The sequence below is a fragment of the Ruegeria sp. CDSB086 genome (assembly GCF_059611065.1).
The window spans coordinates 167178-224848 of the sequence record NZ_JBXWOV010000008.1 but is presented as its reverse complement, the minus strand read 5'-3'; the positions used below and the strand labels follow the sequence as shown (position 1 = coordinate 224848).

The 57671-nt window shown below is 54.1% G+C and carries 44 protein-coding genes and 3 pseudogenes (1 of these 47 only partly in view); 25 read left to right on the top strand and 22 right to left on the bottom strand.

Translation table 11 applies throughout. The features are described 5' to 3' along the window. Nucleotides 1-234: 234 nt before the first annotated feature. A complete protein-coding gene (locus tag AC2FIO_RS17605) occupies nucleotides 235-1215 on the bottom strand; it encodes a LysR substrate-binding domain-containing protein (RefSeq protein WP_496699274.1) in 981 nt (326 codons plus the stop codon). Between the two features lie 192 nt (nucleotides 1216-1407). Between AC2FIO_RS17605 and AC2FIO_RS17600 the strand changes: the two genes are divergently transcribed. The 7 genes and pseudogenes from AC2FIO_RS17600 to AC2FIO_RS17570 form a co-directional block, all read left to right on the top strand. Further along, the gene (locus AC2FIO_RS17600; RefSeq protein WP_058277107.1) at nucleotides 1408-2361 is read left to right on the top strand and encodes an ABC transporter substrate-binding protein; all 954 of its coding nucleotides are present in this window, start codon (nucleotides 1408-1410) and stop codon (nucleotides 2359-2361) included. An 82-nt stretch (nucleotides 2362-2443) separates the two neighbouring features. Then, nucleotides 2444-3472: a quaternary amine ABC transporter ATP-binding protein gene (locus AC2FIO_RS17595; RefSeq protein WP_058277106.1), complete on the top strand. Its 1029-nt coding sequence runs from the start codon at nucleotides 2444-2446 to the stop codon at nucleotides 3470-3472. Next, nucleotides 3472-5454: an ABC transporter permease gene (locus tag AC2FIO_RS17590; protein ID WP_496699272.1), complete on the top strand. Its 1983-nt coding sequence runs from the start codon at nucleotides 3472-3474 to the stop codon at nucleotides 5452-5454. Before AC2FIO_RS17595 ends, AC2FIO_RS17590 begins: the two co-directional genes overlap by 1 nt. A 1-nt stretch (nucleotide 5455) precedes the next feature. Beyond that, nucleotides 5456-5827, top strand: a complete 372-nt coding sequence (locus AC2FIO_RS17585) for a cupin domain-containing protein (protein ID WP_282121446.1) — start codon at nucleotides 5456-5458, stop codon at nucleotides 5825-5827. Beyond that, nucleotides 5824-8223 carry a trimethylamine N-oxide demethylase gene (locus AC2FIO_RS17580; RefSeq protein WP_496699270.1) on the top strand — a complete coding sequence of 800 codons (2400 nt, stop codon included), beginning with the start codon at nucleotides 5824-5826 and terminating at the stop codon, nucleotides 8221-8223. The genes AC2FIO_RS17585 and AC2FIO_RS17580 overlap by 4 nt, the downstream gene beginning before the upstream one ends. A gap of 63 nt (nucleotides 8224-8286) precedes the next feature. Then, entirely contained in the window at nucleotides 8287-8781 is a 495-nt protein-coding gene (locus AC2FIO_RS17575; protein WP_496699268.1) for a hypothetical protein, read from the top strand. Between the two features lie 268 nt (nucleotides 8782-9049). Then, a pseudogene (locus AC2FIO_RS17570) lies at nucleotides 9050-9136 on the top strand (IS6 family transposase); the annotation flags it as partial. Here the strand turns inward: AC2FIO_RS17570 and AC2FIO_RS17565 are convergent. Continuing rightward, nucleotides 9133-9266: pseudogene (locus AC2FIO_RS17565) on the bottom strand (IS6 family transposase); the annotation flags it as partial. The pseudogenes AC2FIO_RS17570 and AC2FIO_RS17565 sit on opposite strands and share 4 nt — an antisense overlap. Nucleotides 9267-9280: 14 nt before the next feature. Between AC2FIO_RS17565 and AC2FIO_RS17560 the strand changes: the two are divergent. From AC2FIO_RS17560 to AC2FIO_RS17550, 3 genes are all read left to right on the top strand, one after another. After that, nucleotides 9281-9487, top strand: coding sequence for a hypothetical protein (locus tag AC2FIO_RS17560; protein ID WP_496699266.1), 207 nt, complete (start codon nucleotides 9281-9283; stop codon nucleotides 9485-9487). Next, nucleotides 9484-9663, top strand: coding sequence for a hypothetical protein (locus AC2FIO_RS17555; RefSeq protein WP_496699264.1), 180 nt, complete (start codon nucleotides 9484-9486; stop codon nucleotides 9661-9663). Before AC2FIO_RS17560 ends, AC2FIO_RS17555 begins: the two co-directional genes overlap by 4 nt. Before the next feature lie 346 nt (nucleotides 9664-10009). Beyond that, nucleotides 10010-11722, top strand: a complete 1713-nt coding sequence (locus AC2FIO_RS17550; RefSeq protein WP_496699262.1) for an NAD-dependent malic enzyme — start codon at nucleotides 10010-10012, stop codon at nucleotides 11720-11722. Nucleotides 11723-11821: 99 nt separating this feature from the next. Here the strand turns inward: AC2FIO_RS17550 and AC2FIO_RS17545 are convergent, their stop codons facing one another. Together AC2FIO_RS17545 and AC2FIO_RS17540 are read right to left on the bottom strand one after the other, a co-directional pair. Further along, entirely contained in the window at nucleotides 11822-13009 is a 1188-nt protein-coding gene (locus AC2FIO_RS17545; protein ID WP_496699260.1) for a YbfB/YjiJ family MFS transporter, read from the bottom strand. Nucleotides 13010-13256: 247 nt separating this feature from the next. Continuing rightward, nucleotides 13257-14810, bottom strand: a complete 1554-nt coding sequence (locus tag AC2FIO_RS17540; RefSeq protein WP_496699258.1) for a class I adenylate-forming enzyme family protein — start codon at nucleotides 14808-14810, stop codon at nucleotides 13257-13259. A gap of 434 nt (nucleotides 14811-15244) precedes the next feature. Between AC2FIO_RS17540 and AC2FIO_RS17535 the strand changes: the two genes are divergently transcribed. From AC2FIO_RS17535 to AC2FIO_RS17525, 3 genes are all read left to right on the top strand, one after another. Beyond that, nucleotides 15245-16936, top strand: coding sequence for a thiamine pyrophosphate-binding protein (locus AC2FIO_RS17535; protein WP_496699256.1), 1692 nt, complete (start codon nucleotides 15245-15247; stop codon nucleotides 16934-16936). A 99-nt stretch (nucleotides 16937-17035) separates the two neighbouring features. Further along, nucleotides 17036-17890, top strand: a complete 855-nt coding sequence (locus AC2FIO_RS17530; RefSeq protein WP_496699254.1) for a DUF4396 domain-containing protein — start codon at nucleotides 17036-17038, stop codon at nucleotides 17888-17890. A 275-nt stretch (nucleotides 17891-18165) separates the two neighbouring features. Beyond that, nucleotides 18166-18813, top strand: a complete 648-nt coding sequence (locus AC2FIO_RS17525; RefSeq protein ID WP_496699252.1) for a glycine-rich domain-containing protein — start codon at nucleotides 18166-18168, stop codon at nucleotides 18811-18813. Between the two features lie 235 nt (nucleotides 18814-19048). Here the strand turns inward: AC2FIO_RS17525 and AC2FIO_RS17520 are convergent, their stop codons facing one another. The 6 genes from AC2FIO_RS17520 to AC2FIO_RS17495 all read right to left on the bottom strand — a co-directional run bounded on the left by AC2FIO_RS17520 (nucleotide 19049) and on the right by AC2FIO_RS17495 (nucleotide 26217). Further along, nucleotides 19049-20065, bottom strand: coding sequence for a D-cysteine desulfhydrase family protein (locus tag AC2FIO_RS17520; protein ID WP_496699250.1), 1017 nt, complete (start codon nucleotides 20063-20065; stop codon nucleotides 19049-19051). A 16-nt stretch (nucleotides 20066-20081) separates the two neighbouring features. After that, nucleotides 20082-20810 carry a TSUP family transporter gene (locus AC2FIO_RS17515; RefSeq protein WP_496699249.1) on the bottom strand — a complete coding sequence of 243 codons (729 nt, stop codon included), beginning with the start codon at nucleotides 20808-20810 and terminating at the stop codon, nucleotides 20082-20084. An 89-nt stretch (nucleotides 20811-20899) separates the two neighbouring features. Then, complete coding sequence (locus tag AC2FIO_RS17510) at nucleotides 20900-21649, bottom strand: aspartate/glutamate racemase family protein (RefSeq protein WP_496699248.1); 750 nt, start codon at nucleotides 21647-21649, stop codon at nucleotides 20900-20902. Between the two features lie 22 nt (nucleotides 21650-21671). Beyond that, on the bottom strand, nucleotides 21672-22910 hold the full coding sequence (locus tag AC2FIO_RS17505) for an NAD(P)/FAD-dependent oxidoreductase (RefSeq protein WP_496699246.1): 1239 nt from the start codon (nucleotides 22908-22910) through the stop codon (nucleotides 21672-21674). 4 nt (nucleotides 22911-22914) lie between these two features. After that, nucleotides 22915-25128, bottom strand: coding sequence for a TRAP transporter permease (locus AC2FIO_RS17500; RefSeq protein WP_496699244.1), 2214 nt, complete (start codon nucleotides 25126-25128; stop codon nucleotides 22915-22917). 81 nt (nucleotides 25129-25209) lie between these two features. Beyond that, a complete protein-coding gene (locus AC2FIO_RS17495; protein WP_496699242.1) occupies nucleotides 25210-26217 on the bottom strand; it encodes a TAXI family TRAP transporter solute-binding subunit in 1008 nt (335 codons plus the stop codon). A gap of 129 nt (nucleotides 26218-26346) precedes the next feature. Between AC2FIO_RS17495 and AC2FIO_RS17490 the strand changes: the two genes are divergently transcribed. Beyond that, on the top strand, nucleotides 26347-27315 hold the full coding sequence (locus AC2FIO_RS17490; RefSeq protein ID WP_496699240.1) for a LysR family transcriptional regulator: 969 nt from the start codon (nucleotides 26347-26349) through the stop codon (nucleotides 27313-27315). Between the two features lie 88 nt (nucleotides 27316-27403). Here AC2FIO_RS17490 and AC2FIO_RS17485 read toward each other — a convergent pair. The 5 genes and pseudogenes from AC2FIO_RS17485 to AC2FIO_RS17465 form a co-directional block, all read right to left on the bottom strand. Further along, nucleotides 27404-27499, bottom strand: a pseudogene (locus AC2FIO_RS17485) (IS5/IS1182 family transposase); the annotation flags it as partial. Nucleotides 27500-27530: 31 nt separating this feature from the next. Further along, nucleotides 27531-30731: an ATP-binding protein gene (locus AC2FIO_RS17480; RefSeq protein WP_496699238.1), complete on the bottom strand. Its 3201-nt coding sequence runs from the start codon at nucleotides 30729-30731 to the stop codon at nucleotides 27531-27533. 570 nt (nucleotides 30732-31301) lie between these two features. Next, nucleotides 31302-31874, bottom strand: coding sequence for a TetR/AcrR family transcriptional regulator (locus AC2FIO_RS17475; RefSeq protein WP_496699236.1), 573 nt, complete (start codon nucleotides 31872-31874; stop codon nucleotides 31302-31304). Further along, on the bottom strand, nucleotides 31871-32389 hold the full coding sequence (locus tag AC2FIO_RS17470; protein ID WP_496699234.1) for a dihydrofolate reductase family protein: 519 nt from the start codon (nucleotides 32387-32389) through the stop codon (nucleotides 31871-31873). The genes AC2FIO_RS17475 and AC2FIO_RS17470 overlap by 4 nt, the downstream gene beginning before the upstream one ends. A gap of 93 nt (nucleotides 32390-32482) precedes the next feature. Beyond that, complete coding sequence (locus AC2FIO_RS17465; RefSeq protein WP_496699232.1) at nucleotides 32483-33355, bottom strand: LysR substrate-binding domain-containing protein; 873 nt, start codon at nucleotides 33353-33355, stop codon at nucleotides 32483-32485. A 103-nt stretch (nucleotides 33356-33458) separates the two neighbouring features. Between AC2FIO_RS17465 and AC2FIO_RS17460 the strand changes: the two genes are divergently transcribed. The 6 genes from AC2FIO_RS17460 (at nucleotide 33459) to AC2FIO_RS17435 (ending at nucleotide 41841) form a co-directional block, all read left to right on the top strand. Then, complete coding sequence (locus AC2FIO_RS17460; protein ID WP_496699230.1) at nucleotides 33459-35027, top strand: trimethylamine methyltransferase family protein; 1569 nt, start codon at nucleotides 33459-33461, stop codon at nucleotides 35025-35027. A gap of 11 nt (nucleotides 35028-35038) precedes the next feature. After that, nucleotides 35039-36130: an aminomethyl transferase family protein gene (locus AC2FIO_RS17455; protein WP_496699228.1), complete on the top strand. Its 1092-nt coding sequence runs from the start codon at nucleotides 35039-35041 to the stop codon at nucleotides 36128-36130. A 321-nt stretch (nucleotides 36131-36451) separates the two neighbouring features. After that, on the top strand, nucleotides 36452-37201 hold the full coding sequence (locus AC2FIO_RS17450; protein WP_496699226.1) for a Tll0287-like domain-containing protein: 750 nt from the start codon (nucleotides 36452-36454) through the stop codon (nucleotides 37199-37201). Next, entirely contained in the window at nucleotides 37198-39903 is a 2706-nt protein-coding gene (locus tag AC2FIO_RS17445) for a response regulator (protein ID WP_496699224.1), read from the top strand. Before AC2FIO_RS17450 ends, AC2FIO_RS17445 begins: the two co-directional genes overlap by 4 nt. Nucleotides 39904-39921: 18 nt before the next feature. Continuing rightward, complete coding sequence (locus AC2FIO_RS17440; RefSeq protein WP_058273434.1) at nucleotides 39922-40287, top strand: response regulator; 366 nt, start codon at nucleotides 39922-39924, stop codon at nucleotides 40285-40287. Between the two features lie 6 nt (nucleotides 40288-40293). Further along, nucleotides 40294-41841, top strand: a complete 1548-nt coding sequence (locus AC2FIO_RS17435; RefSeq protein ID WP_496699222.1) for an adenylate/guanylate cyclase domain-containing protein — start codon at nucleotides 40294-40296, stop codon at nucleotides 41839-41841. A 646-nt stretch (nucleotides 41842-42487) separates the two neighbouring features. Here AC2FIO_RS17435 and AC2FIO_RS17430 read toward each other — a convergent pair. Both AC2FIO_RS17430 and AC2FIO_RS17425 read right to left on the bottom strand, forming a co-directional pair. Next, the gene (locus tag AC2FIO_RS17430) at nucleotides 42488-43555 is read right to left on the bottom strand and encodes a ParB/RepB/Spo0J family partition protein (RefSeq protein ID WP_496699221.1); all 1068 of its coding nucleotides are present in this window, start codon (nucleotides 43553-43555) and stop codon (nucleotides 42488-42490) included. Continuing rightward, the gene (locus AC2FIO_RS17425) at nucleotides 43548-44933 is read right to left on the bottom strand and encodes an AAA family ATPase (RefSeq protein WP_496699219.1); all 1386 of its coding nucleotides are present in this window, start codon (nucleotides 44931-44933) and stop codon (nucleotides 43548-43550) included. The genes AC2FIO_RS17430 and AC2FIO_RS17425 overlap by 8 nt, the downstream gene beginning before the upstream one ends. A 578-nt stretch (nucleotides 44934-45511) precedes the next feature. Here AC2FIO_RS17425 and AC2FIO_RS17420 point away from each other — a divergent pair. Beyond that, nucleotides 45512-46771 carry a replication initiation protein gene (locus AC2FIO_RS17420; RefSeq protein WP_282121591.1) on the top strand — a complete coding sequence of 420 codons (1260 nt, stop codon included), beginning with the start codon at nucleotides 45512-45514 and terminating at the stop codon, nucleotides 46769-46771. A 27-nt stretch (nucleotides 46772-46798) separates the two neighbouring features. Here the strand turns inward: AC2FIO_RS17420 and AC2FIO_RS17415 are convergent, their stop codons facing one another. The 3 genes from AC2FIO_RS17415 to AC2FIO_RS17405 form a co-directional block, all read right to left on the bottom strand. Beyond that, complete coding sequence (locus AC2FIO_RS17415; protein ID WP_496699217.1) at nucleotides 46799-49105, bottom strand: Tex family protein; 2307 nt, start codon at nucleotides 49103-49105, stop codon at nucleotides 46799-46801. Nucleotides 49106-49186: 81 nt separating this feature from the next. Next, on the bottom strand, nucleotides 49187-50203 hold the full coding sequence (locus AC2FIO_RS17410) for an Ldh family oxidoreductase (protein ID WP_496699215.1): 1017 nt from the start codon (nucleotides 50201-50203) through the stop codon (nucleotides 49187-49189). 87 nt (nucleotides 50204-50290) lie between these two features. Continuing rightward, entirely contained in the window at nucleotides 50291-51235 is a 945-nt protein-coding gene (locus tag AC2FIO_RS17405) for a c-type cytochrome (RefSeq protein ID WP_496699213.1), read from the bottom strand. A gap of 18 nt (nucleotides 51236-51253) precedes the next feature. On the opposite strand from AC2FIO_RS17405, the gene AC2FIO_RS17400 reads away from it, so the two are divergent. From AC2FIO_RS17400 to AC2FIO_RS17385, 4 genes are all read left to right on the top strand, one after another. After that, nucleotides 51254-51856, top strand: coding sequence for an RNA polymerase sigma factor (locus AC2FIO_RS17400; RefSeq protein ID WP_496699211.1), 603 nt, complete (start codon nucleotides 51254-51256; stop codon nucleotides 51854-51856). Next, complete coding sequence (locus tag AC2FIO_RS17395; protein ID WP_496699209.1) at nucleotides 51853-52599, top strand: anti-sigma factor; 747 nt, start codon at nucleotides 51853-51855, stop codon at nucleotides 52597-52599. The genes AC2FIO_RS17400 and AC2FIO_RS17395 overlap by 4 nt, the downstream gene beginning before the upstream one ends. A gap of 60 nt (nucleotides 52600-52659) precedes the next feature. After that, the gene (locus tag AC2FIO_RS17390) at nucleotides 52660-53739 is read left to right on the top strand and encodes a helix-turn-helix domain-containing protein (RefSeq protein WP_496699207.1); all 1080 of its coding nucleotides are present in this window, start codon (nucleotides 52660-52662) and stop codon (nucleotides 53737-53739) included. 364 nt (nucleotides 53740-54103) lie between these two features. After that, complete coding sequence (locus tag AC2FIO_RS17385; protein ID WP_496699205.1) at nucleotides 54104-56239, top strand: GumC family protein; 2136 nt, start codon at nucleotides 54104-54106, stop codon at nucleotides 56237-56239. A 324-nt stretch (nucleotides 56240-56563) separates the two neighbouring features. Here AC2FIO_RS17385 and AC2FIO_RS17380 read toward each other — a convergent pair whose 3' ends face one another. Beyond that, a complete protein-coding gene (locus tag AC2FIO_RS17380; protein WP_496699203.1) occupies nucleotides 56564-57397 on the bottom strand; it encodes a sulfotransferase domain-containing protein in 834 nt (277 codons plus the stop codon). Then, nucleotides 57384-57671, bottom strand: partial view of an oligosaccharide flippase family protein gene (locus tag AC2FIO_RS17375; protein WP_496699202.1) — the end only. Its footprint extends 1026 nt past the window's final position; 288 of the gene's 1314 nt are visible here — the last part of the coding sequence; its start codon lies beyond the right edge, outside the window — the gene reads right to left on this strand; the stop codon is at nucleotides 57384-57386. The genes AC2FIO_RS17380 and AC2FIO_RS17375 overlap by 14 nt, the downstream gene beginning before the upstream one ends.

Sequence of the window (57671 nt, the reverse complement as noted above, 5' to 3'; positions counted from 1 at the left end):
AGGCTTCTTCTGCGCCTCGCGCGCAATTTCAATGTCCGATTTATAGCTCATTGGGCAAAACCCCCGGTTGGAAAAGTCTGACAACGTCTTGGCCGGATCGGCAGCGCACCAACCCAGATTCGTTTATTTTTCTTTAAAGTAAATAATTATTCCCCTGGGTCAATACGCGAGTTGTAGTTGCCAAACAGCCCACAGCCAAACTCACCATCAATGCCCAGCCACCAACAACCCAATTCAGGCGTATCTTTTCCGACCTTCACTAAGACCCAGCAGCCAATCTTCGACTATCAACTGCTCTGGAAAAGCACTGTTGAAAGGCCTTTTCAGCAGGTAATATCCCGACTCAGTTCGCACCGATGCGCCCTGGACTGGCCTGACCAAAGCGCCGCTTTCAAGCAATGGGTCAACAAGATGGGCCCAGCCCAACGCAATGCCCAATCCATCAACCGCTGCCTGTACTGACAATGGGTAAGTGTTGAACGCGACTGCCTGTTCCATTGATGATGTTGATACACCATTGCCGCTGAACCACGCTCGCCACGTCATCCATTCTGCATGCGCGCTGGTGACCTCAATAAGGTCAAGTTCCGGTAACGCAGAAATATCCGCGGCATTGGGATTACTTTTGAGGTACTCGGGGCTGCAAACCGGAAAAACGGTTTCTCCGAACAGAAGCTTTGCCTCGTACCCCGGCCAGTCGCCATCCCCCCGCAGAATTGTCAGGTCCATAGAATCTGACAGGCATTCTGCGTCACTGTCAGAAGACACTAAAGAGATACGTATTCGGCCATTGGATTTGTTGAACTTGCGAAGTTGCGGCATCAGCCAAAGAGACGCAACAGAATTGGTCGCCGAGATCGAAACCGTATTTGCCTGATGCTTGGCCAGCATGTCTCGGCTAACATCCCGCATCAGGTCCAGTGATTTTTCCACGGTCGCCAACAGGATGGCACCCTGTTGAGTAAGGGAAACAGAACGATGACCCCTTACGAATAAGGGCACGTCATAGTGCTGTTCCAGCAAGCGTACTTTGCGGCTGATTGCGGTCTCTGAGATGTTCAGCACCTTGCTGGCTTGCGCAAAACTCTGTGCCTTGGCAGCGGCTTCAAATGCCAACAAATAGTCTAGCGGCGGCAAGACTTTCCCGGTGACTGGCGCTTTTTTTGGCATTTGGGGGCCTTTTCCCGAGCTGGACGACGGCGCGATCAAAAACATTTGCCCGCATCTGGCAACATTCGATCAGGCAACTGTCTGTTAAGATAGCAAAAAGTCGGATTAGCCTCAAGAAATTATGGTCAAAGCCCCTCAAATTTCTGTTCTGCACATTAGACGATCTTGGGCAGAATGCATGAATTCGGGGCCGGAAGAGTCCTCAACTCAAAAATGAATGTCACTCAGGGAGCAAACATGAAACTTACAAACCTACTTTCTGCTGCAACCTTGGCAGCAGTAGCGGGAACTGGCGCGGCTGCCGAAGACAGCAGCGACCCGATCGTAATCCCCATTCACAACTGGTCCAGCCAGATCGTGATGTCGAACGTTGTAGGCCTGATCTTCGAAGAGATGGGCAACAACGTAGAATATGTCACCACCGACAGTCAGGCCGTCTATGAATCGGTACGTTTGGGCGATGTCGCGCTGGAGATGGAAGTCTGGGAAGGTGCCTTTGGTGCATCCTACCGCGCGGCACTGGAAAAAGGTGGTCTGCATGATGCGGGCGATCATGATGCGGTCACGCGCGAGGATTGGTGGTATCCGATGTGGACCAAGGAATCCTGCCCGGGCCTGCCTGACTGGCAGGCACTGAACGACTGTGCGCACCTGTTCGCCACAGCCGAAACCGGTGACAAGGGCCGTTATCTGGATGGGCCGGTCGACTGGTTGAAGCATGGTAAAGAACGCGCCGAAGCACTGGATCTGAACTTTACGGTGATCAATGCGGGTTCAGCCGCAGCCCTTTGGGCTGAGATTGGCGCGGCAGAGGCCGACAAAACGCCGGTTTTGGTCTTTAACTGGACGCCAAACTTCGCCGAAGCTGTTTGGCCAGGTGAGTTCGTTGAATTCCCGGCATGGGAAGATGGGTGCGACAAGGATCCAGCCAAGGGTCCCAACCCGGAAGCGCTGTATGATTGTGGCAACCCTGCCGAGGGTTACCTGAAAAAGGCGGCTTGGGATGGCATGAAAGACAAGTGGCCGGCCGCGTATTGCGCCCTGACCGAGATTTCTTTCACCAACCCGCAGATTGCTGAGATGGCGAAGCTGGTCGACACTGATGAGCTTGAGCCGGAAGAGGCAGCCGAAGAATGGCTGGACGCCAACCGCGCCGTCATTGATCCTTGGATCAGTGCCTGCAGTACATAATCCGGTTGCATCCACCGAAACTGGCGCGGCCTTGAACATCTCAGCGATGCAAGGCCGCGCTCAACACGAAAGAAAGGCAGCCATGTCCGCCTCAGCGCCTGTCATCTCAGCCAAAAACGTCTGGAAACTGTTTGGGCCCTCGCCAGAGAGCTATCTGAAATCTCTGGCCGCTGGCCGCAGTTTCGATGAGATCCGCGCGGATGGGTACATCGCCGGTGTCAAGGACGTCTCGATTGAGGTCGCTCGTGGCGAGATGCTGGTCATTATGGGCCTGTCAGGATCAGGCAAGTCCACGCTAGTGCGGTGTTTTTCACGCCTACACGATATTACAGGCGGAACGATTGAAGTTGACGGTCAGGACATCATGAGCCTGACTGAACGCGAGCTGATTGAGCTGCGCCGCAACAAGATGGGGATGGTGTTCCAATCCTTCGGTCTGTTGCCACATCGCACGGTATTGGACAACGTCGCCTTCCCGTTGGAAATGCGCGGGCAAGATCGCTACGACCGGCGCGAACGCGCACTGGAGGTCATCAAATTGGTGGGCCTTGAAGGTCGGGAAGAATATTTCCCGCGTGAACTCAGCGGCGGTCAACAGCAAAGGGTCGGTATCGCCCGATCACTGGCGATTGAGCCGGATATCTGGTTTCTGGATGAGCCCTTCTCGGCGCTGGATCCGTTGATCCGCCGTGAAATGCAGGATGAATTCCTCCGTCTGCAAGAAATGCTGGGCAAAACCATCGTCTTCATCACGCATGACTTCGATGAGGCGCTGCGTCTGGCCGATCGGATTGCCATCATGCGCAACGGCGCGGTCGAACAGTGTGACACCCCCGATCAGATCGTGATGAACCCTGCCACCGAGTATGTGGCCAAATTTACCGAAGATGTCGACAAGGCCCGGGTCGTACATGCGAAGGGGCTTGCAAAGCCTGTGAATGGTCATGCTTTGGAGGGCGCGCCGATCAATGGCGGCTCGACTATTCACGAATTGGCGCGGGTACTGGTAAATGACAAGCGCATCCTATTGCCGGTCGCGAATGACAAAGGCGTTGTCACCGGGGTTCTGGAACGTGACACCGCGTTGAATGTTCTGCTTGGGGCGGAATGATGGCGACGCTGTCCACCGACATATCGGACACAAGGGACGGCCCGTGGGGGCAAACCAAAGTCCTAACCGCGCTGCTGGTCACCGCTATTGCACTGATCCTGGCTAAGGCAATTGGCATTCTGCCCGAGTGGCTGAATCGCATTCCTGAGGCTGCAATCCCGCCAACGGCACAGGTTTTGGACGCGATATTCAACTTCATTCAAAACGATCTCGGTCTGATCTATGTCACCCGCTTTATTGCAGAAGGCCCGCTTGAGTTTCTGCTGGATACCTCGGCGAACCTATTGGAGGGCAAGCGTCGCTGGCCCTATCTGGGCCCGATCCCATGGTCCGCGATTGCCGCAGTGGCAGCCGTCGTCGGCTATGCCGTTGGTGGATGGCGTTTGGCTGCCTTGGGCGCGGGCACCTTCATCTGGACCGCGGCAATCGGACAGTGGAAAATCGCCATGCAGACGATGTCCGTCATCGTGGTTGCGGCACCATTGGCTTTCTTGCTGGGTCTGGTACTAGGCATCGCGGCCTGGAAATACGGCTGGTTCGAGCGGTTGCTGAAACCCATCCTGTCCGTACTGCAAACCCTGCCCTTCTTTACGTATCTCTTGCCAGCAGTGATCTTCTTTAAGGTCGGACCGACAGCTGGGGCCGTCGCAACAATTACCTTTGCCATCCCACCGATGATCCTGATGACCACTCTGGGCCTGAAAAAGGTCAGCCCGGAAGTGATCGAAGCAGGCCAGATGTCTGGCTGCACACGCTGGCAGATGTTGCGCCACGTCTACGTTCCAGCCGCGCGGACCGAGGTTCTGGTCGGCGTCAATCAGGTGATCATGCTGTGTCTTGCGATGGTTGTTCTGACCGCTTTTATCGGAATGCCCGGTCTTGGCGCGAAACTGCTGGCGATGATGGGTAGTTTCAAACTGGGCCGTTCTTTCGAGATTGGCGTAACCATCGTCCTTCTGGCTGTCACGTTGGATCGGATGTCAAAGGCCTGGGTCGTCAAGCAGCCGGTGCACTTCGAACGCGGGACACCATGGTGGAAACGGCACCAGATTTCGCTGGTCGCGCTGGGTCTGTTTGTTGGATTTACTCTGCTGGCCCAGGTGTTTCCGATCCTGGCTGAAGTTGGTCGCAAGCAGCATCTCAGCCAGGGCAAAGAAATCGACGTGGTGATCAAGTCGTTCCTGGCCATAGACGCGATCAAGGGCACAACCGAATGGCTGCGCTGGTTCCTTAACGTCAAGGTTTTGATCCCGTTCCGGAATACGCTACTCGCCATTCCGACTCCCGCTTTCATCCTGCTGGTTGTATCCTTTGCCTATTGTGTCGGTGGCCGAAAGCCCGGCATCTACGCCGCAATCTTCTTTACGATTGTCGCCTTCTCGGGCTGGTGGGATCGGTCGGTCATCACGCTTTATACTGTGATTTCAGCAGTCGCGCTGGCGACTATGATCGGTATCCCCTTGGGCGTTGTTGCAGCGCGGTCCAACCGCTGGTCCAAAAGCATCCTGCTGGCCTGCGACACCGCGCAAACCTTCCCAAGCTTCATTTACCTGATCCCCGCGATCATGCTGTTTGGGGTCAATGATGTGGCAGTTGTGTTCTCAATCCTGATCTTCGCCGCCGTGCCGCTGATCCGGTACACGATTATTGGCCTCAGTAATGTACCGCCGGAAATGACCGAGGCGGCAGACATGTCCGGCTCGACCCGGCGGCAAAAGCTGATGTCGGTCCAATTCCCGCTGGCCCTGCCGACAATGGCGGTCGGGTTTAATCAGGCAATCATGTTCGCCTTTTTCATGGTTATCATTGCCGCCTTCATCGGTACGCAAGATCTGGGACAAGAACTGCAGCGAACACTGGCGGGCACCGAACTGGGTAAGAATTTTGTGCTGGGTCTGAACGTGTCCCTGATGGCGCTGACCTTTGACATGGCGATCAGCAGTTGGGCTGAAAAACGAAAAAAACGGTTGGGGCTTGATTGAGATGGCACAGCATCAAATCCCACGCACCGTTACCCGTTTCGACGATCCCGGGTTTGTCCGGATGCGTATGGAAGGCCGACCCGACGAACAAGTTTGGTGGAAGAATGTCAGCTTTGATGAGGGAACCGGGCAAGGCAGCTATCTGATGAAGATGGCAGCGGGCACACGTTCAAGCCCGCATATCCACCATGGACCAGAAGAGTTCTTCATCCTCGAAGGCGATCTGACAGATCACGATGGATTTTGCTATCGCAGCGGCGACTTTGTCAGCCTCGCTGCTGGGTCCAGCCACTATTCGCAAACCGAGGCGGGATGCCTATTGGTTGTCACCCACCGCGGTGCAACCGAGATCATTCAGGAAGATGCACTATGAATGTGAAGCCGGTATTCGAAGTTCCGTTCGAACGCAGCGGAGTTCTGGCCCCCGGCCTTCCGATCCTGCCGCATGGAACGGAACGCCACCCGGTCCCAGGAATGGGGTCGCGCGCTGTTCCGATTTCCAAAGGTGATACGATAACCTTGTTGGACCGCGACGGGATGCAACAGGCCGAGATGGTCTTCTTTGCCCCTGACCGGAGTTCTGATGCGGCCATGCTGGGTGCTTTGGGACATGGACGTCCGGATGGTTTGATTGCGACGCTGGCAAATGGATCGCCGTCTGGCAAGAAAGTGCTGCGCGCTCTGGAAGTTGCCGGATTTGACATCGGAGTAGGTGACGCGGTTCGGGCGTTTACCGACGGGTCGCGCCCCGGTGACATGGTGCATTTCGTCGCCGAATGTGATGGCCTTCTGATCGTGGCTGCACCCGGCAAGGCGATGCGCCCCGAAGATAACAACCCTCCCACGGATATCATCCTGTACATTCAGCGCTCTGCACCCGGTTTGGAAAAACCCGATGTGGGACCACCCGAACCGCTGGCCAATCCGCTCAGGGACTTCAATATTCAGCCGGGCAATGCCCACTCGTACGAGGTCAGGGCCGGTGAGTTCATTCAGATTGTCGATGTTCGCGGGCGTGAGTGCTCGGATTTTCAGGCCTTCAGCCAACGGGCACTGGATCAGGGGATCGAACGCGAGATTGATCCCACAACAACGCGTAGCCTGATGGGCAGCTTGTATCCGAAACCGGGGATTTTTTCGAAGTATTGGTCAGTTGATCAGGAACCGCTGATAGAGATCGTTCAGGATACGTGCGGACGCCATGACACGTTTGGCCTTGCCTGTACGGCGCGGTATTATGAAGATCTCGGTTACCCCGGCCACGTGAATTGCTCGGACAATATCAATAAAGACTTGGATCAGTATGGCATCAAATCACGTGGTGGTTGGCCTGCAATCAACTTCTTTTTCAACACGATGCTGGACGACACCAACGCCATTGGCATGGACGACCCCTGGTCGCGCCCCGGTGACTTCGTCTTGTTGCGCGCGCTGACCGATCTGGTCTGCGTCAGCACCGGCTGTCCCTGCGACATTGATCCAGCAAATGGCTGGAATCCAACCGATATTCAGGTGCGAACCTACAAGGCGACCGAGGATTTCAAAAGATCCTACGGCTATAGAAAATCTGCGGAGGCGGATGTGGAAGAAACCAAGAAAACTGCATTTCACGACTGCTTTGCACGGCACACCCGTGATTTCGTCGAATATAACGGCTATTGGCTGCCCAACACGATGACCAATCACGGCGCGATTGCCGAATACTGGGCCTGCCGCGACAAGGTTGCGGTTATGGACCTCAGCCCTTTGCGGAAATACGAAGTTGTCGGACCCGATGCAGAAGAGCTGTTGCAGCTTTGCGTAACCCGCAACATGAAAAAGCTAAGCGTTGGTCAGGTCGTGTATACCGCGATGTGCTATGAACACGGCGGTATGATCGACGATGGTACGGTTTATCGATTGGGTGAAACAAACTTTCGCTGGATTGGCGGGAATGACACGAGCGGATTGTGGCTGCAGGAACAGGCCCTCAAACGCAATATGAATGTCTGGGTGCGCAATTCGACTGATCAATTGCACAACATTGCGGTTCAAGGGCGGTACAGTCGCGACATCCTTTCCAAGATCTTTTGGACACCGCCTCAGCAACCGACGATCGAAGAACTGCCATGGTTCCGGCTTACCGTGGCTCGGGTTGGTGATGTGCAGGGGACATCTGTCGTAATTTCTCGGACCGGGTATTCAGGTGAGCTGGGATATGAAATCTTCTGCCATCCCAAAGATGCCGTCGAGATCTTTGATCGCGTCTGGGAGGTTGGCCAGGAATATGGCATAGCTCCGCTTGGACTTGCGGCACTGGATATGGTGCGGATCGAAGGTGGCTTGATTTTTGCCGGGTCCGAATTCGACGATCAAACCGATCCCTTCGAGGCAGGCATCGGCTTCACCGTTCCACTGAAGTCAAAGCCCGACGATTTTATCGGGCGGGCAGCGATTGAAGAACGCAAGACCCATCCTCATCGCAAACTGGTCGGTTTCGAGATTGAGGGCGGCACGGTCCCCTCGCCCGGCGACTGTGTGCGTTTAGGAAAGGCGCAGGTTGGAGAGATTACCAGCGCGATGAAATCACCCGTTCTGGGCAAGGTTATTGCGTTAGGCCGGGTTTCGGTCACTCATGCCGTCGTCGGAGCTGACATTGAAATCGGGCAACTGGACGGCCAACAAAAGCGTCTGAAAGCCAAAATAGTGCCTTTCCCTCATTTTGACCCGACAAAGGAACGCGTAAAGGGCAACTATTCAATTGTTGATGTTCCTGATGCAGCAGAATGACGACTCCTTAACAAAACTGTTGGTCACAGAGAGTCTCCCGTCAGGGTGCATCGTATGCGAAGAATGACCTTCGCAAAACTGCGCGACAGCAAGAGTTTTGTCTGCCCCGCTCCAGCATCCGATATCGAACCTCGCAATAGCGTCTCGTTGTGTTTTTGGCTTTCACTTTTAACGGTTATACTCGTTCATCCGACCATTGGACTGGCTGCCGGATGCGCACGAATCTCTGCACTTGAGAGCTTTAATGACACCGGGGTTGCGCCATTTGGGTCGGTATGTCTGGCATTCGATGGTTTAGGTAATTCCCGCGGCGTTTCGTGCTATTGGGAATTTCAGTTTAGAAGCGATGAGGCCGCAAGCTACTTTGACGACACATGGGCTGAAATAACCCATTGTCGAGACGGTACTCCTGCTCCAAACGATCCGCATGTCAATCATCCCGACAGCTATAAGCTTAGAGAATTGGACGCCGGAATCCGTGTCTATCGGGTTGCCATTAAAGACAAGAGCCAAGAGAAGCGCACACTGGTTTTCCTGAGCGTCGAGCACAACAACTGAGACGACTGTTTGACGTCATTTCCATTGGGATCGTTGAAAACTGCGTTTGCTACAACCAACTTGAATGTGAAAAGGGTTCTGTCCGGCGTCAGGAACCGTGATCTTTAATGACTTTGTCGCAAACTTTTTACCTTCTGACTGAGGTGAGGCCATCGTGTAAAAGGCGTTACGGATATAGACGGAAGCTAGCCGCGGCAATCTCATTCAAAGGTGCGCATTTTCCAAAAGAAGTGATCCTGCAAGCGGTGTTCCTCCACCTCCGGCACTCAGTTTCGGCTACCCGATCCTGATTGATATGGTCAGGCGGAAATCCATGAATAGCATCATTGAGCAAGATCACCCTTTCATCAAACGGCTCACCATCTCTATTGGTGTCGGCCAACCGAAGCTCTTCAGCATTTGTTGGTAGCCTTGAGGCTCGCAATGTTGGCACCGTTTTTGTCGATCACAATCTTCTTCGGCAACGCATTGGTCTCCAACATTTGCCTCTCTCGGTCTGATGATTTTTGCTGGTCAGTTCTCAGCCCTTCTTCCTGTGCCTCATCGCTATGTTTTTATTGCCGGCGTCTTTGGTTTCACTCTGACGGCAAAAGTTCAGGCGTGGACTTGGGCTGGCCTGGCTTATGATCCAAGCGGCCTGTCAGAAGGGGCAGCGCAATTGCCGTGCTGGGATTTGGTGAGAACAAAATTGTTCCACCCTGGTTGACCTGGTTCAGTATAGTGTTTGGTGTTGAACAGGCCATCGAAACCATCACGATTTTCGGGCATTCAGGGTTCGTTGCACCGGGTGGAACAATGAATGTCTATCTTGGTGTTTTGCTCGGATTTATCTGGGTGGGCGGGGTCCTTAGCTGGTCAATGCAACGGTTGGAAAAAGCCTAAAGGTTAGCATCTTCCGTGCAAATTGATTGTGGGTGTCCATCGTTCCGCAGTATCGAGTGCGGGCACAATGGAAGCGGCAGACCGATTAACATTTTCGTATTTGGGACACGGCTCTTTTGACTATCCCTGGCTCCAGAGCCTGGCAGTACTCCGAACTGCTTGCGACCTATCTGTTGGATGAGATTCCCGGCCAAAGTCCGCTTCGGGGAATCTGCAATGCAGCGTGAGCAACTGAGACGAATGGCGGTTCTGGGCCGCGAATTACTCGGGCACGCCATTGCGCGCGAGTGTGTTGGCTCAATGCGAAAAGTTCCAGTCGCAAGCTCGTTGCATTTTTTGTCGTATAATGCTGACCTTACCAGACAGATGCGTGCAACCTGTGCGTGCCGATCCGAAAGGGCATCCTATGGCCAATACTGATCCTGCAAATTTGCACTTTGTGACAAACCCGCTCCTGAACAAAGGTACTGCCTTTTCTCTAAACGAACGAGAAAAGTTTGGATTATTGGGTCTTCTTCCACCACACATCGAAACGCTCGAAACCCAGGTTGACCGCGTCTATGCCGCCTTTGAACGTGAAGAGACGTCGCTGGATAAGCATGTCTATCTGCGTGGCCTGCAGGATGACAACGAAGTTCTGTTTTACGCTCTATTGGTGCGACATCTATCAGAGATGATGCCGATAATTTACACACCCGTCGTGGGTGACGCATGCAAGAAGTTCAGTGAGATCTACGATCACCCACGCGGATTGATCATTTCCTACCCCGAGCGTGACCGGATCGATGACATACTTGAGAATGCCGTCCTACCCTCAGTTGAGGCCATAGTCGTCACCGATGGAGAGCGGATTTTGGGTTTGGGCGATCAAGGCGCGGGCGGCATGGGAATTCCGATCGGAAAGCTCTCGCTTTATACCGCTGCGGGCGGAATAAGCCCGTCTGTAACGCTCCCGGTGGTACTGGACGTCGGCACCAACAATAAAGAACGGCTGGAAGATCCCCTGTATATCGGATGGCGGAATGAACGCGTCAGCGGCGATGAGTACTTTGACTTTGTCGATCTTTTTGTACAGGCGGTAAAGCGTAAGTGGCCGGATGTGTTGCTGCAATTCGAAGATTTTGCTCAGCAACATGCGGCACCCCTGCTTGCGCGGTATCGCGATCAGCTCTGTACATTCAATGATGATATTCAGGGTACGGCGGCGGTAACGGCGGGTACGTTGCTGGCTGCCTCAAATGTCACCGGCATTCCGCTAAAGGACGCTACCATCGCGTTTCTTGGAGCGGGATCAGCGGGAGTGGGTATCGCTGAGCAACTGGTTCAACTCATGGTTCGCCAAGGATTACCCGAAACCGAGGCACGCGAACGCATCTACATGGTGGACCGGAACGGGTTGTTAACCGATGCGATGAAAGACCTTCTGCCGTTCCAAACGCAAATTGTCCAACCCCTCAACAAAGTAGGGAGCTGGTCCGATGGTGAAATTTCTCTGTTGGACGTGATTAACCAGGCCGAACCCAACATATTGGTGGGTGTCAGCGGTCAGGCAGGCTTGTTCTCTGAAGAGATCATTCGGGCGATGGCGGCTCACACAGAACATCCTGTCGTATTGCCGCTGTCGAACCCGACATCGCGAATTGAGGCCGTGCCTGCGGATATTATCCGCTGGTCAGATGGTCATGCATTGGTCGCCACCGGAAGCCCGTTTGATCCTGTTGTCTACAACGGCAAGACGCACCATGTCGCACAGTGTAACAACTCCTACATTTTCCCAGGCATGGGGTTGGGTGTGCTGGCCGCAGGCGCGCGTCGCGTCACTGACGGAATGTTCATGGCCGCCGCCGAGGCTCTCGCCACGTTGTCACCTGCGAAGTCCGATCGCACAGCCAGCTTGCTGCCCGATGTGGGGGACATCCGCGAGGTCAGCAAAGCTATCGCATTTGCCGTTGGGCAACAGGCGCAGTTGGATGGGGTTGCGCCTAAATCCACGGGGGATGACTTGAAAGCGGCAATAGATGCGAAGTTCTGGACCCCGCATTATGAGGGGATTGCCTAAAGCAGATCAGGCTGGAGTGACCGCTAGGTCTTACATTGCACATTCAGAACCCACCGCGTCCAAATAGAGAATGAATCAGTATGGTTCTGAATACGACGGCTACGCCACCTTACGCCTGAGCGGCTTTTGCATCGCAGCACAAAGGGCACCCACCAGCAGGACCGCAGAAGCCACCACAAGGCTATCTCCAATTTCTCCGGTCAAGTCGCCAATGATACCAGCCCCGATTGGTCCTAGTGTCTGTGAAATGGCGAAAACAACTGTAAAAAAGCTTATGGTTGCACCCCAATCCTGCTGATCCACGTTCTGGCGGACAAAGCTGGTGACCGCAGTGGGTGGCATAAAGACCGATAGCCCGAACACCAGTGCCGACAAAATTAATCCATATCCAGATGGAACCAGGATTGGCAGGGCTGATCCAAATGCGACCCCGGTAAGGATTAGCGCCAACGGCGTTCCGGATGGAAAGCGGGCCAAGACCCCGCGCCAAACAAAAGGAGACGCCATAATACTGACCCCAAGAACCATCCATGTTGCGGTGGTCAAAAGGACGCTGGAGTGCTGCTCCTTCATCCAGACCGAGATAAAAGTGACGTACACAATGTAACCCAATCCAAACAGCGCATACCCGCCGAGTTCGCCAAGCATTCTGCGCACCGGTGGGATGGAAGGCAGTGCGGCGTCATGCTCGGTTTCGTTCAATTTTGTGGAAGCCCAAACCGAAAATGGGCAAATGACCAGGGCTGCCAACCCGACCCCGATCCACGCCCAGTCCCAATATTGTGGTCCGAATACGTCCAACATACTCGGAAGGATCGCGCCACATAATGCGATACCAAATCCACCGCCACCGCCAAAGTATAAGGCGATGGCCAATGCATTCTTTCGGGCGCTGGTTTGGAACAGCGATGCTGCCAGTACGCCGCCGGACACAAAGGAAAGAGCACCAAACAACCCAACCAAAGTACGACAAGCAGTTTGAAACACGAGGCTCTCATCAAACCCGGTCGCCAAAAGGCACAGTGCGGTCGCCACAGTTCCGCTTGCAAATAATCGCGACGGAGAAAAATGCCGGATCAGTAAAAGCGTTAGAATCGAACCCACTATGTAGCCAATCGAATTGGCCGTATTGAGCCACCCGGATTGAGTGAGGCTCCAGCCAAGGCTACTTTTCATTGATGGCAGGATTAGTCCGTATGCAAAGCGACCAAAAGCGTTGGATATGCTGACACCAAGCGCAAGGCCCAGCAAAATGAGCCACGGGTTGGTAGGTTTTGCGGCGGCCATGAACATCCTTCCAGGTTGAACCACACCGTGCCTCAAGGCACCTGACCGTGCAATCCTAACTGTTCGGGCGCGGATACTTTCGGTAGGGCTTGAGCAGCTTAAGAGTGCCTATTTACAACAAGTTGCGGTTCGACTTCCAATGCCGCATTTCGCGCTGAGGGAATGAGATCCTCAGTTCCGTTGCCCATCGTCACCGCTTCTTATCTCAGGTCAGCATTTCGCATCTGCGACCTGATCGTCCACGGTATCACAGTATATGCGCGGCACCGCTTTCTTTCGCCGCCATCCGCTTCAACGCCATCCGGTCCAACTTGCCTCCCATGGTCAGCGGCAATGCACTAACGATCCGAACCACATCCGGCGCCTTGTATCCGATCTGTTTCCGCGCGAAGTCGATGATATCTCCGGGGCGCACCGGTTTCGCCCCTTCGACCAAGCTCACAAACCCCCAAACATCTTCACCGTGCATCTCATCTCGCACCCCAACCACCACCGCCGCTGCAACGGCGGGGTGCGCTGTCAGGACATCTTCAACCTCCGCCGGGCTGATGTTCGAGCCGTCATGCACGATGATCTGTTTTTGCCGCCCCCGGAACCAGAAATAGTCATCCTCATCCCGTCGCATCAAATCGCCTGTATCGAGCCAGCCATCCCGAAACGCTGCCGCTGTCGCACCCGGGTCGTCCCAATACCCCGTCATCATCGTCGGGCTCTTGACCCAGTGCCGGCCGTCCACTCCCACGGGCACCTCCAACCCGGCCTCATCACGAAGCGCCGAGACATAGCCTGGATTGTTCAATCCAATGGAACCGACTTTCTCTACTCCTCCATGTGTGTTCGAATGTGACGTCCCCATTTCAGTCATTCCATAAAACGCCCCGATCGGCACACCCGCCAACGCGCCAAAGGCGTCGACCAGTGTCTGCGAGGGTTTGTCGCCACCTGCCATCATCGTTCTTAATGAACCAAAGTCTTCGCGCACTGCACCGTGCCCCGTTACCAATGCAGCCAATGGCGCGGGCAATATCTGAGCCACTGTCGGCTTTGTCTGTCGCAGGAGCCCTAGGAGCTCATTGGGCGAAAACTGCCGCACTACGTTCGTTCTGGCACCGGCCCAAAGCCCTGCAAACGTCAGCCGCAACCCGGCTGTATGGGAAATCCACGACGCCGGAAGCACCACATCACCGGGTCCCAACCCCTGAGCATTGCTTGCCACCATAGCTCCCATGCTGGCATGGCTATGCGTCACGCCTTTCGGCTTGCCTGTGGTCCCGGAAGTAAAAAATATAAACGCCGGGGCGTCCGCCCCTATCGTCGGCAATGTCCCCTCAGTCGCACCGTCCATCAGGTCCTTCAAGGCGAGCGCCCCGTCCACTTCGCCTGCATAGGATATCAACCCCAATGGCAGTCGCCCTATGCCTGGCACTGCGGCCACATCCCTGGCGCGTTCGCCATGCACCAACAGCGCCGCCGGCGTCGCCAACCGCAGCGCATAGTCGATATCCGCAGCCGTGTAGCGATAGTTCAGCGGCATCGCCACCAAACCGGCCCGCATGCAGGCCAGATAATGGATCACCAACACCGCCCGGTTCGGCATAATCGAAGCAATTCGGTCCCCCGGATTAAGCCCCAGGCTCAGATATCGAAGCGCCAGCCGTGTACAGGCGGTATCCAGCTCCTGCCAGGTCAAAGCCCCGTCCAACGCGTAAAGAGCAATCGATTTGGGATCCGTCGACAATCCCCGCCGAAAAAGGTTCGTTAAATCCGCAGGAGCGGCCAGCGGCGGCCCGGTTACCGGCATGCATTTCTCTCCAAATGGACCCGCGTCCGAGGGTGCCCTCAACTATCTTCAGTGGACACCCAACGAGCGGATACCAAACACACAATTGGTTGTTCGGTGGATCGAGCATACTGCATTGTTGTCCACTTCCAATAGGAAGCGCAGAAACGCCAACAGAGAGTAAATTTGTCCAATCTGTGGTTCGAGTTGATGTAAAGGCCCATTCAGGCTCAGGATCTTTTCTGTTGATTTGATCGCGCGATGTCATTCGATTGGGTGGCCGCACAGACCGATACTAGAGTTTTGACACAGACAGCACTCACTAGTTCAAAACAGATTTCGGCTTCCAGCTTCTCCGTGACAGAGCCAAGCGAAACTCCCTTGGTTTTGCGAATCCGGCTTTCGTGAATAGGATGTGCCCAGTTCTTTTGGATAAATTGTATTGGAGTAATGGCATGGCAACAGGGCGCTGGACTGTCGGATCATATCTAGCAAAGAGACTGCAAGAAGCTGGCATTGCGGATTATTTTGTTGTTCCCGGCGATTACAATTTGGTGCTTCTGGATGAGCTGCTTGGCAATCGGGATCTGCGGATGATCAGTTGCTGTAACGAGCTCAACGCAGGCTACGCAGCAGACGGGTATGCTCGCGCAACCGGGGGGCCGTCAGCGGCTGTCGTCACTTATTCGGTCGGAGGGTTGAGCCTTTTGAATGCCGTCGCAGGCGCCTATGCCGAAGATCTTCCATTGATCGCGATTTCCGGTGGGCCGAACACAAACTCAGAAGCCGAGTGGGAATATCTGCACCACACGCTTGGCGAGGTTGAATACGATTACCAGCGCGAGATGTTCGCCCGCGTCACCGCTGAGGCTGTTAAGATTCATCATCCGTCTCTTGCGCCTGTCGCGATCGACAGGGCGATAGACACCGCAATGCTTCGACGCAAACCGGTCTATATCGAAATCGCCTCGAACATTGCTGGAGCACCTACGTCCGCGCCTGTACCGCGTAGTTTCGCCAGGCAGTCCAGCAGTGATCCGAACACATTAACGACTGCGGTCTCTCAAGTTTCTGAATTCCTGAATACGGCAGAGCGACCAGTACTTGTCGCGGGAAGCAAAGTGCGCGCGGGTCAGGCCGAACGCCCCTTGCGCAGCCTTGCCGTGGCCTGCGAATACGCCCAGGCATCAATGCCCAATGCCAAGAGCTTTCTGCCTGAGACAAGCGAAGGCTTCATGGGGATTTATTGGGGGCCGGTCAGCACGCCGGGCTGTGGGGAAATTGTCGATGCCGCCGACGGGCTGCTGTTTGTCGGCCCTGTTTTCACCGATTACACTACGACGGGTCATCAGCTTGGTTTTAATCCCGGCAAAGCGGTTATGGTGCATCCAACGTCCATACAGTTGGGTGACACACATTTCAGCAATGTCCGCATGGATGAATTTCTGGATGCGCTAACTGACAAGCTTACGCCGAACAGCGGTGCTGTCGCGGCCTTCGAACGTGTCAGAACCGAACAAAACCCGCCAGCGCCCGGTGATGCCAAAACACCGGTGACGGTTCGCCAACTATTCGCCCGCGTGCAGAAGATGCTGGATAAGGACAGCACGTTACTCGTGGAGACGGGTGACTCATGGTTCAACGGCATAGAGACCAAACTGCCCGAGGGCACGCGGTTCGAGATACAAATGCAGTATGGATCCATTGGCTGGTCTGTCGGTGCATCGCTGGGATACGCCTTAGGTAACAGGAAGCGCCGGTTGATCTCGTGCATTGGCGACGGTTCGTTCCAACTGACCGCGCAAGAGATTTCGACCATGATCCGGTATAACGCAAAGCCGATTATTTTCCTCATCAACAATGGCGGCTACACGATCGAAGTAGAAATCCACGATGGCCCATATAACACCATCAAGAATTGGGACTACGCCGGTTTGATTGATGTGTTTGGCGCCGGAGAGGGTAACGCCTGGGGATGCAAGGTGAAAACAGAAGGCGAATTGGACAAGGCCATCAAAACAGCTCTGGATCATGACGGTCTTTGCCTGATCGAAGTTCTGATTGATCGGGAAGATTGCAACGTCAACCTGTTGCGGTGGGGTAATCAGGTCGCACGAAACAACGGTCGGCCCAATCGATGCAGATAGAGAGTTACTCGGGACAATCCGGACAGTTGGTCAATTGACAACACATGACTGGCGCAATCCGATCCGCGGTGTTTTTTCAGCCGAACATAGGGAATTAATATGCTGAATGGTGCGATGCTCGTCTGGTTTCTTTTGACTGGTGTCAGCGTGGGCTTTGTCATTTGGGATTCGATCAGCAACGGCGTTACGAGTTGGGTACAGCGAACCGCATGGATACTCGTAACGTTGTACACCGGTCCGGTCGGCTTGTTCTTCTACTTGCTTGCATGTCGCCGCCCATTCCCGGGAGGTCACGACCAGTATACGCGCGCAACTTGGAAACAAGGTATCAATAGCGAAATGCACTGCGTTGCAGGTGATGCCACGGGCATCATTTTTGCTGCCATCCTCGTCCACTTCCTGGACCTTTCAAATGGGTGGGACATCTTGGTCGAGTATGCCTTTGGGTTCGTATCTGGTTTGTTTATCTTCCAGGCGCTGATGATGATGCCAATGTTCGGGAGTTACGGGCAGGCCGTTCGAAAGACGCTCTTTGCAGAAACGGTTTCGATGAACATGGTTATGACCGGAATGATCCCGACGATGGTTCTGCTTGCGGCTGCGTGGCCGGGATCCGAAGACCCGCTTACCCCACAATTCTGGTTTCGCATGAGCCTTGCGACTGTTGTCGGTGCGGTTGTCGCCTTTCCAATGAACCGATGGTTGGTGGCGAACCACCTGAAACACGGTTGCATGACACTTCCCGGTGCTGATGGCCCGGCACCAGCACTTGGTCATGTTTCCCACGAAAACAGCGAAATGGCAGGCCAAAACGGGCACCAAATGGCCGGGCATCATCACATGCAGATGAAAAGCCTGCCTATTAGAGAAGCAACCGCTTGGGTTCTTTCAACTTACGTAATCCTTATCGCAGCACTGTGGCTGACATCTAAATTCGTGCTGATCAAATTCTGAACAACTCGATTGCGAGTTTATGTTTTCCTGCTTGTCGGCAGAAAAGCGAAATTTCAGCGTCGAGTGACCTCGCAAAAAACCTCAGGAGACTATTACTTCGCCAAAAGTAGCGCCCGGTTTTCAAGGCGCTCAGCCTGAATGTAGATGGAGGTTTGTTTAGCTCCGAACTCGCCACTGGCCTCAATGTCGCAAGCAGGTTCCCGCACGTGTCACATATCTGTCATATTCGTGCGCTAGTCAAAAGTTGCAAAAAAGAGAAAACATAGGAGGCTCCGATGACCTCTCTCAATACTCAGCTATGGGAGCTGATTAAGACGCATAAAATGCCTGATGATGCTGCAGGCACGCCATTCATTGAACAGCTGATGGCCGAAAACCGCATCTCTCGCGATACCGCCAATGTGGCGATCGCCGAATATCAAAAGTTCATGTATCTTTGTGCCACCCGACCAGAACGCAACGTCCCCTCAAAGGCGGTCGATTTGGTTTGGCATTTGCACATGCAACACAGCCGCGACTATTGGGACGTCTTTTGCAAGAAGCTGGGCAAACCAGTACATCACAACCCCGGCGGTCAAGGTCTCCAACATCTGGATGACTACAAATCCACAGTCAAAGCCTATTCGGACTTGTTTGGAACGCCCCCAAAAGGGATTTGGAAGCGGAAAAACAGAGTTGGAACTTTCATAGTGCTGATCTTCTTGCTGGTGTTCATTTGCATCGGCGCCAGTTCCATCGTTCAAAGTGGCGGTTTTTTGTTTGGAGTGCTTTGGCTAAGCGTACCTCTCTTCGTTTTTGTGATCACGCTTAATAGCCTGACCTCCAAAAGTGAGCTGACGCTAATTTTTGAATGCAACGACCCCTTCGCCGACGAGGATTCAGGTGATTGTGGCTCAGGAGATGGCGGTGGTTGCGGCGATTGAATCGCCAAACGTTCAATCTGATTAAATTTGCTCTGCACCGTACTCCAGTCGTAGAACCGAAGCTTCGCCCTCGATCCGTGTACCTCGTAATCGTGATCCTATGATTTTCGGTTAGCCGTTGTAGCACGATGCCACGCAGACACAGATAGCTCATCGCTGGGGTTTCAGGAGTTTGGTTTGGGCACCAAAGATGAAGGCAAGCGAGTTTCTGAAACGTATGAGGACTGCGAACGCTTCAAGTTGGGTTGTCGATCAATTCACTTTGATATCCAAAGAGTGCGGGCAATCCACCCGAATGTAACAATACGATTTTTTCGCCTGGCTTGATCTTCCCGCTTTCGACCAGGTTCAGCAAACCAGCGAACGTTTTCGCAGAATAAACAGGGTCAAGGAAAACCCCTTCCGTCCGTGCCATCTTTTCCAATGCAGCGCGCGTTATTGCATTCAATTTGCCATAACCCGGCGGCAAGGCTTCGTCGAAAACATCGATCTTGTCCTGTAGAAGTCCTGCGTCGATATCCAGCAAGTCCGCAAGCTTCTGCAAAACGGCCTTCATTCGGGCCTGCTGCTTTTCACGATCTCTGCGCACGCAAATCCCAAACACCGAGGCAGTGCTTTCTTCTAACGCCAGACCGGTCAGCAGTCCGCCATGTGTGGCACCGCTACCCGAGGGGACGACGACCGCGTCGAAGTCCGGCATCTGCTGATACAATTCCTGTCCGGCCACGACGTAGCCCAAGGCACCCAAGGGCGGATGGCCCAGCCCCAGATGAATAACGTACGGTTTGTGACCTTTGGCTTTCAATTCTACTGCGCGCGCGTGCAGTGCTGCGTCGGCTCCCGCTTCGTCTTCACCTTCAGGGTAACCCATATGCTCGGCACCAAGGATTTGTGCCAGCAGCACATTCCCGGACGAATAGTACTCCGCCCCCATGTCAGGGACACGCTCTTCCAACTGAAGCACGGATTGCATGCCCAGCTTGGCTGCCGCAGCGGCCGCAGACCGAACGAAATTGGATTGAACGGCGCCGGTGATCAGTATGGTATCAGCACCCTGCTGACGCGCATCTCCGAGATAAAATTCAAGCTGCCGTGTTTTGTTGCCACCAAAACTAAGCCCAGTCAGATCATCACGTTTCAGCCAAAGGTCGATATCCAGTTCTGCCGACAAGTTGTCCAAACGCTCCAAAGGGGTTGGACCCGACATAAGTTTGGCACGTGGAAACCTGTGCAGATTGTTGTTTCGTGTCATCTTGTGACCTTTAAGGTTAAGCCATTGAAAAAGCCCGATGGAACAGAACGCAGCAGGCAATCAAGGATACCACGCGGATCACTGCGATGACGATCGGCTGTGGCAAATAAGGGCCTGCTGCACGACCAATTATGCTGCCGATCAGAGTGATCGCAACGAACCCTATTAACTGCGGTTCATATGAGATTGCTTGGGTTTCGGACAAATTGTGCAACAAGAAAGCTATGCCGTATGCCACCAACGCTATCGGTTGAACCAGTTTCGCTACTTCTTTGGCGGAACGGCCTTTAGCTATCAAACCGAACACCATAAGAGGGCCCGGTGTCGCTGCCCAAACAGTCGCAAGCCCAGACAGTCCTGTAACGAATGAAAACCCAGCGTTGCCAATGGACCCCCGCAAGGGGAGCAAGGTCGTAATCAACCCGATCAGCAATAGACACGCCGTCAGGGCAAGAACAAATGCTTCGCTCAAAAAGGGATACACAACAAGGCCGGCGGCAACTCCGACACAGCATCCAATGACCGCGGTTCGGATTAGTTGACGGTTGTTTTTTAGAACATGCCGGTCTGTCGCTACCACTGATACAAACGTGTTCAGCAAAAGCAAAACGGGAACCGCTGTCGACGTGCCAAGCAAAATCATCATGGGCGGTCCCGCGATAATGCTGAACCCGATGCCAACGCCGACTTGCAGCATTGCGCCAAGGCAGATGGCAATCATCAGGATTGACAGGTCAACGAACACTCAAATCTCCTATGGACCAAAGCAATGTCGCAAGCCCTCAGATATCCTGAGTTCCCGGCCAGGGTCCATCATTGACCATTTTGGCACAGTCAGCGTTGCCACGGCATCAGTCCCGAGTATTGCGCCCGGGTCGTCACAGCGTGCGCCATTTGCGCCAGTGTGGTCAGGTCAAATACAGGAAGCTGCAGTTCTTCCTGAAGCCGCGATGCGTAAGGCGGCAGATCCGTGCATTCCAAAACCAACGACCGAATGTCCGGAGCTTCCAGAACCAGACTACGGGCCGCATCCAAGACCTCGGTTTCGATCAGGTCCGTATCCATCCGGGTCCGTGTGTTCCGCAAAATCACTTCGGCGAATTCTGTTGTATCCTCCAATCCCTTCACGGCCACAGGAACACCTGATGCACCGACACCTTCGAAATGCCGGGGCGTCAATGCGGATGCATCCGCGGTTAGCACGCCCACTGGCGCGTTGGCACCGGTCATTTGAAAGGCCAGCGGCACTTGGATTAGGCTGGAGGCAAAGACAGGCACTGAAACCGCAGCAGCCAATTCTTTTTGAAACAAGGCTAGAAAGCCGCAACTGCCAGTTATGGCGCGCACGCCTTCAGCCTCAAGCCGCTTGGCGCCTTCGATGAACGGTGCCAGTAACTCGGGCGAAGGGTTGTTCAGCAAGGTCGGGACCGTCACACCGTCGATCATCTCATACAGAACCGGAAATGGCAGGCTGGAAGGGTTCTTGATATGGCCCGGTGGTTTTGGAAAATAGCTTTCAAGGCACAGTACACCAATTGACGCCCCGCAGATGTTCTGACCACCGTTGTAGATTGGCATAATCATCGGATCCTTCTGATTTGAAACTTTAGAACCGGGCCAGAGAAAACGGGGCCAAATCGATGTTTGGGCTGCGACCGGAAACAAGATCGGCCACAAGCTCGCCGGTTTTCGGGGCCATCATCAGCCCATAGTGAGAATGCCCGAACGCGGTATAGAGCCCTTCCCGCCCGTTAACTGGTCCGATGGCCGGCAAACTGTCCGGAAAGGACGGGCGTCGACCCATCCAAAATTGTGCCTCGCCTGTATTGAGGCCTGGGACCATGGCCTTGGCTTGTTCGGTCAGGATTTTTTTCTTGCGAGGATCAGCGGGCGCGTCGACGCTACCAAATTCAGCCGTGCCAGCGACTCTCAGACCGTCCTGCATGGAACTTGCGACCACCTTTGCGTCTACATCCATGACCGAATTGTTCAATTGGGCCGAGGGCTTAGGGAATTCGACGTGGTAACCCCGCTCGGCCACAAGCGGCACAGGCATCCCCAGTGGTTTCAGCAGGTCGGCGGACCACACACCGGCCGCGAGGATGATGCTGGCGGCACGCAACGTGCCCTGCGAGGTTGTAATCTGCCAACCACCATCTCCAGCCGGTGTCAGTTTGGTGACTTCGGTTTGAACTATTTCGGCGCCTTGCGAGCGCGCTTTTTCTGCCAGAATTGCCCCCACACGTCCTGGTGAGGTTACGCGTGCCTGACCTTTGATCACGATCGCGGCTTTGAATTCCTCTGACAGTGCAGGTTCCAGGCCGCGCAACTCGGCACCATCGACAAACTCCAGATCGCCTCCTTTTTCCTGGCGGATCAGATATCCAAGCCCATTCAGATCAGCCTGCTTCCGGTGGCGAAAAGCGTGAATATAGTAGCTGTCAGTGATCAGGTTTTCGTGCCCGGTGCCTTGAAGATGACGCCGATACAGGTCGATAGAAGGGCGGCACAAAAGCTCCATCGCGTCCGAGATTTCGCGCACTGACTTTTCACCGGAGTTTCGCAAAAACCGCAGCCCCCAGGGGATCATTTTGGCCCAATAGCCAGGCTTGACCGAAAGCGCGCTTTTTGGGTCCAGCAGCATCCGGGGCAGTGATTTCCATATACCCGGCGTCGCTTGAGGAATGATTGACCACGGTGAGACGACACCTGCATTGCCAAACGATGTTTCCTGACCTGGTTCACCACGGTCAATCAATCGAACCGGAATGCCGCGTTCCTGTAACGACAAAGCGCAACAAATGCCGACGATCCCTGCGCCGATGATAGTCACTTGTTCTGTCATCGATTCAGGCCGGTGAGTGACTGCGATTGCGGGCGATTAGTTGGGTGACAATGACCGGCGAGGCCACAGCCATCGCGATCAGATCTGCCGTCAGACTAGGCGCAACAAAGATAATCCCAGCGATGGCCAACAGAATGCGCGATGCGATATTCAGCGGACTCAACCAATACCCAACCACAGCTGCCGACAGGGCAATAACCCCGGCGATGCAACTGGTCGCGGTATAGGTGAACTCCCACAGGTTAAACCCGGTTGAGGACACGAATAGCAGCACCGGCGCATAAACAAAGGCCATAGGCGCTATCACTTTGCCCAATCCAAGGGTGAAGGCAGAAAGACCAGTTCGGAACGGGTTCGAGTTCGCAATGGCAGCCGCGGCATAGGCTGAAGTACAGACCGGTGGTGTAATCTCGGACACCACACCATAGTAGAGCACAAAAAGGTGGCTGGCGATGGGTGGAACACCCAGTTGCGCCAGCGCAGGCTGCGCCACTGACACAAGCATGATGTACAGCGCGGTGGTCGGAATGCCCGCGCCCATCAAGATACAGACGACGGCGATGAACACCAATGAGATGAACAATTGTAAGTCTTCCATCGCAAAGAACTGGAAGCTGCCGAACGAGATCATGTTGTACAGATCCGATGCAAGGTTGCCTGCGCCCTGCGTAACCATGAAACCGATACGGAACCCGATGCCAGTGGTGTTGATCACGCCTACCACGATACCAACCGCAGCAGCGGCGGCACCCACGGCTAGCGAGTATTTCACACCCAATTCTACCGCCTGCAGCATCTCGGGCACTTCGATGCGTTTCTGAGGGTTCAATGTTGCGACCACCGTCAATCCGCACAGGATTGTTGTCATGGTCAGGTCAAAGCCGCCGTCTGAGAACTTCCACAGTACAAAGCTGAGGAACGCTGCCGCGTAGATCAGTGTCGGAGGTTGCCTCAAGCGCGACATGCCCGCGATTACAGCAAGTGATATGCCGCAGAAGGCCGACATGAAGGGCGTGTAACCCGTGAACAGAACCACTAGCAGGCCGATCAGGGGCACTATGTTGGCCCAGCCTTCGGCCCAGACGGCTTTGAGCTGCGGCAGTTGCTCTTTGGTGAGACCTTTGAGATTCAGCTTGCGTGCCATCAGGTGCACGACAGCAAAGACGCCAACATAGTGCAGGAGTGCTGGGAAAATCGCAGCAATAACGATGGTGGTGTAGGGAACCTCAAGAAACTCTGCCATGATAAAGGCAGCGGCACCCATGATCGGCGGAGTGATCTGACCACCCGCCGAGGAAGCAGCCTCGACCCCACCCGCAAAATGGCCGGGGTATCCAAGGCGCTTCATGTTGGGAATTGTCAGCGCGCCGGTTGATACGGTGTTGGCCACCGAAGAACCCGAGATCGTGCCGAAGAAGGCCGAGGATACCACCGACACTTTTGCCGGACCGCCGGTATAGCGGCCCGCCAAAATGGTGGCGTTATCGATGAAAAGTTGACCTAACCCGGTGCGTTGCGCGATCACGCCGAACAACACGAAATGGAAGACGATCGTCGAGACAACCCACAACGTGACGCCGTAGATGCCCTCCTGCGGGAAGTACATCGACGAAACGAAGGTTTTGAAGTTCACGCCAGGATGCTGCAACAATCCGGGGAAATACGGCCCAAGCAAAGCGTATGAGATAAATACGCAGATGATCAGCGGCAGTACCCAACCAAGCGTGCGGCGTGCGATATCCAGCACCAGCAGGATGATGATCACACCCAAAATCACGTCATAACTGTTGGGGTTACCCATACGGAAGGTCTGTTCCTCAATCCCAAGAAACGGAATGCCACGCCAGGCGACGCCCACATACAGCGCCGCTATGATCCCAAGAGCCATGAAGACCAGATCGTAAAGAGGGATGTTGCCGATCCGGAACCGGCTGACCTTAAGCGCATAAAGGCTTTTGGCCCCGATAATCGGGATTGTCGCGTAGACCAGAATGAACAGTAGAGCCAGATAGATGCCCATGTGCCAGTGATCGGCCGGCAGGCCAAAACCGGCCGTTAAGAATTCGTAAAACGCAAAGATCAGGGCCACAACGCGCAGGACCTTGCCGGTTGTCGGCGTAACCTGCCGGACGGCGGCACCCTCGTCGAACTGTTCTTCGATAGCCGCTAGTTCTTCGGCTGTGAGCTCGTGGTCATCAAGATTTTGAGTTGTGGACATGATGGCCCCCTGATTTCGCGTATTTCGAGTGTGCGGTGCCCCGACTAGGGGCACCGGACGATGAGTTGAGTTGAGATCAGGTTACTGAAGAAGCCCGGCTTCTTTGTAGAACTTCTCCGCACCCGGATGCAGCGGAACGCCCAGTGCTTCGACACCATCCAAGGCAGTATCAGGGGTGATCTGCTTGCCCTTAGCATGGCCGTTGTCCAGTAGCTTGCGGGTATTGTCGTTCCACATCGCCTTGGTCAGCTCATAGACCAGGTCGTCGGACAGGTCTGATGACACAACTAGCATCGCGCTGACAGCAGGGGTCTTGGTTTCGCTGTCGATGCCTTCATACACGCCACCTGGAATGGCTGAGGGGATATAGGCCGGAATGATCTCGTTGATCTTGCCCAGATCTTCGTCGGAGAAGGAGTGCAGGTTCATACCTTTGGTCGAAGATAGCTGCACCATCGCTGCAACCGGCCAGCCTGCGGCATAGAAATAGGCATCAAGCTGACCATCGGCCAGACGTTCGGCGCTCTGACTGTTGTTCAGCTCGGCCTCATCCATGTTGTCACGGTTAACGCCCCAAGCATCCAGCATCTGCAAAACGGCAACCTGCGTGCCGGAACCAGCCTGCGCAATGCCAACGCGCTTGCCTTCCAGATCACTCAGATCGTTAATCGTCGAGCCGGCCGGAAGCACCAGGTGCAGGTCTTCGGGGAACAGATTGGCGATGATGCGCAGTTTGGGATGAGGTTTACCTTCGAACTTACCTTCACCCAGATACATCGAACGCGTGACGTCGGCTGCAGCCAGCCCGGCCTCAAGTTCTCCGTTCTGCACGGCGGCATTGTTGAAGACCGAAGCGGTGGTGGATTGCGCGATCGCGATTAGGCCCGGAACACCGCACTGGCCGCCTTCTTCACACGGGCGCGATCCTGGAGGGGCGGAGATTCCGTTTGCGATGGTGCCACCGATGGGGAAGTAAGTGCCGCCAGCGCCACCAGTGCCAATACGGAAGAACGTTGGGTCCTGCGCCAGCGCGGGTGCTGCCAGCGCGCCCGCCAATGCAAGACCAGTCAAGCATTTCACAAATTTCATTATCATCTCCCTTGTTGGAATTTCGGTTTTGGTTTTCCCAAACTTCGATCCCGCAAGCGTAGAGACAAACTGCATAAATACAAATTTGTTATATTTCACTAAACTAAAGTTTTGCTTATATTTAAAAATATGAACCTAACTCAGCTAACTGTATTTCGTGAGGTGATGGAGACCGGCTCCATCTCTCAAACCGCCAAGAAACTAAATCGCACGCAGCCTGCGATTAGCCTAGCGTTGAAAAACCTTGAAAAGACATTGGGTCTGACGTTGTTCGAACGTAAGGGAAGACGATTGGTGCCAGTCCCCGAGGCGCACTATCTCTTAGCCGAAACTACGGGTATTTTGGACCGCCTGGCGACAATCTCCAGCACGATGGAAGGACTCATCAAAGGGCATGCCGGAAGCTTGAATATTGCAACGATGCCGGGTCCATCTGCCTTTTTGTTCCCACGTTTCATAAGCCAATCAGTTGGTGAAAACCCCGATATTCGCATCACGCTTTCGACACGCAGCTCACCGCAGATTATGGAGCTTGCCGGGACGCAAAATATCGACTTCGGCTTTGCTGACTTCGAGCATTCAGCCGGCAAAGAACCCCAGTATTCCGCTGAACTTATCCGGGCTGATTGCTTCTGTGCTATTGACTGTCAACATCCTCTTGCGTCGCGCAAGATCCTGACACTATCGGATCTTGACGGAACGCCAATGGGCGGCCTGCATCCTTCACACCCGTTCCAACGGAAAGTCCGGCAGGAGTTCGAGGACGTTGCCGCGGAGTACAATCAGACTGTTACCTGCCAGTATTTTCTACCTCTTATCCCCTTTGTCAGTTCGGGGCAGTGTTGCAGCATCGTTGACCCGCTGACTGTTGCGACCGAAAAAGAGCTTAATCTATCCAACGGAAAGCTTGTGTTTTTACCTTTCGAGAAACCGCTAAGATATGAATACGCTCTCCTCGAACCCGACCACCGACCACCGTCCCAATTGGCAATTCAGATTAAAGCGGGCTGGAAAGCAGAAGTGTTAAAGAAATTGGAGGCGGTGCAGGCAAACCCTCACGCAACATCGGTTGATGATGCGCAGCGCGAACAGAATTAAAGCTGTGAGGATTGCGACCTGAAATCCAATAAGAACGAATATCGGCAATGACCAATGTGCTTTTATCCGAGGCTGTTTTGCTCAAATTGCGAGCGTTCCACCCAACTTCCCCTACCGCCTTGATGCCTGTACTGTCGAAGAGCAGGTTCAGCGGGCTATTGCCAACGCGATAGGGCAGCCTCACGTTCCATGATCCGAACGAGGAAACCGTTTGCTCAACCGTTTGCGTCCCGGAGACTTTGTTTTGAACGAACCGCGCGCTCGATCAACATTTGCGCCTTTTGACTTTGGGCAACCGAGATAGCTTGGTCAAAGGCGGCATTTGCTGAATCGATATCTCCTTGTGCTGCACTGATTTCTCCTTTGATACGGAGCAACTCAGCCTCAGCCCAGTGTTCTCCTGTGATATCCTGTTCTCGCAATGCGCGATCCACTGTACGTTGGGCAGCGCTAGGATCACCGGCCCTGAGAAGGGCTTTCGCGTGTTCAGCCAAATAGAGCGTTACCCAAAGCCAGCATCCTTTTGCGCGATACTCTTCTAAGGCCTTGTCCAGTTGATGGACAGCACTGGGCACATCGGTCATGCAGGCTAGGACAGCGTCATGAATGGCAACAAAATCTTTCCACAACGCCATGTCGTGCTCGTCCGAGACCCGTCGCATTTCCTCATTGATCTCGGTTGCGTTTTCTATGTCGCCAATCCAGATCGTCAGGGTGACTGCGTGCAGACCTGCGTAACAGATTGTGTTGGCATGTTTGAGCTCGCGGGCTCGGGCAAGAGCCTTGTCGCAGGTCTGCCGTGCCATGTCTTCGTCGCCGCACATCCATTGTGCAAGGAGCATGTAGCACCAGATCTGCACACCCGGATCCTGAGCGAATTTCGTAGAGAAATCTACGATCTCGGCCGAATGATAGAGCTCATAAGCGACTTCGAGATCTTGAAGTGCCTCAGCAGACCGGCCCTTGGCGATCAGGGTCGCAGCCCGCATCCGGCGAGAAATCAGTTTTGGGATCGGGTCAGGTTCGTTCGCCACGTCCTTTACCAGTCTCGAAACCAGATCGAACGCTTTGTGCAGATCGTTGCCGATATATGGCGCGATCCAGGTCCCATAGTAGATTGCGACCGTGAGTTCCGGGTCCTTGGTTGCCTCTATCCGTTCCAGTGCTTTCGAGAATGCTTCGCTGGCTTCAGCTGATGCATAGCCATCCTTCGCGATATGTACCTGCGCGAGTTGCACCAGAAGCGCCAGCTCTCGTTCGCGCCAATCCGGTTTGTCCAGTAAACCCGCCACCAGCGTCAGGGCATTTCGCAGGTGATTTCCCGCCTCAATATATGCCGGTCGGGCCTGAGCTTTTCTGGCGGCCTCGCCCCATAAAGTAATGGCCTTTTCCCTCAACCCAGCCTCAGTCGCATGATGTGCGATCAATTCCGGGGGTGCATTCGGGTCAGCCTCAAACAGATCCGTAAGTCGGTGATGGATTTCCAGACGTCGGCGTTTCAGCAAGCTTTCATAGGCTACGTCCCGAACCAGAGCATGCTTGAATACATATGTCGCGTCCGGAGGAATCCCCCGCCGAAATACAAGTTCGCTGCGCTCAAGCTGTCCCAGCGCATCGTCCAGCGTCAGATCATCGACGCGGGCGATTTTTGCCAAGGAGGCTCGGTCGAAACTTCGGCCGATGCAGGCGGCTATCTGGGCGATTTCTTTAACCGGCTGAAGCCGGTCGATCCGGGCCATGAGGGAATCATGCAATGTCGCAGGTATAGTCACCCGGTCGATGGGACCGGTGAGTTGGAAACTGTCCTCGGTCTCAATAAGATCGCCGGACTCCAATATGGTCTTTGTCAGTTCCTCGATAAACAGTGGCACGCCGTCAGTTCGGTGGATGATTTCCCGGATCAGTTCGTCGGGAAGGGTTTTTCCACCAGATATCTTTGCGAGAACACCTTCGATCTGCTCCGAGCCCAGCCGGTTCAATGTTAGCTTGGATACAATTGGGTGGCCTCCAAAAGCGTGCTGGAAAGTCGGCCTTGCCGTAATCAAGATCATGACCCGCTCGGCCGCAATCCGGTCCAAACAGGCTTCTAACATCGCAAGCGTCGAGGCATCGCACCAGTGTGCGTCCTCCACCACCAGCAGAACTGGTTTTTCTCGTGAAAGGGCCTGCACTTCTGCCGAAGTTTCTTCCATGATCCGGACGCGAAGCTGTTGTGGCGTCAGAATGGGCTTTTCGGCGGATGGACCCGCTTCAATCTGAAGGAGTTCAGCAATGATCTTTGGATCGGCAGCCCGGAGTTGCTGGCGGAGCTTTTCGACTTTTACACTTGCCGAGTCGGTTTTCTGGTGGCTCATGGCATGTGTAAGCTGCTGGACAACAGGAAAGAAACTCGAATCCGTGTGATAGGGAGAGCAGTGATAGTTCATCCGAAAATGATCCTGCGTTGAGACCGCATCAATGACGGCACGTGTCAGCCTGGACTTGCCGATGCCTGCCTCACCAATAAGGACAGCGACTTGGCCTTCGCCAGAAGTTGCGCGCTGCCAGCGATCCATGATCAGCCCCAATTCATGATCCCGCCCGATCATGGGCAAAACGGGATTGAGATCTTCCGTTTCGAAACGGCTTTCTAGGCTGCGCTCAGTTCCCACCCTCCAGGCTGGTACCTGCGAGTCCAATCCCTTAACGTCGAAATGACCTAACTCTTCTAACTCGAACGTGTCTTGGATCAATTGCTTAGTCGATTCCGGAACCAGAACCTGTCCCGGCTCGGCCAATGTCTGAAGGCGTGCAGCAAGGTTTGGCGTGTCGCCAACAACAGTTTCTTCCCGCGATGCCCCTTCCCCGATGAGGTCGCCGACGACAACCATGCCGGTCGCCACTCCGGCTCGAGCAGATAGTGCCTGCCCATCAGGGGTGCGCATTTCGGCGATCGATCCTACGATTTCCAACGCGGAGCGTGCAGCGCGTTTGGCGTCGTCTTCATGCGCCACCGGCCAACCAAAATAGCACAGGACACCATCACCCATATATTTGGCTACATTCCCTTCATAACGTGTGACAATACCGGCGACCGTGTTTTGATAGTGCTTGATCACCTCGCTCATGTCTTCGGGGTCCAGCCGCGCCGACAATGCCGTTGATCCGGCCAGATCCACAAACAGAGTCGTTAGATGGCGACGCTCGGCCTCGCGTTTGATTTCCGTCACACTGGTCGCGTCAGAATGAGATTGATTGGGTTCTCCAGCATCAATGGCAGTCCGCAACCGCTTACGCGCGCCCAGTGAAAGGCCGATCTCGCGCATGTCCTCATCTGTTAGATCAAAAAGGATATCAAGATCGACCTCATTCTCGACCAGAACCGGCTCCAGATTAAGGAGCTTCATTCGTGACAGCCATTCAACGAGATCTGACATTAGGTGACGGGTCCTCGACGAGGGTCTAAGAACCGTAGTTTTCCCGATCAAGAAGGTTTGGGCAATCAGTAATCCCCAGACGTCGAGTTTGCACAAATCGCAAAAGATATCGCCATATATGGCATGTGGGCTAAGAACAGAGAGCCAACTAGGTTGGCTTGAGACCTAGAGATGAGAAAGCCAGAATGCGGCTGAACAAAAGAGCATTCAAAAAAAAAACCTGTGTAGAAAACTCTCGGAACCGCATCGTCGGGCAGGGAACTATTTGATAGTTTGTCGAAATTGCAAACGTGCTAGTTAACCGCGGTGTGTGAGTGCACCTGACTCCAAGGTTCTGCGCCCGCGGGGGTCGGCAGGTTCGACGGGCCGCATTGCGGCTTCCATGATAGCAGGTAGGTGTCGGCCAAGATCCGGGACGGCCCAGAGTGGTCACTTGTTAAGTTCTCGCCATGCTGCGCTTGCAGCTCGCATTGCTACCATTCGCTGCGGACGCGAAGACATGACCTCATGTTGATATCCACGTCTTTTACGTTGTTCCGGCGGGCGCTTCTGATGCGTATGTTCTTCATTTCAGATCGACCTGACATCACCTGCCGCTTGACCAAGAATCCAGTCGATCCCACACAGAAAGTCATCTATTGTGAGCGGATTGTTTTCTCCGCTGGATGCAGAGAGTACAAACCCATGTGCATAGTCGATGAGCACGTGAACAAGGACGTTACCGCCATCGCTGTTTTCAAGTTGGTCCGTGCTGGCCTTTAGTTCTACCGCCACGTTCATAAGGTCCGCGCTCATGAGCGTCACATCGTCCAGGATGGCACGGAGTAAATTGGCGTTCTTCAAAGCGTATGCATAGTAAGTCGCCATAATTGCGCGGGCACGCTTGACCGGAGCACTTCCGCCCACACCATCCAACACGCCTGCAAACGCCACTTCTACCAGATCGGTCAAAAGCTGTTTCTTGCTACCTGCGTGATAGGTCACGGCCATCGGAGTGACGCCGAGTTGATCGGCAAGTATGCGAAAGGACAGCGTATCAACACCTGCGCTTTGGGCGATCGGCAATGCAGTCTGCAGGATCAACTGTTTCGAAAGGCGCTGCTCAGCCTTTGGCGGCCGCCCCGGTGGGGCAGTTTTCGTCATCTGATTTTCAATCTGTATTCGAGATCCACCAGGCCAGAGGGAAAGCTGCTAACCGAAACCAGTTCTAGATCAACGTCGCCTTGTGTCTCGCCGAATATCCGAATGCCTTCACCAATCAGGATGGGAATCAAAGTGATCCGCATGTCTTCAATCAGCCCAGCTTTGAGGAATGAACAGATGATTGCTCCGCCATCCACGTAAACTCGACTGAAACCACGCGCGTCAAAGCTCTTCATCAATTCGGTTGGTGTTTTGTCTGAAACCTCAACCTTCTCACGTAGGTCATTAGGGATGTCGTCGGCTGTCATCGAACGACTGAGAACCACCACCGGCTTCGTGTATGGCCACGCTCCAAACCCCCTAACCGTCCGGTATGATCCCGAACCCATTACGATCACATCGACACTGTCCTGAAAGGCTGTGAACCCGTGATCTTCATCCTTGGTGGGTTGCTTATCCAACCAATCCAGCCTGTGATCCGACCTTGCAACAAAGCCGTCCAGACTCATTGCCATCATAATGTGTCCTGTGGGCATCGTCGGGATCTCCTTCAAATTTTTTATATGCCGTATAATAATATCTTTGACAACGCTCAAGGGGGAATACCATCAGGTTTGGCTCAAAACCCAATCCGAGAATGCCCGCACTGCGCCAATTGGAGCGGTTCTGTGCGGTTGAACTAAGAAATACCCGTATTCAGGCAGAACGGTTTCCGACAACCTAAACAGCCCTGCCCCATTCAAGTTTTCCCCAACCAAGTCATCCATCAAAGCGATGCCCTGTCCGTCGATGACCGCTTGCACCCGGACATTCGGGTCAGGAACGATCAGCACATCTCTCCTTGCTTGCCGAGGAAGCTTTGCGACGTTCAGCCAATCTGACCAGGCGCTGCTGTCATCACGATCTCTCAGCAACGTAAGTTGCGACATTGCGCCTTCTATTCCCAACTCATTCACCAGGTCAGCTGCCAACCGATTACCTACAGGATAGGGCCGTAAGTGCATGAACGGTGTAACGGTGCCGTCGCTCCAATTCCCGTTGCCCCACCTGATTGCCAGGTCCACTTCCTGCATCTCTGTCTGCGAAAACTCGACCATCGGTTGAATGCGAAGCTGCACGTCCGGGTGGCTTTGCATGAATGACATAAGGCGCGGCGACAGCCAGCGCGCAGCGAAATAGGTCGAGACACCAACAGTCAAAGAGCGTGATGAAATCCCTTTCAACGCCTGAATTTCGGTTTCGATTTCTTCGTATCGGGTCTGGCAGATTGCGAGCAGTTTCAGTCCTTCACCGGTGAGTGTGACACCACGCGCTGTGCGCTGAAACAAAGCCATCCCCAGATCGGCCTCAAGCGTTTTGATCTGATAACTGATCGCGCCCTTTGTCATATTGAGCGCCGACGCTGCCGTCGAAAAGCTGGAATAGCGGGCGATCTCGGCAAATAGCCTAAGCAGGTCGTGGTGATGAAAGCGGGCAGTCATGAGTACAGCGTACAAATTTTCTGAACACTGAGAAAAGAAATTTTCGATTTTCAAGGCAATTTTTTAAGCCCAAAATTTGCATCTAGTTGCGTGAAACGAAAAGATGACGTTGGATCCTTTGAACGCTGTAGCAGACACATCAACACCGGCGGGACACCGCAGACGCGTACGCCGACGCCGCTTGGCCCGTGACAATGAGCCCTCTGAAAGCACGCCGTTCACGGGGCGCAAGATACCTGCATATAATCTTCTGAGCGAAACGGCACTGACCCGGATCGAAGATCAAGCCGATTGGATTCTAAACAATATTGGTGTCGAGTTCCGGGGGGATCGTACCGCGCTGGATCACTTCGCCCAAACCGGTGCACGCATCGATGGCGAACGTGTACGGTTTGAACCGGGTCACGTCCGCGCGCTTTGCGCTACCGCCCCTTGTGAATTTCAGTTGCATGGCCGAGACCCGGCCAAAACAGTGACACTTGGCGGCGACAACGTTGTGCTGATGCCGGGATATGGCTCTCCGTTTGTCAGCGATCTGGCGAATGGCCGCCGCTATGCGACGTTGGAGGACTTCCGCAATTTCGTCAAGCTGGCCTACACTGCCCCTGCCCTGCACCATTCCGGCGGCACGGTGGTCGAGCCGACAGATGTACCGGTGAACAAACGACATCTGGACATGATGCTGGCGCATCTGACACTGTCGACCAAGCCCTTTATGGGATCTGTCACAGCACCCGAGCGTGCGCGGGATAGTATCGAGATGGCACGCTTGGTCTTTGGGCGCGACTTCATTGAGCGCCACACAGTGATGCAGGCCAATATCAACGTCAATTCGCCGCTGGTTTATGATGATACCATGTCGTCAGCTCTGCGTATCTATTCGGGGGCAGGCCAATGTGTTTGCGTCTCCCCTGCCATTTTCGCGGGCGCTATGGGCCCGCTTTCGCCGGCCGCGGTGGCGGCGCAAACTCTGGCAGAAGCGATGGTTGGCATTGCGCTTGCGCAACTGGTGCGCCCTGGTTGTCCGGTGGTGTTCGGCTCGTTCCACTCCACAATGAACTTGCGTACGGGCGCTCTGACCTTTGGATCGCCAGAGGCGAACATGACTACGATGGCGCTTACACAATTGGGACGAAGGCTTGGCGTGCCTGTGCGTTCCGGCGGCGGGCATATCACCGCCTCCAATGCGCCCGACGGCCACGCGATGCAGGACAGCACCGGTGCCATGTGGTCCACGCTTTTGTCCGGAGCCCATCAGGTTTGGCATGCGGCGGGCTGGCTCGAAGGTGGGCTTGTGATGTCCTACGAGAAATTCATCATGGATCTCGACCACTGTGGCGCGATGCTGAAATTGCTGCAGGGCTTCGAAATGAACGACGAAGCATTTGGTCGTGATGCCTATTTTGAAACGGGCCCAGGCGAAAATTTCCTGTCGACCAATCACACGCTGCGGCACTACGCGACGGCGAATTTTGAGCCACAGATTTCTGACGCCGGACCCTTCGAAACCTGGTCCGAAAATGGTGCTCTTACAGCAGATCAACGCGCCACCAGGCGGTGGCGTCAGATGTTGAACGACTATCAATGCCCCGAAATGGAACCCGGAATCCAGGCCGCGCTTGAAGACTTCGTGTCAGATCGCAAAGCGCGAATGCCGGACGAATGGTACTAGAAAGGATTAACATGACCAAGGAACTCAGCCGCACGTCTGCCCTTGCCTCACGCCACACTGCGCTTGGCTCGGGACTGGAGGATTGGAATGGCATGGGCACGGCCTGGACCTATGACACTGACCCCAATGATGAACATGATGCAGTCCGTGAACGCGCAGGCATGTTTGATATGTCACCTTTGAAGAAAGTGTTCGTGCGTGGTCCTGACGCCCTTGCCGTGCTTGACCACCTAACCACACGGGATCTGTCAAAACTCGCACCGGGGAAGGCAGCATATCTCTGCCTTTTGACTGACAACGGCGGGATCGCCGATGATGCAATCGTGTCCAACAACGGCGACAACGAGTGGATGATCGTACATGGTTCCGGTGACACCATGGCGCTCTTGGAGGCTTCGGCGGCAGGGCGTGACGTCCAGGTCGAATTTACCGACGACTTGCATGACCTGTCCGTGCAGGGGCCGGCCTCGCTGGATATCCTCAATGCTCATATCGACATCGATCTCGCCAAACTGGGCTACTTTGAACATGCGCCTGCTGTGCTCTTTAGTCATCCCTGCCGTATTTCGCGTACCGGATATTCGGGCGAACGCGGCTACGAGATTTTTGCGGGCGGTGCGGTGATCACCGACATCTGGGACAAACTGGCGGATGCAGGCGTCATGCCCTGTTCTTTCACTGCTCTGGACAAGGTGCGTATCGAAGCCGGGCTGTTGTTTTATGGCTACGACATGACCGATGAAAACTCCCCGTGGGAGGTCGGCCTCGGCTTCACCGTCAGCAGGACAAAGGGCGATTTCCGAGGCAAGTCGATGGTCATGGCCTCGAAAGGCGCCGAAAAAGTCAACAATGTCTGTCTGGACATCGATCACTCCGACATGGTCGAAGGTGGGGAGAGACTGTCCCTGGACGGCGAAAATATTGGGGTTATCAACAGCCCCTGTTACTCTCGCCGCCTGAACAAATCGCTTGCGCTTGCGCATGTTCATCCAGGGCTTGAAATCGGGTCCACTCTAAAGGTCTCAGGAAGTGATTTCGCCACAAACGCAACAATTGTGTCCAGCCCAATTTACGACCCTGAAAAAGCTCGCACACATAGTTAGGGAAGTCTTGGCCTGCAGCGACGGTGCCTGTGTTCCAGCCTCGCCAGCAATGTCTCGGTATGGTTCACGGATCGATCTTGCCACTTTGCGTTGCGGCTCTTTCGGGCGGCATCGGTTTTTCAAAAGGCAGGGTCGATGTCTGATTTTCGGACAAAGTTATTTGGTGCACAAGCAACGCGGTTACTAGCTCTTCCGTCACATCCTACACGCCATTTTTGGCTGCACACTCCATTCGGGCCGAATTCATAAGACAGTTTGGCGATTTTTTGCTAGTCTATCTTATTGTCACTGCACTCGACTTTACGTGGGGGCGTTGGTCTATTGAAAAAACTAATTTTGAAAGCAGCGGTCGTTCTGAGTACAATCTGTCCGCTTAGTCTGGACGGTGTTGCGGCGCAAACCGCCGAAGAAGTTGAAACGGGCAACCGACTGGCGGCAGTGCTACGGGCCGGCAGAAGTGTCGTGTCGAACAGTCAGGACTTAATCAACAATCCGGATATTACCGACAAAGGGCTGTCCGGTGATGTGTTCTACGAGCAAGTTATTGAGGCCTACTTGGAGGCCAATGGTGAACCACCACTGCATGATGGGTTGGACCCACTGGAGCAAAAGCTTACAGAAACGCAGCTGGACGCTATGGTCACGGTAATCGACGCAAACCAAGAGATAATAAATGCCGAGGGAGTGGCATTCAAAGGATTTATTCCGGCGGTTTTTGCGCGGTTGGTAAATGAACAGTTCGCTGATGAAATTGGCACGTCTGCCATGGTCAAGGTAACGGCGCCTTCAGAACTTGTCCGCAATCGCATGGCCCGTCCGGATACTTGGGAAAACTCGGTCATAGAGGAAAAGTTCAAGGACACATCTTGGACCGAAGGGCAGCCATTTTTCGAAGAAACCAACGTTTCTGGAACACCTGCTTTCCGTATGCTGATTCCAGAATACTACTCTGAGTCCTGTCTTTCATGCCACGGATCGCCAGCGGGTGAAACGGATGTGACTGGTTTCCCAAAGGAAGGTGGGCAACTTGGTGATCTGGCGGGTGCAATTAGCATAACCCTTTTTAGATGAAACAAGAATCTGGTGTGAGTAACAATTGGCGGTGGGTGTCCGAAAATACTATTCCGGTGCGCATAGGATCACTGTCGGCGCTCTTGTTAGCTGCTTTGGTCGTGAGCACCATCGTGATGGTCTACGATCTGGCGCGTAACCAAGCCCGCATACAAGACGCAAATACTGAGTTTCACCGGCTGGAAGTGGCAGGCCAGGCAGATCGTCAATTTGGAGAAATGAGGTACTGGCTGACGGATCTTTCTGTCAGCTTACTGACCCTTTCTGAGCGGCGCGCCAACGAAGCAAGTACAAAGCTCAATAGCAGCCTCGAACAGCTCTCCGATTTTGCACCCGAGTCCGCAGCCAGCGTACAAGAGCAGGCAAACTCCTATTACGATACTTCCATGCAAGCAGCCGATGCTTACACCGACGGCAACAGAGTGCTGGGAAATACTTTACTTGCACAGGCCCGAGTGGCCAGTGATGCCGTCGACAAGACGCTGACGCAATTGGTCGATGACCTATCTGAAAGCGCCGACCAAACCAGAAATGAAGCAACGATTGCCGCCAAGGCAGCGATGAACCGAGCGATCATTGCATGTGTTATCATTGTGATATTGGGAGCGCTTCTTACGTGGCGTGCTCTAAGGTCGATCGTTGTACCACTGCATGCAATCAACATTGCGATTTCAGGCCTAATCCGGGGTGAACGGGATGTCGCGCTGCCGCCCGAAGGCCCTGATGAGCTAGGTCGGATGTCCCAAGCGCTAAGAGCGCTTCGCGACAGCCAGGACAAACGGCGCGAACTAGAAGAAGAAGCGCGTGCGCAGCGCAATACGATTCTGACAGCAATTGAAACAATTCCAGACGGGTTTGCATTGTTCGACAACGAAGACGAGCTCATACTCTTCAATGATCGGTTCCGCCGCATTTTCGCACATGTGGACGACATTCTGGTTCCAGGCACCCGGTTCGAAGACATCTTGCGGCTGCAACTGGAACGAAAATCGGTGGATACCGGCGATGTTCCTGACGAAGAGTGGATTAGTAGCCGGCTTGCACGACATCGCAGACCTGACGGAGATCGCCAAGAAGTCTTGCTGGGTGGCGCATGGATTCAGGTGTCGAAACGCCAGACGCCCGACGGGGGCACGGTCGCTGTTTACAGCGATATTTCTGACCTTAAGTCCAAACAGGAACAACTTGAAGATGCCAACGCGCAGGCGATCGCCGCCAGCTCGGCCAAAAGCCAGTTCCTGGCTTCCATGAGCCACGAGTTGCGCACTCCTTTGAACGCGATCATCGGTTATAGCGAAATGCTGTCTGAAGATGCTCAGGACATGGGATTCGAGACTGCGACGGATGATCTGGAGAAGATCATGGCATCCGGGCGACATCTGCTCTCGCTCATCAACGACGTTCTTGATCTGTCCAAGATCGAAGCGGGCAAAATGGAAATGTACCCGGAACGCTTCGCACTCCGGCCGTTGTTGGACGAAGTCGCGTCGACGGTGGTTCCCTTGGTGAGCAAGAATGGAAATGAACTGGTTCTCTCTTGTGATCTCGAAGACACTGACGAGATCGAAACCGATAAAACCAAGCTCCGGCAGAACCTTTTCAACCTATTGTCCAACGCGGCGAAGTTTACTGAAGGTGGTAAGATCGAGCTTCTCGTCTCTAAACTCCGGAAGAATGATACGGATTTCTTTCGATTTGCGGTGCGAGATGAAGGTATCGGAATGACGTCGGAGCAACGCGACAAGCTGTTCCAGGCGTTCGTACAAGCTGATCAGTCTACTACGCGCAATTTCGGAGGCACCGGGCTCGGGCTCGCCATTGCGCAGGAATTTACGCGTATGATGGGCGGGCACATCACAGTTGAAAGCAAGGAGGGTGTTGGATCGACCTTCTCTTTTGAAATTCCGGCGCGTTATGCTGCTGTGTCCACCTTGGTTGACGATCACAGTGAAGCGTCACCGGACACTGCTTTGGGCCGCGTTCTGATCGTGGATGATGAAGAAGACGCACGAAACGCGGTTGCACAAATCGTACGCGAGGAAGGGTATGATGTCTTGATGGCATCGAACGCGGAGGCGGGCATGAAAACGGCACGCGCGCAAAAGCCTGACGTCATTCTACTGGATGTTATTATGCCCGAACGCGACGGCTGGTCTATGTTGAAAGAACTCAAGGCAGACTCGAAGCTGTGCGAGACACCCGTCGTCCTCGCCACAATTGTCGCGGATCGCGACATGGGCCTTGCTTTTGGAGCGATCGAGCACCTGATCAAGCCGATTGATCCTGCTCGGCTGATCGCAACGCTAGATTCAATCGCCTCGGGTCGCGCCAAAGACGTACTGATCGTTGACGACGATATGTCAACACGGAACCTGTTTCGCCGTATTTTGACGCGCAATGGTTGGACAGTGCGTGAGGCGGCAGACGGTCACGGCGCGCTCAGCCAGTTGAAATCTAAAAGACCGACTCTGATGGTATTGGACATTATGATGCCTAATGTGGACGGGTTTGATGTTCTCAAAACGGTTCGCACAACTGATGGGCTTGCCGATTTGCCGGTTATCGTAGCCACGTCTAAGGACCTGACGCGGGACGAGCTGGATTGGTTGAAAGCCCATTCAGATGAGGTCATCCGCAAAGGAGATACTGGTCGAGGTGATCTGATTGCGGCGCTGAAACGTCAGTTACAGGACTATTCATAAGTCGGAAAGTTTAAGGCGATGGCAAAGATACTTATTGTGGAAGACAACGATATGAACCTCGATATGCTGTCGCGTCGGCTCCAAAGAAAAGGATACGAAACCGTATCGGCCCGCGATGGTCAGGCTGGCGTCGAACAAGCCCTATCGGATAAACCAGATCTGATTTTAATGGACATGAGCCTGCCCGTAATCGACGGTTGGGAGGCGACAAGACAAATAAAAGCAAACCCAGACACGAAAACTATCCCAGTTGTCGCTTTAACTGCCCATGCGATGCAAAGTGATCGCGACAAAGCCATGGAGGCAGGATGCGACGAATTCTATACCAAGCCGATCGAACTGCCTGGGTTGCTGGAGATTATTAAAAAACTGCTGGACGGGTAGCGCGGCATGGTTTCAGAGACCCGGAAAGACAAGTTGGCACTAGCCACCCGCATTTCCCAGAACCTCAATGGGCCGTCAGAAGCGATCGTAGGGTTTCATAACCTGCTGATCGAGGAGGTGCGCAAAACTGGGCCAGAAGCCGCGTTAAAGGATTTGCAAAAGATTGGCGCCGCCGCCAGCAACCTTGTTCAGATGATCGAATTGTTGGGGAAAAGTGCGCACCAAATCTCGGCCGACAAAGACGCTCAGGCAAAATTACGGCATGATTTACGCTCACCGATCAATGCGATCATTGGTTATTCCGAAATGGTTCTGGATGATTTCGAGGCAGATCTGAAGCCTTCCGCTCGCAGCGACATAAACGCGATCCTGAGCGAAGCGCGTAAGCTGGCGCTACAGATCGACAGCACCATCAGTGATGCGGACATTCCGCAAAGCGCTGAGGACAGTGACCGGGATCAGGAAATTGCGGCCAGCCTTGAACGCAGCCTTGCGAGCTCAGATGCCGGTCGCGAAGCCCTGACCGGGCGTATCTTGGTGATCGATGACGAGACGGCTAATCGGGAAATCCTGACTCGTTTGCTAGAGCGCCGAGGACACAGTGTGCGATCGGTCGGCTCGGCCAGCGAAACTTTTGAAGCACTAGATCGCGAGGGCTTCGACCTTGTTCTGTTGGATATCCTAATGCCAGAGGTAAATGGCATCGACGTCCTCGAAAGAATGAAAAAAGATCCGTCTTGGCGCGAAATACCCGTGGTCATGGTTTCAGGTCTGAACGAGACAAACGCTATCGCCAAATGTATCAGTGTCGGCGCTGAAGACTATTTGCCAAAACCTATCGACCCGGTGTTACTGCACGCGCGCGTGGATGCCTGCATGGAACGCAGTCGCTGGCGCGCTAAGGAATTGGCGTTCACAAATGAGATCACCTACGAACGTGACAGGGCAGACAAATTGCTGCACTCGATGCTGCCCGCGCCGGTTATCAAACGACTAAACGATGGCGAGACAAACATCGCTGATCGTTTCGTCGGCGCCACCATAATATTCGCGGATATCGTGGAATTTACACCACTAGTAGCCCGCATGGACGCCGGTGACCTGATCCTGGAATTGTCAAACTTGTTCACTGCATTTGATGACCTGGCCACCCTGCACGGTATCGAAAAGATCAAGACGATTGGAGACGCCTACATGGCGGCATCGGGTATTCCTTTGCGTCGCGAGGACCACGCGCTAGCGGCAATAAGCTTTGCACGTGACATCCTGAGAACGATGTCCGACAGCACAGTTAGTAGCGCGGGTTTGCAAATCCGCATCGGTATCCATTCCGGACCCGTCATTGCTGGTCTGATTGGGCGAAAACGTTCAATTTATGATGTTTGGGGGGAAACCGTGAACCTTGCCAGCCGTCTCGAGGCCACGGGAAGGTCAGGGCACATCCACATCTCCGAGGAAACCAAAGATGCACTGGGTGACCATTTGTCCAACGCGGAAGCGCAAACTCATTTTGTAAAAGGAGTGGGAGAAATAACATCCTACTTCGTATCTTAAGGCTTGTGACACGGTTCTGAGCCCCATCAGTTCGACCGTTTGATAATTTCGAGTTGGAACTTGGCCAAACGGCCTAATTTGTGTCTCCAAAAGCGGATCGTTGCGTTTGCAAACCCTTGGTTCTGGACCAATAAATTTGTTGTCCCCATCTCGGCGACATGGTTCAAGCACCTGAGATGTGGGGGTCATGTTGAGTAGTCTATTCTGGTTGTTGGACGAGTAGATGGCGCGGCTATAGCCTTACTGCGCAAAGGGCCATGATTTCGTCCAAATTCCGGTAAGACACTCCGTACCGCAGGTAGAAGATAACCGCGAGTGTGATCACGTCATTCGGAAAATGCGCGCCTTCAACGAGATTGTCACGGCCTGCTCCTGTCATGTTCTTGTGCACGCGACCAGGAACGCACTCGACCTGACAGGTAGAGGCAAAGTTTGCGACAGCCCCCCCCTCTAACCGCGCTCAGCCATGATCTGTCGCAAACTTGAGTTCAAGGAGCATTATGATAGCACAGCGCCAGTTTCCATAATGATCATTAAAACAGCTTTTTGCTCACTATATTGATGATCCGCATTTGCGCGAGCTTTTAGATGTTATGCGGCCAATGGAAACGTACATCAGCCGCTTTGTTCTGATTTCGCCACTAAACTAACCAAGGTGGCGCGCGATCTGTTCTATCAGTTCTTGAGCATCCTCGGTCGATACTCCCCGCACTCGGACTCGAATGCGAACTTCATCTGGTGACAGCTCGGCCTGTACTGTCCCCCCTCCACCCAACTTGATCGGTGTCAACGGTTGGACTAGCTGCGGACGCCCGCCACGGGGCTTATCGGCAGCAGGCGGAGGAGACGACTTCATTGCATTTTCCAGAGCGTCCCATTCAGTTTTAGGGTCAATAACCTCTGCCTCTGCCAGTGCACGACGAAGTTTGCTCTGAGCCCCCCCTCTCAGCGCCGATGCGAGTTTTAAACCCGCCTTCTCCGAAAGCGCCACAGGATGTTGCAGCAGGTCACCGAGAGCTTCATGGACCATAGCAAAACTGCGAACTTTTGATCTCTTGGCTTTGGAGGCAGCTGCAAACAAGACATCGACTGCTGCCTCGGTAGATTCGAATATCCCCTGCCCTACTGCCAGAACTGCGATACGTCCACGCTCGTATGGGCTTAGGTTAGAGCGTAGCTCATTTTCTTCGACCATCGATACGTAAGCCCCCTGCCCCGAACCAGCACCTCTCACGAAGGCAGGAATGGTTGCAAACCGATCATCTGTTTTAGACAAACGTCTAAAAGCGTTTAAGCGCCTGAACCCCGAAATAAGACCATAGCTTTCGCCTTCACGCGTCACTTCAATAGGTGTACGCAACCCGTTTGTTCTCAAAGACTCCAAAAGCTCCGCCATAGCCTCTTCGTCTTCGACCATCCGATCTCGACGAATATACTCAGCATCAATCGACTCAATCGGTAGCATTTCAGCCACCAAACCCGCATCCTTTGCGTCTCGCCACCTTGCTGCGTCGCTTTGATCCTTGGCTAATTCCACACGGTCCGTGACAGTCGCCATTCCGCTTAAGGATGCAGCCTCTGCTGCTACCTGTGCAATCGGTGGTGTAGGCGTTGTACCGTCAAACGGGTTCAAAGAAGGTTTCGCGGCGAAACCCACCTCCAACTCTTCTAATTCCGCTGTGTTTGGAACAGCAAGTCTTCTACGTTTAGCCATTCGACTCTCCTCCCATTTGGGCATCCCGCCACCAACAACCTATTAGAACTTCTTTGAATTCCGCGTAGGTACGATCAAAAGTTTCACGTCCACGGACATAGGTTTCGCGGTTAAAATCTCGGTAGTCAGCCTCGTAAATACCGTTCACTTGTTCACCCGCCTGCCCGACCAAAGCAGTGAAGTCCTGTCGGTAAGCGTTCATGAAGTCACCAAAATACGCCTGGATCACGTTCGCCATATCTGTCTGTTGGCTGGCATCAAATCGGGTAATGATTGCCCGAACGACATCCCATTCGAACTTCAACTCTGGCAATCCGGCTGCTCGCTGGGCGGTGTTCTCCCCATCTTCGATACTTGCGAACGTCGTATACAGCATGTCAAAGAAGCGGCCGGTTGAATCGAACTCCAGGAATGACGCTCCAAGCGGGACCAAAAGGATATCCGCTGCAGCCAATGCGTTGATCGTTAGGTACCCAAGTGCAGGAGGGGTATCAATGAATACGATGTCGTAATCGTTTAGAACACCTTCAGTCTCAAGAAAGTTGGTCAGACCATCCCACAATGGCCAACTTTTTAACCCCATACGCCAGACCGGGATCTGGAACTCTGCCCAATACAAATTCAGTTGGGCCCCTATAAGGTCGATATTGGGCCAATGGGTTTTCTGAATAACATCAGTTGGACTTGTTGCTAGCGCCTCTTGCAGTGTTTCATCCAAAGGGATTTCGGCCTGCCCGCCAACCTGCCGGACACGGTTCTCTTCTTGAACAGCCCTCGCGTAATCTTTGGCTATCAGCGGAAATACTGTTTGCCACTCGTCCGCAACTGTTCCGCCAAGAATTGACGTCATCGATCCCTGGCTATCTAGATCAATCACCAGAACTTTGTAGCCATCTAATGCCGCAGACATAGCAAGGTGAGCCGCGGTTGATGTCTTGCCAACGCCCCCTTTGAAGTTCGCTACTGATACGACTTTGGCAGGCAGGCCTTCCGGACGATATGGCAAGTATTCCTTAGTACTGACACCTTCCGCGGCAAAGTGTTTTCTAAGCGTCAGAACCTCTTCAAGAGTAAACCACTTTGAACCTGCTTCCCCCTCGCCTTGTGGGAGCTCGATATTTGCTTTGAGGACGCGTCTTAGGTGAGCTGGCGCTACGGGAATTAAGTATTTGGTGATCTCCCAGATAGAGAAACGACGTAACCGTTTTTCACCGTCGGGTGCGTAACCTCTCCTGGCTAAATCCTCGCGTCCTTTTGCACAGAAAGTGGCAGCTTTAGCGAATCGTGAAGTTCCAATAGGATCAGGCAACTTTGCCGCTGCTTTTTCCGGTTCGAGATTGAGATAAGGGGGCAGGGGAGGTTGGTTGTTCTTATTCACTGTCGGTACCTCAGGTAATGTTCGCCTTGGCGGCGTATATAGCGCAATGTAGCGAACATTTGGAGGAGAGGCTATCCTTCCTCTTCGTTTTTTCCACTGAAGTTGTAGTTGCGACTAGGTTTCGCCGCGAAACTTGAAAAATGAATAATGCAGAACGCAACAAATCGTTTAGTTTTTTTGTATAATTTAGAATCTTTGGGGTAGAAAAACATACTTAATACAAGAGATTACATATTGATGAGTAACCATTTACAGGGTCAAGGGGACCCGCATACGGTATTATAAGTACCCAAGTACAGGACGTTTGGTACCTAGTTACGGTTAGAAGGGTCCCGATTCTCAGGGCGCTAGTATTTTCCCTAAAAAAGGCTCTAAATTGGGGTTCAGGGCACGAGAGTTTGCGTGTTCTTCGCTTCGTGCGAATCTTTACCATGTGTTTCTGTGGATAACTTTTGGGCTTACTTAGAAAGGTACCCATCTACGGGATTGGCTCCATCCTGTATATAGGCACCTAAAATAGATTGCAACTCAGGTACCTATCATGCAAATAATGAGCAAACGAGCAGCCAGGCAGAATCATGCCGGATACACAAGTAAACATGGACAACCTCTCAGGCGCGTTGCGTCGGGAGACAGTTAAGAAAAACGTCGCCGCGATTCACATCAGCGGGAAGTTGACGCTGTTGCAACGCAAGTTGTCGAACGTTTTGTTGTTGAATGCATATGACGCGCTGACGTCCGCCCCGACCCATACAATTGACGCCCGGACGTTGGCGATGATGGTTGGATATAACTCAAACGACTTTGACACGTTGCGAGCAAGCTTGCGCGCTCTGGCTGAAACGGTCGCTGAATGGGACATGTTGGATGAGCAGGGACGCCAGGAATGGGGTGTTTCATCTTTGTTGAGTTTTGCAAAGTTGAAGAATGGAATCTGTGAATACGCATATTCACCAGCATTGGCGCAGAAACTTTATGATCCGAAGATCTACGCGTTAATAAATGTCCAGATTCAGAGAAATTTTAGTTCAGGACACGGCTTAGCGCTTTATGAAAATTGCTATCGATTTGTCCGGACAGGATCGACGGGTTGGTGGGCGCTGGATGTCTTCAGAAAGCTCATGGGTGTCGACGGAAGCGACTATTATGGCAGCTTCAAGCACCTGAATGCCAAGATCATTAAACCAGCTGTCGCCGAAGTTAACAAAAGCTCTGATATTCTCATTGAACCTGAATTCCAAAAGAAAGGCCGCACAGTTACAGATATCCGGTTCCTGATAAAGGGTAACCCGCAGAAAGCGATGTTTGAGATTGATGATGAAGATGGCGTTCGCAATCTGACAATCTACAAGACGCTGCGCCAGCAAGGTGTGTCCGACAGGTTGGCGCGACAATGGATTTCTGAACATGGCGAAGACTATGTTCGGGAAAAGCTCGAATATGCCAAGGGCAGGGATGGAGTTAAATCGACTCTTGGTTTCCTGTCCGCTGCCTTGCGGGACAACTATCAAGCGCCAGAAAAGAAGACGTCGGCGGTGCCAGGCCCATCAGTGGGTGAAGCTGTAAAACGCAGGACTGCCGAACAAGAGCAGCAGGACAAGGAATACGAAGCAAGAACTGTAGAGCGGACCGAACGTGCGCGGCGATTGGCAATTGTTGAGGACCTGGTTTCGCGGCGAAACCCAACGCAACGCGATGCCGACAAGCGGCTCTTTCTATCGGGCCTTGATAATGATCTCGACCGTGAACATTTCAGAGCTCATGGGTGGCGATCAGGGTTGAACGCCACAAAGATATTTGAATTCTGGGAGGAGCTTGAACCTGAAGCTTTCACCTGAGCGTTGTTTCAGTAACGTGCATCCAGGCTATTGCTTTTTGAGCGCAGACTTTAAGGCGTCACCAAGTGCGCTGTGGTGCGCGTTTTCTCTAGATTTTGCGTATTGCGCCTGTTTCCCTTTTGGGCGGTATGGGCGTTTTTCTGAACCCTTGCCGTCCTGTTCTTGACGCGCCGAGGCTCCGCCATCCTTTCGCATGGTCAGAGCAATACGTTTGCGTTGCACGTCAACCTCGACCACCGTAACTTTGACCACGTGGCCCGTTTTCACAACTTCATGCGGGTCTTTGACAAACCTGTCCGCAAGCTGACTGACATGGACCAAACCGTCCTGATGCACGCCCACGTCGACGAAAGCGCCAAACGCGGCGACATTGGTGACTGTCCCTTCCAGCACCATTCCAGGTTTCAGATCGGTAATCTCTTCGACCCCATCAGTAAACGAAGCGGTCACGAAACTAGGGCGGGGATCACGACCTGGCTTTTCCAGCTCTGAGAAAATGTCTTGCACAGTCGGAAGGCCAAAATCTTCATTCACGAACTGTTCTACGCGCAGCCCTTTCAAGGCACCGTCATGACCCATGATTTGGCGAATATCACGACCACAGGCAGATACGATCCGTTTCGCAAGTTTGTACGCTTCTGGATGCACCGAGGACGCGTCCAAGGGTTCCACGCCATCCCGTATCCGCAAAAAACCTGCGCACTGCTCATAGGCGCGCGGCCCAAGACGCGCGACGCGCAGCAACTCCTTGCGGGATTGGAACGCGCCGTTGAGATCACGATGCATAACAATAGCCTCCGCAAGGCCGGGTCCAAGACCAGAAACGTGTGAGAGTAGGGGGGCAGAGGCCGTATTCAGATCCACACCCACAGCATTCACAACGTCTTCGATTACGGAAGCCAGCGACTGTGACAGGCGATGTTGATCAACGTCGTGCTGGTATTGACCGACGCCAATGGATTTTGGTTCGATTTTTACCAGTTCCGCCAGCGGATCCTGCAAGCGGCGGGCAATCGAAACAGCGCCACGCAGCGATACATCCAGGTCTGGAAATTCACGCGCGGCCAATTCTGATGCCGAATAGACCGAAGCTCCGGCTTCTGAAACGACAACCTTGGTTGGGGCTTTGACGCCCTTCGGCAGCAGTTTTAACGTGTCAGCAACCATCTTTTCGGTCTCGCGGCTCGCTGTACCGTTGCCGATAGAGATGAGGTCGATCTTATGGGTTGAGATCAAGCGCAGGATCGCCGCCCGCGATCCGCGCAAATCATTCTTGGGTTGGAATGGGTGCAAGGTTTCCGTCGCAACCACCTTGCCTGTTGCATCAACGACTGCGGCTTTGACGCCGGTTCGGATTCCAGGGTCCAACCCCAAGGTAGCCCGCGCGCCGGCAGGTGCGGAAAACAGTAAGTCTTTGAGATTGCGGGAAAAAACATGAATTGCTTCGTCTTGTGCACGGCTGCGTAAATCGGCCATCAGCTCGACCATCATCGCAAGGGACAGTTTTACCCGCCACGTCCAGCCGGCAACTTTCCGCAGCCATTTATCACCGGGTGCATCGCTGCGTGTCTGCAGATGAGCAGCCACCATAGCTTCGGCTCGCGCGGCGCCAGCCTCGGGCTCGGGGGCGATGTCCAGCGTCACGATCCCCTCTTTCGAAGCCCGTAACATTGCCAGGGCGCGGTGCGATGGGGTCTTGGCCCAAAGCTCCGAATGATCGAAGTAGTCGCTGAATTTGGCGCCTTCTTGCTGTTTACCCTCGATCACTTTCGAGGTCAGCAAGGCCTCGCGTTGCATGAAATTCCGTAATTCACCCAGAAGGGCGGCGTTTTCAGTCAACCGTTCAGTGATTATGTCCCGCGCGCCATTCAATGCGTCCTTTGTTGTGGGAACCGCATCACTAATGTAACCCTGTGCCAGCCTTTCGGGATCGGTGGAACGGTTCGATAGGATTGCATCGGCAAGCGGTTCCAGCCCGTTTTCGCGCGCAATCATCGCCTTGGTGCGGCGCTTGGGCTTGTAGGGCAGGTAGATGTCTTCCAGTTGGGCTTTGGTGTCTGCCTGCGCGATGGATTTCGCCAACTCGTCGGTCAACTTGTCCTGATCCTTGATTGAACTCAGGATGGTTGCGCGCCGCGCCTCTAGTTCGCGCAGATAGGTCAAACGGTCCGACAAAGTTCGAAGTTGCGTGTCATCCAACCCGCCAGTCACCTCTTTGCGGTAACGCGCCACGAATGGAACCGTGGCCCCTTCGTCCAGCAATTTTACCGCTGCACCGACCTGTTCGGCGCGGGCGTTGATTTCGGTGGCGATGGTGCGGGCGATGCGGTCCAAGGGGGCCTCCTGAATTCAATTGGGAGGAACTTCTTAGCCAGCCGCACCGCTAAGGGAAAGAGAAGATCGCGGGCCTTACACCTATTCGGCCAAAACCAGCAAATCTTCGTACAGGGTTTTCGCGATCTCAACGTGTCCACGGGCGGTGTTGCGTGCGCGAGCAGCAAAACGTCTTTGCGACGGCAGGCGCGCACCCTGATCGACGATGTCGGCAAACAAGCGTTCGGCGCGCTCATCATTTGCTGCGGCACGACCACCGCTGAACTGGGCGGGGTCAAAAGCCAGAATGATCTCGCCGTGATAGGGCGCGCCGCCTTGGCCCTCGGCAAACTCCATGCTTTCCAGGCTGGTCAGGTCGTCGATCAACGGACCGGCCAACAGCTCGATCATGATCGACAAGGCCGAGCCTTTGTAACTGCCGAAGGTGAGCATCGCCCCCTCCATCGCGGTCTGCGGATCAGTGGTCGGATTTCCATATTTGTCTATGGCGACGCCTTCGGGCAGGGGCTTACCCGCCCTGTGATAAAGCTCAATCTCACCACGGGCAAAGGCGCTGGTGGCAAAATCAAACGTGAATGGGTCTTTGCCCTGACGCGGCCAGCTGAAAGCCAGCGGGTTCGTACCCAAACTACCCCGAGTGCCCCCAGCCGGTGCGACCCAGCTGTGGCTGGGCACCATCGCCATCGCGGCCAGACCTTCTGAAGACAGACTTTCCACTTCGGGCCAAAGGGCCGAGAAGTGAAAACAGCGGTTGATTGCCATTGCAGCGATGCCGTGGGTGCGGGTCTTTTCGATCAGCACAGGCAATGCTTCGCGAAAAGCCAGCAAAGACATGCCTCCGCGCGCATCGACACGAACAATGGCATTATCCGAAGGCGCAAGAGCCGGGGCCACATGCCCGTCAATCTTGCCGGTCTTCATGGTGTCATTACACATGAACAGGCGGAACAACCCATGAGATTGGCAATCGTCGACCTGGCAGGTCGTCAATACATCGGCAATGGCGGCCGCGTGTTCCGGGCCAAACCCCGACTTGGTCAGGATGGACAGGCTGAGGTTTCGGATCTCGTCCAGTGTCAGTTTGACCGTGTCGCTCATGCCGCGCGTCTCCCTTGTCTGAGGTCAGACAAGGGATAGCGTGGCGGTACGTGTAAAGGGAACCCGCTTTATTGGATTGGTTCAGGTTTAACCCTGTGCTTCGGCTTGCAAATAGGCGATCACATTCACGATATCGGATTCCTTTTTCAGGCCGCGAAACTGCATCTTGTTGCCGGGAACTGTGCCTTTGGGATCCGCCAGAAAGGCGGTCAGGGTGTCGGTTGTCCAGACGATACCCGACCCCTTTAGAGGTTCCGAGAACTTAAATCCGTCAGCTTGACCCACCGTAGCGCCGATAATGCGGTGAAGCGATGGGCCCACCGTATGGCGGTTTTCGTCCAACTTGTGGCAAGCGCTGCATTTACGGAACACCTTCTTACCTGCTTTGACGTCACCTTCGATAGCAACCGCAGCAGTTACGGCGGTGGCGGCAGGTTCGGCTTGGGCTGTCTTTTCGTCCAGGTTGAATATCAGACGCGCTGTGATGGGTACGGTCCGGGTGATGCCGGGCAGGTCGGCCAATTCCATCAACTTTTCCACACCAGCATCGACGCCTGCATCTTCTGTACTGATGAACACCATGTCATTTGTTGAAACCAAGACGGATGTTTCAGACAGGCGCGCCACAAACATCTCGGCATCAAACGCTACTTCTGTGCCTGCCAACGAAAGCATCGCATCGACATCGACAATCGTGGTTTGGCCAACGCTCAGGGCCGTTACATCTGCCATGTCGAACTGCGCCGTCAGTGAAGCTGTACCCGCTTTTTGGAACACGTATTCGACCATACGTTCATTGCGAATGTCGATATTGGTTTCCACCGACAAAAGGTCAATTTCAATATCGGCTTTCCCGTCGGGTCCAACCTGACCGGAGAGGCCTGTGAAAGAGTTTACCTCGCCCACGGTGTCTTTTTTGATCGAACCATAGGCCAGATGCGAGCCTTCAGGGTCCAGCGTCCAAGTTTGCGCAAGAACCGGGGTTGCAACAATTGCCGACGCAATCGTGACTGCCTTCAACAGAAGTTTCATTTCTTTCCTCCTCGGGTTATGTCAGTCCTGACCCCGCGGGCCCGGTCCGTGAAAAGCAAACACACACAGGTCGCGATTTATTCGATGAGTCCCGATATTTCCTCCGAACAGGCCGTGCGCGGCGCAATCCAGACGCATTCCAAACGGGTCTGGCGGTTTGGTCTTGCACTTTCGGGGGCGTCGGATGTTGCCGATGATTTATTGCAATCGACGTGTCTGCGTGCGTTGGAGCGTCATCATCAGGTTACGTCGTATGATCGGCTGGACAGTTGGCTGATGACGATCTGCCGCTCGATCTGGCTGAATGAGGTGCGCGCACGCTCGGTGCGTAAGGCCCAGGCGCTGTCCGTAACGCCCGAGGCCGAATTGGTTGCGACCGGACCGGATTCAGAAACGAATATTTTCGCCGCTGAGGTGTTTACACAAGTAATGGAGTTGCCAGAAGCGCAGCGGGAGACAGTCATGCTTGTGTTTGTTGAAGGATACAGCTACCGCGAAGCCGCCGCGTTGCTGGAGGTGCCAATAGGCACTATCATGAGCCGGTTGTCCAACGCCCGGCAAAAACTGAAAAACGTGATGCAGCATGATGCGGCAGACACCGTTCGACGGAGTGGCAAATGAAGTTTTCCGACGAGACGCTGAGGGCGTATCTGGAAGGCAATGCGGATGCGGCCGAGGCCGCCGCAATCGAAGCGGCGATCGAAACCGATCTTGCACTGGAACAACGCCTGATGACACTGGACCCGCTGGCATCTGTGGTGCAATCAGTGTTTGACAACATCCCTGCGGATGAGCCGAAGATTGAATTGCCGCAGCCAATGCCGGTCGGTACGGCCGACACCTCAGGCGGTCTCTGGCGCTTGATGGCAGTTGCCGCGTCGGTTGCCGTCGTGGCCGTGTCCGCAACTTTCTGGGCGACACGGCCAGAGCCAATGGGTTGGGCCGAACAGGCAGCAATCTATCAGTCGCTTTATTCGCCGGACACGATTGAATCGTTGGACAGTTCTCCGGTTGCGCTGGATGCGCAATTTGCGCGGGCTGAGGCACAGTTGGGCCGATCGCTTAACCGGGACACACTTGAGACGCTGCCCGGGCTGGAATTGAAGCGCGCTCAGGTACTGTCCTTTAAGGGAAAACCTCTGATCCAGGTAGTTTTTGCGGATGATCAGGGCCAGCCGCTGGCCTTCTGTGTGATCCGCCAGGGGGAAGGTGCGCCGGCAAAGGATGTCAAACTTGCGGCGATAAGTGGTGTTGCCACTGCGACATGGGCGCAGGATGGATATGGCTATATGCTAATCGGCAGCAGCAAGCAGACCGATCTTGACCAGCAACTGAACATTCTGACCACAACATTCGCAGGTTGACCGGGGGGCAGGGCGGAATACGTCTTGTGAACCGCACGAAATGTCCGAAATATAGCGGGCATGACGATGAAACCTGTGATGCCGGACCCGGATGAGGACGACGACGCGATCGGTCCTCCCAGCATCTATGACATCGACCCGGCTGAGGAAGATGATCTTTGGTTCCTCCCTCCCGATGAAGGTATGGCACAGGGCGTATTTCTGCCCCCCGGTCCGGCAGTCGATCGCCGTCTTCTGTTTGACCCAAGGGATTGGCGCGCGGCGCAGGCCGAGCTGTCTTATGAACTGGCGGAACTGGCGGCCACGTTTGGGGCGTTGGACGAACGTTTGCGCGCAGGGCCGACAGGGTGGGGACACCGGTTGGCGCTGATGGATGTGTCTGATCTGGGCTGGTGGACAGGGGATAGGATCGGTGTCGACCGGCTTGCATTGTGGGTCGGATTACGGATTGGCGCAACCGGCGATGATGTCCAGGCGATGTTCCGGGCAGGCTGGGCCGTGCGCCGTCTGACAGCGGGGGCTGGCCCGGCAGAAGACGGCTGGGCCACTGGCCTGACCGCATTTCTTGATCGCATGTCACAGGGCATCGAAGACATGCCAGAGGCGATCGCCGATTTGGCTGAGATTATGCAGAACGCAGAAGGCTTGCATCCCGTCACGCAGGCCGCAATCGGGTTTCATGCCTGGCGCGCCCTGTCAGAAGGCGTTGGTCAGGACACTGAGGCAGCGATCATTGCAGCCCGACATGCTGCGTCGATGGGGCGGGGTGGGGCGATCTTCATGCCGTTGGCGCTGTCGGGTCCGGGGGCGTTGCGCGGGGTTGGTGAGCCGCAGGAGAAACTCTCAGCCTGGATCAGAGGGGCAGGGCAGTCGATTTTGGCGGCCTTGTTGCACCTGGATCGGGTCAGCGCCTGGGATCAGCGTGCCCGCGAGGCGACAAGTGACCTGAGCGGTCGCACGCCACCGCGCCTGATCGACGCGCTGACCGCATGGCCCATGGTGTCGGCGCCGCTTGCCGAGGACCTGACGCAGGCTTCGCGCGCTGCGGTGCAACGCAATATCGACCGTTTTATGGGGCGCGGCTTGATCCGAGAGGTAACGGGGCAGGGGCGTTACCGGGTCTGGACCGCGGCGCTGTAATCTTTGAACAGCCCGCGATATGTCCGGGCAGTAAGCGCGGCTTGGTCTTCGGTCTTTTCATGTGCTTCAGTTACTCAGACGAAGACCGAGAGAACCGTCGCAATTCCGCTGGGAAACAGGTTGCGCCGATGGTTCTTTGGGTACAATGGCAGCATCTACCTCAAGATGGTGTCGATGGATGCTGCATGTCTAATTCGGCGTGGATTTCTTAGAGATATAGCATCACTTAAACGGTAATTTCTGCCGTGTTTCTGAGTGTCTAGACCAAAGCATGTAGAGATCTTTATTTATGCTTCGCAGCCATGTAGAGAGCGCAAGCGCAGGCGCTTTGCGTATATTTGGCATCAGGGACATTAAGCTTGATATGAAGCAAACTCCGATACACGACGCAGCGACTAAATCCGGGCGTACCCCGATAAACGACACGTCGGAAGAAGACACGATCGACCTTGGAGTTTTAGCCGGCATTTTGTGGCGCGATAAGTGGATTATTGCCCTGTGCACCACAGCTGCAATTTTGTTTGGCGCGTATTACGCGTTTGTGGCCTCTGTTCCGCTATACCGGTCCACAGCCGTCGTCATATTGGAAACCGAACAGGCCAGCGTCGTTGATCTTCAAAGCGTGGTGGGCGGTCTTGCCGGAGATACGGTTGAGGTCAATTCAGAGCTCCAAGTTCTTCAGTCGCGCGGCCTGATGGCCAAGGTTGTAGACAAGCTGGACTTGGTATCGGACCCCGAGTTCAACGCCGCGCTTCAACCTGTATCCGCGCTAGACGGGGTCAAGCAGTTTATCAAATCCTTGCTTGGAGTTGGGAGCGACCGCGAACAGGTGCCCGAGGATATAGCCGAGCAGCAAATTCGGGACGGTGTGGTTTCGGCCATTCTGCAAAAGGTTTCGGTGAAAAACGTGCGGCAAAGCTTGGTCTTTACGGTCACGGTCGAGACCGAAGAGGCGCGCAAATCTGCGTTGATTGCCGACACTATTGTCGAGCTTTACATCCTGAACCAGATCGAAGTGAAGTTTGAAGCCACGGAACATGCTACTGCATGGCTGACCGTGCGCGTGGCCGAGTTGCAAGTTGAGTTAGAAACTGCCGAAGCGCAGTTCAATGATTTCAATGCAACAACAGCGTTGATCTCACCTGAAGCGCTTCAGTTACAGGAAGTTCAGCTTAAGGATTTGCGCGAACGTAGCATTTCGGCTGAAGCAACTCGCGCCTCGGCCCAGGCGCGATATGAAGCACTTGAAGCTGCTGATAGCCGCGCGGCCCAGGTCGAAGCCAGCCAGGACCCGCAGTTACAACGCATATTCTCGCAGATCAACGCATCCGACACGGGTGAGGTCGCGTTTGACACCGCCTTTGAGCGCCTGCTTGCGCGCTCTGAGCTTGAGGCGGGGCGCGCGACCCAACAAGTTCAGGCTTTGACGCAATCATCTCAGGAGTTGGGCGAGCGTATCGCGCTGCAGAATGCAGACTTGATCATGCTGCAACAACTGGGGCGCGAGGCAGAAGCGGTCCGGTTGTTGTACGAATATTTCCTGGCACGCCTGAAAGAGACAGCCGCGCAGGAAGGAATTCAGAAAGCGGATAGCAGGCAATTGTCACGCGCCGTAGTCCCCAGCGATCCATCGGAACCGCGAAAACCGGTGATCCTTGCTTTCTCAGCCATTATGGGCGTTTTGTTGGGTGCTGCTATTGTTGTGCTGAACGAAACAAGGCGCAAAGGTTATCGCACGGCGCACGAGATGGAGCGCAAAACCGGGTACAGTGTTTTGGGCCAAATCCCGGTTTTTCCCGTTCGCGGGCGCCGCAAGGTTCTGGAATATCTTGTCAACAAACCCTCTTCCGCTGCAGCCGAGGCAGTGCGTAACTTGCGCACTTCGCTGATGTTGTCCAATGTGGACCGCCCACCGCAGATTGTCGTGATGACATCTTCGTTGCCGGAAGAAGGCAAGACGACAAATTCTATGGCATTGGCGCAAAACTTTGTCGGAATCGGCAAGAAGGTGTTGCTGGTTGAAGGTGACATCCGCCGCCTGACGATGACGGCACAGTTGCAGGAAGCGCCGAAGAAGGGGATCGTTTCGGTTCTGGCTGGGGATGTAAAGGCGCAAGAGGCGATCTTTAATGACTCGCTATTGGGTTGCGATGTTTTGGCTGGCGAGAAGACTGCGGCGAATGCGGCGGATCTAATTGCTTCGGATCGATTCCGGCTCTTTTTGGAAGAGATGCGTGAGATATACGATATAATTTTGATCGACACGCCGCCGACGCTGTTGGTATCTGACGCTCGGCTGATTGCGCGCAATGCGGATGCAGTGTTGTTGACGGTCAAATGGAACGCCACCTCCGAGCAGGATGTCACCGAAGCTATGCGACTTTTCCACACTGACAACCAGCGCTTGACCGGTCTTGTTTTGGGCCAGATCAACGCTCGCAGCGCCAAGCACTACGGCTATTCATACGGCGGGTATGCCAACAAATATTACAGCAACTAACGGCCGATACCTAAGAAGAAACACAACATGGATTTGCCGGTAAACCCCTGAACGGGCTGGCTTGGGTTGTTTTTGAGGCCTTGGTGCCGACACTCATTAAACTCATGGTTCTAGCTATATTGGCCCAACACTGGTTCAGCTGCCCCACTTGTCTCTGAAGCATATTAATGCCGCAATGACTTTGGCTGTTCCTCTCACCGGGCTTTAATGGTCAACAGAACGCTGGAGCAGTTTCTGGAGATCTGGTCAGGCGAAGGCGACTGTATTGCCCAATTCAGAAGCGATACAATGAGCAATGAACCAATTTTAAGCACGGCCGACACATCACTTCAAATTCGTGCCCTCGACGTACGAAGACACGAACTGCCGTTCAGATGCCAGCAACTCTTCGAGGAAATTCAAATCGCTGTCGGTCGCAGCCAGCTTCGCCGTTTTGCCGCCACTAAAAAAAACCGATTTAAGGCCAGCACTTTTGAGCGCGTTTACAACCGAGTAAAGCCCAATGAACCGTAGTGCACGAGCACCATAACGCCCAATACGCGCGAGAACATAAGATCTGGGCGCCGTCGCCTCATTGACACGCCGCTCAGCCATATTTCCAGCGTCTTTGATCGGCAAACTTAGCCCATTCGAAAGTGTCTTTACATAACCGTCAGGATCTTCGGCAAGATCTGATTGTTGTAGAACGGTGACCCTGCTGAAATGCGCCTTCCAGATTGGAAGGTGCTTAGAATACCGACTTGCTTCGATGATCTCAGGAAACTTTTGCACGGCTTGATGCACGGGAAGCTTTGTGTAGCCACGGGCCATATGCTGGTAATGCGACCATGCCCGCTTTACCGGATCGCGCAGAGTCACAACAATCGGAATATCGCCTAATTCTTCGAAAATCTTCGGGGCGGCGGTGCCGGAGGCATGAAAGAGCGAAGGACCCACTTCGATGATTGCGACATTTTGGTCGGGGGCGAAATGCCTAAAGTGTCTTTCATACCATGCCAACCCACGGTGATGGTACCTGTCGTAGTAAAACGTCTCTTTGACGCCACTTGGAAGACAGATGTCCCTGCGACTTTCGAAATACTCGTGTATCCAGCTTGTGCCACATTTCATCGGACCCACCACAAGCGCAGTAGGTTTTGGGTTTTTAGGCGTGATCATTTTCAGGAACCCTTTGTCTGAAAAGAGTGGTAGGCGGATCAATCGCAAGACTAGTGATCGCTGCGTGCCGCAGTGCAAGACTTGAGACAACGATGGCCAGGAATGCGGCCATGGCAGCGCCGTTCGTCCCATAGAACGGAATGAGTGCCAAATTCAGCACGATGGTAGACGCCAATGCCAGTGCAAACGACATGAGAGTACGATTCTCGTTGCCAGTCATATTGAGCAGGGGGATGACGGCGCCGTTTAGCATAGCCAAAGTATTGCCGGCCGA

Excerpts from the sequence above, each read along its gene's own strand:
- AC2FIO_RS17510 (WP_496699248.1), bottom strand. The coding sequence starts at position 21,649 with ATGATTATGCCAATCTACAACGGTGGTCAGAACATCTGCGGGGCGTCA.
- AC2FIO_RS17525 (WP_496699252.1), top strand. The coding sequence starts at position 18,166 with ATGACCTCTCTCAATACTCAGCTATGGGAGCTGATTAAGACGCATAAA.
- AC2FIO_RS17490 (WP_496699240.1), top strand. The coding sequence starts at position 26,347 with ATGAACCTAACTCAGCTAACTGTATTTCGTGAGGTGATGGAGACCGGC.
- AC2FIO_RS17395 (WP_496699209.1), top strand. The coding sequence starts at position 51,853 with ATGAAGTTTTCCGACGAGACGCTGAGGGCGTATCTGGAAGGCAATGCG.
- AC2FIO_RS17460 (WP_496699230.1), top strand. The coding sequence starts at position 33,459 with ATGACGTTGGATCCTTTGAACGCTGTAGCAGACACATCAACACCGGCG.
- AC2FIO_RS17600 (WP_058277107.1), top strand. The coding sequence starts at position 1,408 with ATGAAACTTACAAACCTACTTTCTGCTGCAACCTTGGCAGCAGTAGCG.
- AC2FIO_RS17380 (WP_496699203.1), bottom strand. The coding sequence starts at position 57,397 with ATGATCACGCCTAAAAACCCAAAACCTACTGCGCTTGTGGTGGGTCCG.
- AC2FIO_RS17585 (WP_282121446.1), top strand. The coding sequence starts at position 5,456 with ATGGCACAGCATCAAATCCCACGCACCGTTACCCGTTTCGACGATCCC.
- AC2FIO_RS17560 (WP_496699266.1), top strand. The coding sequence starts at position 9,281 with ATGATTTTTGCTGGTCAGTTCTCAGCCCTTCTTCCTGTGCCTCATCGC.
- AC2FIO_RS17400 (WP_496699211.1), top strand. The coding sequence starts at position 51,254 with ATGTCAGTCCTGACCCCGCGGGCCCGGTCCGTGAAAAGCAAACACACA.
- AC2FIO_RS17435 (WP_496699222.1), top strand. The coding sequence starts at position 40,294 with ATGGTTTCAGAGACCCGGAAAGACAAGTTGGCACTAGCCACCCGCATT.
- AC2FIO_RS17405 (WP_496699213.1), bottom strand. The coding sequence starts at position 51,235 with ATGAAACTTCTGTTGAAGGCAGTCACGATTGCGTCGGCAATTGTTGCA.
- AC2FIO_RS17535 (WP_496699256.1), top strand. The coding sequence starts at position 15,245 with ATGGCAACAGGGCGCTGGACTGTCGGATCATATCTAGCAAAGAGACTG.
- AC2FIO_RS17550 (WP_496699262.1), top strand. The coding sequence starts at position 10,010 with ATGCTGACCTTACCAGACAGATGCGTGCAACCTGTGCGTGCCGATCCG.
- AC2FIO_RS17605 (WP_496699274.1), bottom strand. The coding sequence starts at position 1,215 with ATGTTTTTGATCGCGCCGTCGTCCAGCTCGGGAAAAGGCCCCCAAATG.
- AC2FIO_RS17445 (WP_496699224.1), top strand. The coding sequence starts at position 37,198 with ATGAAACAAGAATCTGGTGTGAGTAACAATTGGCGGTGGGTGTCCGAA.
- AC2FIO_RS17475 (WP_496699236.1), bottom strand. The coding sequence starts at position 31,874 with ATGACGAAAACTGCCCCACCGGGGCGGCCGCCAAAGGCTGAGCAGCGC.
- AC2FIO_RS17385 (WP_496699205.1), top strand. The coding sequence starts at position 54,104 with ATGAAGCAAACTCCGATACACGACGCAGCGACTAAATCCGGGCGTACC.
- AC2FIO_RS17430 (WP_496699221.1), bottom strand. The coding sequence starts at position 43,555 with ATGGCTAAACGTAGAAGACTTGCTGTTCCAAACACAGCGGAATTAGAA.
- AC2FIO_RS17505 (WP_496699246.1), bottom strand. The coding sequence starts at position 22,910 with ATGACAGAACAAGTGACTATCATCGGCGCAGGGATCGTCGGCATTTGT.
- AC2FIO_RS17390 (WP_496699207.1), top strand. The coding sequence starts at position 52,660 with ATGACGATGAAACCTGTGATGCCGGACCCGGATGAGGACGACGACGCG.
- AC2FIO_RS17470 (WP_496699234.1), bottom strand. The coding sequence starts at position 32,389 with ATGGCAATGAGTCTGGACGGCTTTGTTGCAAGGTCGGATCACAGGCTG.
- AC2FIO_RS17495 (WP_496699242.1), bottom strand. The coding sequence starts at position 26,217 with ATGAAATTTGTGAAATGCTTGACTGGTCTTGCATTGGCGGGCGCGCTG.
- AC2FIO_RS17545 (WP_496699260.1), bottom strand. The coding sequence starts at position 13,009 with ATGGCCGCCGCAAAACCTACCAACCCGTGGCTCATTTTGCTGGGCCTT.
- AC2FIO_RS17575 (WP_496699268.1), top strand. The coding sequence starts at position 8,287 with ATGACCTTCGCAAAACTGCGCGACAGCAAGAGTTTTGTCTGCCCCGCT.
- AC2FIO_RS17480 (WP_496699238.1), bottom strand. The coding sequence starts at position 30,731 with ATGTCAGATCTCGTTGAATGGCTGTCACGAATGAAGCTCCTTAATCTG.
- AC2FIO_RS17580 (WP_496699270.1), top strand. The coding sequence starts at position 5,824 with ATGAATGTGAAGCCGGTATTCGAAGTTCCGTTCGAACGCAGCGGAGTT.
- AC2FIO_RS17540 (WP_496699258.1), bottom strand. The coding sequence starts at position 14,810 with ATGCCGGTAACCGGGCCGCCGCTGGCCGCTCCTGCGGATTTAACGAAC.
- AC2FIO_RS17590 (WP_496699272.1), top strand. The coding sequence starts at position 3,472 with ATGGCGACGCTGTCCACCGACATATCGGACACAAGGGACGGCCCGTGG.
- AC2FIO_RS17420 (WP_282121591.1), top strand. The coding sequence starts at position 45,512 with ATGCCGGATACACAAGTAAACATGGACAACCTCTCAGGCGCGTTGCGT.
- AC2FIO_RS17595 (WP_058277106.1), top strand. The coding sequence starts at position 2,444 with ATGTCCGCCTCAGCGCCTGTCATCTCAGCCAAAAACGTCTGGAAACTG.
- AC2FIO_RS17530 (WP_496699254.1), top strand. The coding sequence starts at position 17,036 with ATGCTGAATGGTGCGATGCTCGTCTGGTTTCTTTTGACTGGTGTCAGC.
- AC2FIO_RS17500 (WP_496699244.1), bottom strand. The coding sequence starts at position 25,128 with ATGTCCACAACTCAAAATCTTGATGACCACGAGCTCACAGCCGAAGAA.
- AC2FIO_RS17465 (WP_496699232.1), bottom strand. The coding sequence starts at position 33,355 with ATGACTGCCCGCTTTCATCACCACGACCTGCTTAGGCTATTTGCCGAG.
- AC2FIO_RS17520 (WP_496699250.1), bottom strand. The coding sequence starts at position 20,065 with ATGACACGAAACAACAATCTGCACAGGTTTCCACGTGCCAAACTTATG.
- AC2FIO_RS17440 (WP_058273434.1), top strand. The coding sequence starts at position 39,922 with ATGGCAAAGATACTTATTGTGGAAGACAACGATATGAACCTCGATATG.
- AC2FIO_RS17455 (WP_496699228.1), top strand. The coding sequence starts at position 35,039 with ATGACCAAGGAACTCAGCCGCACGTCTGCCCTTGCCTCACGCCACACT.
- AC2FIO_RS17410 (WP_496699215.1), bottom strand. The coding sequence starts at position 50,203 with ATGAGCGACACGGTCAAACTGACACTGGACGAGATCCGAAACCTCAGC.